The sequence below is a fragment of the Granulicoccus phenolivorans DSM 17626 = NBRC 107789 = JCM 15570 genome, from assembly GCF_000423085.1.
Taxonomy (GTDB): Bacteria; Actinomycetota; Actinomycetes; order Propionibacteriales; family Propionibacteriaceae; genus Granulicoccus; species Granulicoccus phenolivorans.
Genome location: NZ_AUHH01000041.1, coordinates 1 through 41,309, shown reverse-complemented (window position 1 = coordinate 41,309; position 41,309 = coordinate 1). Strand labels below are relative to the sequence as shown.

Here is a 41,309-nt window from a genome sequence, read left to right as displayed (position 1 = left end):
GGCGCTGGATGACCGTGAGCCCCGGGGCTCCTATACCCACGAGGCGAGGTCAGCCCGGACGTGGACACCTGAGGCGCCGACGGGTGCACCCCGCGGCCAGGTGGCACGCTTCCCGCACCGCCAAAGACGACCCAGCGACTGGGACGGAATCCCGCGCCTGTTGGAGCAACCGCGGGATCACCCGCGCCCATGCGAGATGGATCTTCCTGTCGCAGAACGGCCCATGCCCAACTTTCCTGTCGCAGAACGGCCCATGCCCAACTTTCCTGTCGCAGAACGGCCCATGCCCAACTTTCCTGTCGCACGAGCGCCCACGCCCAACTTTTCTGTCGCGGGACGGCCCACCCACAACTTTCCCGTCGCAGGACAGCACACCCACAACTCTCCTGTCGTAAGAGGTGCTGGCCGGCGGCCGAGCGTGGCCCGATCTGGGCCCGCTGGTCCAGCAGCCGACGATCCGCACCGACGTACCACCGCAAGCGACCCTGGCCCGCACCGAAACCTCGGGCCGGTTGCGATCCATCGGGTCGCCGACGACGCCGAGGCGATCGCCCGGGCGAACGACACCGACTATGGTCTGAACGCCAGGGTGTGGGTCGACCAACCGCGACCATGCCCGGCAGGTGGCGCAGCAGTTCTGCACGCTGGGCCGCTCGGACTCTGACCCAAGGAACGGAACAGCAGATGAACACCAAGTCCAGCCATCGTGGCCTCGACCTGCACGGCACCCGCGTACTGATCACCGGCGGCGGATCCGGCATCGGCCGCCGGATGGCCCTGGAAGCGGCCCGCCGCGGTGCCGGCGAAGTCATCCTGTGGGACCTGTCCGGCGAGGCCGCCGAAGCCGTCGCGGCCGAGATCCGGGCGATCGGCGGAACCGCGTCGGTCCAGGTGGTCAACGTCGCCGACCGCGCCGCGGTCGCCGAGGCGGCAAAGGCCATTGGCGGCATCGATGTGTTGATCAACAACGCCGGCGTGGTGACCGGCGCCGATCTGCTCGACGCCTCCGAGGAAGCGATCATCCGCACCTTCGAGGTCAACACCTTGGCGCTGTACTGGACCGCCCGGGCATTCCTGCCCGGGATGCAGGAGCGCGACCGGGGCACCATCGTGAACATCGCCTCGGCCGCCGGCATCGTCGGCGTGGCCAAGCAGACCGACTACTCCGCCAGCAAGTTCGCCGCCTTCGGGTTCACCGAGTCCCTGCGCGGTGAGCTGCGGGCCCGGGGCAGCCACGTCAACACCCTGCTGGTCGCCCCGTACTACATCAACACCGGGATGTTCGCCGGCGTACGGACCAAGTTCCCAAAGCTGCTGCCCATCCTGGACGAGCAGGACGTGGCCGAGCGCATCATCGACGCCATCGAGGCCGGCAAGCAGGAACTGATCATGCCGCCGCTGGTCGGGGTGATGCCGCTGGTGCGCGTACTGCCGGTACGCCTGTTCGACCGGGTCGTGGACTTCTTCGGCGTCAACCGGACCATGGACCACTTCACCGGGCGCGGCTGATCCACCCGAGTCAGCCCGGCATCTCGGCGAGCAGTTCCTTCGCCTCATCGGTGTCCCGGCACAGCGTGGCGCGCCCGAGCATCGAGGACTGCTCCCCGATCACCAGCAGCCGGTGCCCGGTCTCGGCCAGCCGCTGGGACAGTTGCGGCAGCAGATCGCGGGCCTGGGTGACCAGGTGATTGATCCGGGTGACGTCGACCACCACCGCCGGCCGGTCCCGGGCCGCGGTGAGCACCGCCTGCAGGGCCGCCTCGATCCCGAGGAAGTTCAGGTCGCCCTGCAGTTCGACCAGTCGGGCCTTGGCGGAGAAGTCGACCACCCGGCGTACCGTCGAGTGGTGCGGCATGGGGATCCGCGCGAAATGCAGGTCGAACTGGTCGGACAGCCGCTCGCAGATCAGTGCGCCGCGGACGCTGTTGCCGTGCCGATCCAGCCGCGGCGCGAAAGTGCCGATCCCGATCTGGCTGGGCGCGGCGGCCATGATGCCGCCGCCGACCCCGGACTTGGCCGGCATCCCGACCTTGATCATCCATTCCCCGGCATCGTCGTACATGCCGCAGGTCATCATCACCGACAGCACCCGCTCGGCCACCTCCGGGCTCAGCACCTGTTCCCCGGTGATCGGCTGCACGCCCCGGTTGGCCAGCGTCGCCCCCATCACGGCCAGATCGTGGGCGCTGACCAGGACCGAGCACTGCCGCAGGTACGCCTCGACCGCGGCATCCGGGTCATCCAGCACCCCGACCGAGGCCAACAGCCAGGCCAGCGCCCGGTTCCGCGCCCCGGCGGCCAGTTCGGCGGCGTACACCTCCTCATCGACGCTCAGGTCGTGGCCGGCCAGGCGCTGGTAGAAGGCCTGGATCCGGTCGAAGTCGTAGTCCGGGATGCAGCCGGAGGCGGCGATCGCGCCGATGTTGACCAGTGGATTGGCCGGGCGCGGCGGATCGCCGACCAGGGAGATCTCGTTGAACGCCTCCCCCGACGGTTCGACATTGATCCGCGAATCGACGTAGTCCCAGCCCCGCTCCTCCAGCGCCAGCGCGTAGGTGAGGGCCTTGGAGATCGACTGGATCGCGAACTCGGCCTCGGAATCACCACCGCAGTACAGGTTCCCGTCGACGGTGCACAGGGCCACCCCGCACGCGTCCGGATCGGTGCCGCCGATCTCGTACGGCGTCCCTTCCTCGTTGTTGCGCACCATCTCCACCAACGACTCCACGCGGCGGACGATCGGGCGGCGGGCAGCGGTGTCCTCGGGCGTAGGCATGCCGCCACCCTTCCACACCGGTAGGCGGCGACCGCAGGTCACCCACGCGCGTCGGCCGGGGCGGCGGTGCTGAGGTAGCGGCCCAGCAGCAGGTACCAGGCCGGCCAGCCCAGCCAGGCGATCCCGCCGCCGACCACGCCCGGGATCAACAAGGCGTACGCCACCGGCGACCCCCACGGGAACGCGAACGAGGCGCCCACCAGCACCATGCCCGCCAACAGCGTGACCGCGACGATCCGGCCGAATCGGTGGACCGAGCGCGGTACCGCGGGATCGGTGGCATAGCGCCGGTTGAGCCACCACAGCCACCCCGCCTGGACCACGATGGCGGCCACCGTGAACGCCGTGGAGGGCTCGAATGCCAGCGCCCCGACAACCAGCAGCGCCCCGGAGACCGCCGCCACCAGCGACACCACGGTGGTCCCGTAGACCAGGAGCCGCTCCCAGCGCCGGCGCGCGGCCCGCCGACTGAGCATCGGGATCGCGGCGGCGAGCAGCACGTTGCCGACCGCACCGAGCGCATCGTTGATCGGCCCCCACGGGTCGGCGCTGCCGCCGGCGGCCAGCGAGGCGTACATGGCGACCAGGAATCCCCCGGAGGCGAAGGTCAGCACCCCGAGCCCGGTCAGCCAGCGGCCCCACCCCGGGGAGCGCGGCGGGCCGGTACCCGCCGCCGGTGACAGGGAGGCAGCGCCAGTGTGCAGATCGGGCACGTTTCGGGGGCTTTTGTGAAACGGATGTCGGTTCCCTGTCAGTTTCGTCATGGCCACTCCTCATTGAGCGCGGGAGACCACCGCCACCCGGTCCCGATAGGCCCGGGCAGTATCGGCCAGGTCGATCGGCCGGGCGGTGAGGAAAACCGTCACCGTATTGGCGTACTGCAGCACCACGACCGAGCGATAGAAGTTGCCGCGCGAGGTGATTCCGCTCAGCCCGAACGCCTGCCCGAGCACGCCATCGGCGGCCAGCGAATCGGTGGCCTGCCAGCGGCTCTGCCCGCCCCGGGTGCGCATCGTGCAGCCGTCCATCCCCCCGACCATGTCCCGGTACGCCGCTTCGGCCCGCCCCGCGTCCGGATAGGCCGCACTGACCGCGATCCCCTCGGTGTCGCCCCGACCGATCACCCGCTGGGCGCCGAGCACATCCGCGGACCCGCCGGTGCCGACCTCGGCGAGCGCGCCGCCGCAGAATCGGGTGAGGAACCGGTCCGGGGTCAGGTTCTCGGGATCGGCCCACCGGGTGTCCTGCACACTCAGCGGTGTCCGGAACAGTTGCGCATGGGCCTCGGCATCCAGATGGACCGGGCGCAGCCACGGCCACAGGGCGACCAATCCGGCGGCGAGCACCCCCACCAAGGCGGTCAATAGCAGGCCCGACCAGAGCGCCCGCCCGGGCGGGGCCAGCGCGACCCGCACCTCGGCCAGGTCCTCGGTGTTTCGGTGCCCGGCTCGCGGCTCGGGGCCCGAGTAGGGCTCCAGGAGCTCCTCGGGCTCGGTCCAGCGATGCCGACCCGCCACCTCACCAAGACTACGCCGCCGGCGCGTGGACCGGTTGCGGCGGGTCGGGCCCATAAACTCGCTGCATGACCTACCTCGATGCCCAGTACGACCTTCACGACGGCCGGCCCGCGGTCACCTTCGAACGGGCCTATCGGGTACCGGTGTCCGAGGTCTGGCAGGTGATGGCCAGCCCGCAGGGACTGGCGGCGTGGTTTCCCTCGCCGGAGGTGAGCTACCAACCCCGGGTCGGTGGGCAGATCACGCTGGGTGGCGATCCCCACCAGGAGTCGCTGACCGGCACCGTGATCGCCTACACCGAGGAACAGGAGTTCGGCTTCGACTGGGGCAGCGACCAGCTGTATCTGAGCGTGGAACCGGACCCCGACGGGGCCCGGTTCCGATTGGTGAACATCCTGCGCAACGCCGAGGGCGCCGCGCGGAACGCGGCCGGCTGGGACGTCTGCCTGGACCAGTTCGAACTGGCCCTGACCGGGACGTCCGCCGACGCCCAGAACGATGGCACGCTGGAGGAGTTCACCCCGGTGCTGGCCGCCTACGTCGCCAAGGGCTTCCCCGACGACGGCTGGTTGCCCGAGGACGACTGAGCCTCGCCCGCATCCGCGACATAGCCGTGGATCCAGTCCAGATGCCGGTCCCAGAAACCCGGTGCGGCCAATCGGGCGTCGCGCCGCTCGGCCAGCGGACCGGGCGCCTGGTGGAGTACGTCGGCGACGGTGTGTGAGGCGATCTGGACGCGTCGGGTCCGGGCCAGGCGCCGCTGTTGATACTTCTGGCGCCCCCGCTCCCATCCGGACCCGTCGGCCAGAGATTCGATCAGGCAGTCGGCGAGCACCATGACGTCCTCGATCGATTGGTTCGCGCCCTGCCCGTGATGCGGCACCATCGCGTGGGCCGCGTCCCCGAGCAGGGTGACCCGACCGCGCGACCACTGGTGCAGCGGCGGTCGTTCGAACAGCGCCCAGCGCTGGTCGGCCGGTGCGCCGCCGATCATCGCCCGGACCGCGGGATGCCAGTCGGCGAACAGGCTCAGATGTTCCCCGGGCTCGGCCGGGGTGACCCAGCCGGGAGCAGTCCACGGCCCCTGGTGCCGGCGAACCAGCAGGAAGTTCTGCCGTCCCTCGCCGATCGGGTAGTGCAGCAGGTGCCCGGTGGGCCCGATCCAGAACTGCAGGGCCGCCGGGTCGGGCAGTCCGGCGATCGCGTCCCCGTCGACGATCCCGCGGAAGCCGAAGCAGCCGGAGAACTGGGCGTCGTCGTAGCCGACCACATGGGTACGCAGCATCGAGCGGGCCCCATCGGCCCCGATCACGATGTCCGCCTCGGCAACCGCGCCGTTGGCGAAGTGCAGCACCGCGGCGGCCCCGTCGTCATCCAGCCGCTCCAGCCGGTGCCCCAGGTGCAGCCCGGCCCCCTGCAGCGCACCGGCGAGCACCTGCTGGAAATCGGCGCGATGGATCCCGTACCAGGGCGTGCCGTAGCGCCGCTGGTAGTCCGCCCCGGAGTCGACGCGCCCCAGCACTGCGCCGGTGTGCCCGTCGCGGAACACGAGCGCGTCGACCGCGGTCGAGCGGGCGGCCAGCCCCTCGGCCAGGCCGAGTCGCTCGTGCAGAAAGCGCACCGCGTTCGCCGACAGGCCGACCGCGGCACCGACCTCGCGCAGTTCTTCGGCCTGATCGTAGACCTGCGGTTCGAGGCCCCGGCGGCGCAGTTCGAGCGCCAGGGTGAGGCCGCCGATGCCGGCGCCGACGATCGCGATCCGCGGCGCGGAAGCACCAGGGGTGGGTGAAGCGGGCATGGAACGTCCTTGTTCGAGGAGGATGAGAAGGTTTGCGGGCTGCTTCGCCCGCTGACCTCGAGCCTACGGAGGCCCGCGCCGGAAGACATCCGCACCTGTGGCAAAGTTCCGACCCCAGTTTCCGACACAGTGTCGGAAGCCGCGGTCCGAACGCCTAGACTGCCCGGCCATGGAACGTCTGCCCGAACTCGATGACGAGCTCCAGCAACTCGCCGAGTCCCTCGGGTTCCGGATGGTGATCATCGACCGGCCCGGCAGCGTGGTGGCGTACTCCATCCACGAGACCCCCGAGGACCGCCGGCGCCTGTCGTACGCCATGACGCACAGCGATCTGTGGCCCCGGCCGGAGACCGCGCACCGGGACTGGGTCGAGATCGAGCTCGCGGAGATGGGACGCACCGTGTTTCATCGGCTGCTGGACCGCGACCGACGGATCGTCGGTCACCTGGTGATCGGCGGGGTGACCGGCTCCCCCGACTGGTCGAGGATCACCGCACCGGCCGAGCACCTGGGGCGGCTGCTGGGGACCTGGCAGACCGCCAGCGACGAGCGGATGGACCTGGCCCGCCGGCTGGTGATCGACCTGGTCGGTCCCGATCCCGAACTCCGGGCGACCGCGGCCGAGGCCCTGCTGACCGACCGGATCCTCAGCGACGCGCCGCACTACTCGGCGGTGGTGTTCGGGCTGCCCGCCGGACGGACCGCCGATCGCAGCCTGCCCGGGCTGGCCGCGCGGCAGATCCTGCGCTTCGTCAACGAGACCTCCACCGCCCATGTGGTCGGCGGCGAGATCGCCGAGGACCTGGCCGTGCTGATCTTCCCGCGGCCGGTGGTGGTGACCCGAATGACCCGCCTGTTGGGCGAACCCTCGGTGGCCGGCGTACGCGCGGGCATCGGGCCGCTCACCCCGCTGGCCGAGGTGCACCACTCCTACGAGTTGGCCCGGTTGGCCTGGCGGGCCACCTGCCTGGCCCCGCAGGAGCATCCGATCGTGCTGCCCTGGGCCGACACCGGCCTCGACGGGCTGCTGGCCCGACTGCCGCTGGAATCCTTCGGCGTCAGCGACCTGCCCCCGGCCGTGGTCGGGCTGCTCGGCGCGGACGTCCCGGCCGACCTGCTCGCGACGCTGCGCCGGTTCCTGGAGGCCGGCGGGGACGCCGCGGCCACCGCCCGCGCCCTGGATATCCATCGCTCGACCCTCTACTACCGCCTCGACAAGCTCCGCAACCTGATCCCCGGCGACCTCCGCGACGGCCGACTGCGCACCGAATTGCTGGTCGGCCTGCGTACCGCCCAGCTGGCCGGCCTGCTGCCGACCGACGCCGCGGGCTGAGCCGGCTCAGGCGTGCCCGGCGAACCCTTCCGGGGCATCGGCGAAGTACGCGTCCCGGTCGGGAAAATCCCCCACCATCCCGCGCCGCCGATTCGGCCCGATCCGCACGATCCGGGGCTCGGCGGCCAGCACCTCCGCCACGGTCGCGAAGTTCGCCAGCCAGCGCAACTGCGCCCAGGTCGGCGGCAGCAGCAGCGACTCGTTGGCCCGGAACTGGGTGAGCACGTCGGCCGGCCGCTGCCACGCGGTCGCGTCCACCTCGCTGGTCGCATCGTCGGGCTCCTGCCCCGCCGGGAGCGCCGCAGCGAAGAAGAACGTGTCGTAGCGCCGCGGTGACCCCGGCGGGGTGACCCAGTTGGAGACCGGGGTCAGCAGTTGCGTCTGCATGCTCAGCCCGTGGGCATGCAGGAAGGCACCGAAGGACAGTTCGTGGCGCACCAGCCGGGCCCGGTCCTCGGCGTAGCGGTGCACGTCCCTAACCGGCTCCCCGGCGCCGGCCAGCAGTACGCCGCACTCCTCGAACGTCTCCCGGGCCGCGGCGCACACCAGGCGCCGGGCCCGGTCGCCGGCGACGCCCAAGCGGTCGGCCCAGACCGCCGGTTCGGGCCCCACCCAGTCCTGCACCGGATCGTCATCGGAAGGATCCACCCCGCCGCCGGGGAAAACCGTCATGCCGGGGGCGAAGACCATCCGGGAGTGCCGGCGGGCCACGAACACCTCGACACCGGCCACCCCGTCGCGCAGCAGCATCACGGTGGCGGCATCCTTGATCACGGGCTCAGTCACCCCGCCATTACAGCACCGACAACGAACCGAGAGGACGGATTGCATGCTGCACCATGTCGAACAGGGCTATGGCGAGTCGGTACTGCTGCTGCCCGGTTTCGCCTGCACCCACAGCATGTACACCGCACAGTTGGTGGCCCTGTCCGACCAGTACCGGGTGATCGCGGTCGACCTGCGCGGTACCGGCGACTCGCCCCCGCTGCAGTGCGCCCCCGAGCGGGTGTTCCCGACCCAGGCGCACGACCTCACCGAACTGCTCGACGGGTTGCACATCCCGCGGGCCCACCTGGTCGGCAGTTCCACCGGCGGCAATGTCGCGCTGCGGTTCGCCCTGGCGCACCCGGACCGGGTCCGCTCCCTGACTCTGGTGGATACCACCGCCCAGGACGACGCCGAGACCCCCTTCGAGAAGGTGAGCCGGTTCGCCGATCGGGCCGCGCTGGGCTTCCTGCGCGCGCCCCGACAGTTGCTCGGCGGGATTGCCCTGCAGCGCTACAGCCGCTGGCCGGAGGTGGGCCTGCTGATGGCCCAGTACTACCGGGAGGCCGACCCCGAAACCCTGATCCTGCTGCGCCGCGCCGCCCTCGACGAGCGGGTGGCCCCGGAGCTGGCCGGGCTGGAGATCCCCGCGCTGGTGCTCGCCGGTGACTTCTCCCCGCCGCTGGTGTCGGCCGGCCACCAGCTGGCGAATCTGCTGCCCCGGGCCCGGTTCGCCTCGATCGGGGACGCGCTGGATCCCTCGGTGCTGTGCCGACCGGAGGTCTTCAACCGGGTGCTGCGGGACTTTCTGGAGCACGTGGGTCGACCCGGATGACGCAGCCGGGGTACCGGCCGGGCGAGCGCGGCTACCGGCGGGTCGTGGTCGCGCTGTTCCTGGCGGGACTGGTCACCTTCGCCCTGCTGTACGCCACGCAGCCGATGCTGCCCGAGTTGAGCCTGCGCTTCGGGGTGTCGGCCACCGCGGCGGCCACGTCGGTCTCCGCGGGCACGCTGGCCCTGGGGGTGGCGCTGTTGATCGCCGGCCCGGTGACCGAGCTGGTCGGGCGTACCCCACTGATGATCGGTTCGCTGTTCGCCGCCAGCGTGGTCGGGATGGCCTGCGCCTTCGCCCCGACCTGGGAGGTGATGCTCGGGTTGCGGGCGCTGCAGGGCTTCCTGCTGGCCGGGCTGCCCGCGGTCGCCACGGCGTACCTGCGCGAAGAGATCGCCCGCGACGCCGCCGGCCGGGCCACCGGGCTCTACATCGGAGGCACCGCGCTGGGCGGCATGTCCGGCCGGTTGATCGGCGGCACGCTGACCGACTTCTTCGGCTGGCAGGTCGCCCTGTTCGGGCTGGGACTGCTCGGGCTGGTCTGTGCCATCGCCACCACCGTCCTGCTGCCCCGATCCCGGAACTTCCGGCCGAGCCCGAAGACTCTGCACGCGGTCCTCGGCACCCTGCGCAAGGCGCTGGCCGACCCGGCCCTGCTGGGGTTGTACGGGATCGGCGGCACCTCGATGGGCATGCTGGTGGCCACCTTCAACGCCCTCGGCTTCCGGCTCGCCGCGCCCCCGTATCTGCTGCCGCTGAGCCTGGCCTCCCTGGTGTTCCTCACCTACGCGGTCGGGTCCTGGTCCAGCACGTACGCCGGGCGACTCGCCGACCTGTACGGGCGCCGCCGGGTCGAGCCGATCTGCGTGGTGATCGCCCTGGTCGGTCTGCTGATCACCCTGGCCGAGCCGCTGTGGCTGGTGGTCCTCGGCCTGGCCGTCCTGGTCGCCGGGTTCTTCGCCACCCACGGGGTCGCCAGCGGGTGGGTCGCTGCCCGGGCCGCCGCGACCGGGGGTGGGGCCGGGCAGGCGGCCTCGCTCTACCTGGTCTGCTACTACCTCGGCTCGTCGATCTTCGGCACCCTCGCCGGGACGGCCTGGACCCACGCGGGTTGGCCGGGAGTGGTCGCGATGAACACCGGCCTGCTGCTGATCTGCCTGGTGCTGGCCCTGCTGGTGGGGCGCACCCGCCCGGTCCTGCCCGCCCCCTGAGCGCACTCCCCCGGGCGGACACAGCACGGACGCAGCGGCAGCGCGTTGCGTACGCCGCGGGCGGGCCGGTGTGCCCTAGGGTTGGAATCCGATCGATGGCCGGGCACACCCACGACGACGTCAGGAGTACCCATGCTCAAAGCCGTACGCCGGGGCGGCACCGATGTCGCGTTGCTGCTCACCCGAATCGTGGTCGGCGTCCTCCTGATCCTCCACGGCTGGCGCCGCTGGCAGGTGGAGGGCATCGACGCGCAGATCGCCTTCCTCACCGCGACCGGGACCCCGGCCCCGATGGTGCTGGCCTGGGGCGCGACCATCCTGGAGATGGTCGCCGGGATGTTCCTGGTCTTCGGCCTGGCCACCCCGCCGATCGGCCTGCTGATCCTGGTCGAGCAGATCCTGATCATCGTGTGGACCAAGTGGTTCCGGGGCCCGTTCGGCGGCATCGATCAGGCCGGTACCTTCTTCCAGGGGTGGAGCGAGAACGCGCTGCTCGGCTGTCTCGCGCTGCTGCTGATGTTTCTGGGCGGCGGCCGGCTGTCGATGGATCAGCTGTTCAAGCGGCAACGACGCGCTCCGGCCGACAACGACGACCTGACCTATGCCGCCCCGGACCGGGACTTCGACGACGCCGATCCGGTCTGAGCTGATCACCCGCCCGCAGACACAGGCGACACACAGAAAAGGCACAGCCGACACCCGGTTCGGGGTGTCACAGTGGTGTCGTGCCCCTTCCAGAACAGAACCTCACCCGGCCCGACGGCAGTCCGATCCGGGTCCTGGCCGTCGATGACGAGACGTCGCTGACCGAGTTGCTCTCCATGGCGATGCGCTATGAGGGCTGGGACGTGTCGGTGGCCCACTCCGGCACCGAGGCGGTGGCCACCGCCCGGGAGGTACGCCCCGACGCGATCGTGCTCGACATGATGCTGCCCGATTTCGACGGCCTGGAGGTGCTGCGCCGCATCCGCACCGAGCAGCCCGACATCCCGGTCATCTTCCTCACCGCCAAGGATGCGGTCAGCGATCGGATCACCGGGCTGACCGCCGGCGGCGATGACTATGTCACCAAGCCGTTCAGTCTGGAGGAGGTGATCGCCCGGCTGCGCGGGCTGCTGCGCCGCAGCGGCGCCACCACCGTCGATCACTCCGCGAAGCTGGTGGTCGGGGACCTGGTGCTGGATGAGGATTCCCACGAGGTGACCCGGGGCGGCGACGAGATCCACCTGACCGCGACCGAGTTCGAACTGCTGCGCTACCTGATGCGCAACCCGCGCCGGGTGCTGTCGAAGGCGCAGATCCTGGATCGGGTGTGGAGCTACGATTTCGGTGGTGAAGCCAATGTCGTGGAGCTCTACATCTCCTATCTGCGCAAGAAGATCGACCACGGGCGCAAGCCGATGATCCACACCATGCGGCTGGCCGGTTACGTCCTCAAGCCGGCCGGATGAGCAAACCGGCGCTGCGCCGGCGCCCCGGAGGGCACACCCTGCGTCGGCAGTTGATGCTGCGGGTCAGTGCGATCGTCGCGCTGGTCGCGCTCACGCTGAGCACGATCACCACGCTGTTCGCCCAGCAGGCCCTGATCGGGGCACTGGACAACCAACTCGATGCCGCCTTCTCCCGGCAGCAGGAGGCGCCCGGTGGTCGGGTGGACCGCCCCGCGGGCATCGACCTGCCCGGCCAACCGCTGGGAACCGTGGTGGTGGACACCCATCAGGGGGTACGCGGCGGCATCCTGACCCAATACGGCCCGGACCGGATCACCGTCACCGTGGCCCACGAGATGCTCGAGGTCACCCCGGGCACCTACGCCTCCAAGGATCTGCCCGGCCTGGGCCGCTACCGCCTCACCGCCCGGCAGACCGGGGAGGACATCACGGTGGTCGGGGTGCCGCTGGGAGCGACCGAACACACCCTGCGGGACATCGTGGTGCTGGAGGTGATCCTGTCGATCGGGGCGATCATCGTCGCGCTGATCGTGGTGAACCGGGTCGTGGTCAGCAGCCTGCGGTCGCTGAACCGGGTCGCCCAGACCGCCCAACAGGTGTCGGAGTTGGATCTGGCCACCGGCGAGGTCGAGGTGCCGATGCGGGTCGCGCCGCAGGACGCCGATCCCCGCAACGAGGTCGGCCAGGTCGGGAACGCGCTGAATCTGCTGCTGAACGATGTCGAGTCCGCGCTCGCGGCCCGGCAGGCCAGCGAGACCCGGGTACGCCAGTTCGTCGCCGACGCCTCGCACGAGCTGCGCAATCCGTTGGCCGCCATCCGGGGGTACGCCGAACTGACCCGGCGCGACCGGGACAAGTTGCCCGAGGGCACCGCGTACGCCCTCGGCCGGGTGGAATCCGAGACCGAGCGGATGTCCCGGCTGGTGGAGGACATGTTGCTGCTGGCCCGCCTGGACAGTCGCCCGGAGCTGGAACTCACCGAGGTCGACCTCACCCTGCTGGTGCTCGATGTGGTCAGTGATGCCCGGGCGGCGGGGCCGGCGTACCGCTGGAAGCTCGACCTGCCCGAGGAGCCGATCACCGTGGTCGCCGATCAGAACAAGCTGACCCAGGTGCTGGCCAATCTGTACGCCAATGCCCGCAAGCACACCCCGGAAGGGACGACGGTGACCACGGCGATCCGGGAGGTTCCCGGCTGGGTCGAGATCGATGTGCATGACGACGGCCCGGGTATCGATCCGACGATTGCGGACTCGGTGTTCGAGCGGTTCACCCGCGCCGATACCGCACGTACCCGCAGCGGCGCCGCGAAGGACTCGACCGGGCTTGGACTCGCCATCGTGGCGGCAGTGGTGCAGGCCCATGGTGGAGACGTCGCAGTGGAATCACAGCCCGGTGACACCACCTTCCGGCTTCGGCTGCCGGCCGATCGGGCGCAGCTCGCCCCCGCCGACGAGGGTCAGCATGCGGTCACCGGCGAGGCGGGGTCGTAGGCCCGGCACGAGGTATGAACGTCGACATCGAAGGTCGTCGGCCCGTCGTTGGGAGCCTTGGTGACCTTCTTCGACACGATGAACCCGTTGACGAACCCGGCCTGACCGGCGGAGTTGTTGCTCGTCTCGAGGAACCACTTGATCCGGTTCTGCGACATCGAGTCGTCCCCGACCAGGTAGGTCAGCAGTTCCACCGGGGCGGCGTTGTCGAGTCCGTCGCGCGGGAAGGTGCCGACCAGTTGGATCCGGGCCAGGCCCTGATCGTTGGTCGACTGCTGCAGGTTGAGCGTCCACGGCTGCTGGGCATTGTTACTCGTGCAGCTGACCGTGCCCGGCCCGGCATCGGAGCAGCTGAAGTTGCGCCGTTCGGCCCGCGCGCGGACATCGGCGACATTGCCGTGCACCATCGACCCCTCGGTCTGCGCCGGGGTGTTCGCGCCGCTCTGCAGGGTGATCGTGCCGGCGTCGTCGGCGTGGGCGATGCCCCAGGAACCGGATGCGGTGGCACCGGCGGCCGGGTAGTACTGGTCGGCGGTGAGTTCGGGCAGCGCCTTGCCGACCGCCAGGGTCCAGGCGTCGCGGTCGGCGCCGCGCTGGGTCGGGTTGAAGACCATTCGCTCCACGGTGCCCGCGGAGTCCCCGGAGAACTCGATGCTCACCTTAGAGGTATCGGTGTAGCGGGCGCAGACCCGATGCCGATGATCCGGCACCGCGACCCCCTCGTCGGAACAGGTGAAGCCGGCCCCACGCAGCGCGGAGGTGAGCTCCCCGGCGCGGCCGCCCAGCGGCGCCCAGGCGGAGTCGGTATCGGCACTCAGCGGACGGATCCGGTTGCCGGTCCAGCCGACGACGCCGACCAGGATCAGCATCACCACCAGCGCGATGACGCCGGCGGCGACGATCCCGCCGGTGTGGTTCCCGGAGCGGGTTCCGCCGGTGGCCGGGGCAACCGGGGCGACCGGGGCGACCGGCGCGCCCGGCGGTTGGTTCGGGGGTGCCCCCGGCGGCAGTTGCTGGGGCGGGAGCTGTGCTGGGTGCGGCAGTTGTGGCGGGGCCCCGGCCATACTGGTGGGTGCACTGCCCATGCCCCCACCGAAGTCGAACTGGCCTCCCGGCTGCGCGTTGCTCACAGGGGCCATGCTAACCGCCCGGCGGGGGCGAGCACCCCGCGCAGCCGGCGCGGGAGCACGCGGGTCCGCTCGGGTCCGGCGGGCGGGGGGCGTGCCGCAGCAGCGCTGCGCGGTCGGGTAGGTAAAGATAGAAGGTATGGCAGTGGTGATTCCTCGTCCGCTCGGGTTGGAGCGCGCGCGGTACTACGACGCCGATCAGTTGCGTCAGGTCCCGCACCCGGAGCGGGTGACGGTGATCCTGAACCCGATCGCGCGGGGCCTGGACCGGGCCTGGCGCGAGGTGAAGCGGATCGCCGAGCGGTCCCGGTGGCCCGAACCGGACTATGTCACCACCACCATCGAGGAGCCCGGCAGCACCCAGGCCACCCGTGCGGTCGAGGCCGGTGCGGATCTGGTGATCGTCGCCGGTGGGGACGGCACCGTCCGGGCGGTGGCCGACGGGATGGCCGGGACCGGCGTACCGCTGGGAATCCTGCCGGTGGGCACCGGCAACATCTTCGCCCGGAATCTGCAGTTGCCGGCCGAGGCCCCCCGGGCCGCCCGGATCGCGCTGACCGGGCCGGTCGCCGAACTCGATCTGGGCGAGGCCCGGTTCCGGATCGGCGATGTCTGGTCGGTCGAGCACTCGTTCCTGGTGCTGGCCGGACTGGGGCACGATGCGGCCACGGTGAGCAGCACCCGCGAGGACCTCAAGCGGCACCTCGGGTGGATCGCGTACGCCGAGGCCGGACTGCGCCATGCCGGCCGGCGCCCGACCGCGATGACTCTGGCGCTGGACGACAACCCGCCGGAGGAGGTCGAGGCATGGAGCATCCTCGCCGGGAACTGCCCGACGGTGCGGATGGGCGTACACGTCTTCCACGATGCCCGCCTCGATGACGGCATTCTGAATCCGTTGGTGGTCAGCGTCCGCAATCCGCTGGGCTGGTTGCCGGTCGCGGCCAAGGGGATTCTGGCCTTCCCCCAGCAGGTCGCCGGCCTGCGCTACGAACAGGCCGAACGGTTGCGGATCCGGCCCGGCAAGCCGATGCCGTTCCAGTTGGACGGTGAGGTCTTCGGGCCGGTGGACGAGGTCGCGATCACCATCCGGCACCGGGTGCTGAGCGTGCGCGTCCCCGGCCGGGAGGTCCCGTGACCCCCGGGCAGCGGCTGCGCGGGGTCCTGTCCGGGCCGGCGGAGACCCGGGAGCGGGCGGTCCTGGACCTGATCGAGAGTTTCTCCGCCGACGAACTCAACCAGGCCCTGGCCGAAGTGCTCCCGCGGGAACTGCTGTCCGCGCTGGAGGAGCGCTGGTTCGGCCCCGATCAGCGCGGCAGCGTGATTCACGCCCTGGTGCACCGGCGCCGCGAACTCAGCATGCCGAACCAGGTGGCGCTGATCCACGCGATGCAGTTGTCGGGGCCGAGCCGGGTGGTGCACGGCGCGATCACCGAACTGCTGCTCGGCTTCACCGGGCTGGAACTGACCGAGGTGAAGAACCGCCTGAACAACATGGCCGACCATGTCGATCTGGAGGATCTGGTCTTCGGCCGGCTCGATTCGGCCCACCGGCGCCGGGTGCTGGACCACTTCGCGGTGGCCGCCCGGGAGTTCGGCCTGATCGATGTGAAGGTGCTCTCCGACATCGACGACACGGTGATCTCCTCGGTGCTGGCGCGTACCTTTCCCCGTGGCACCGTCTATCCCGGGGCGCTGGCGTTCCTGGAGGCACTGGACCGCGGCCCGATCGACCAGCCCTTCACCCTCGGCGACCTGACCTTCGTGACCGCGCGCCCCGCCGATGCGCTCGGCCTGGTCGAGGGCTTCAGCCGGCAGGCGCTGCGGGCGGCGGGGGTGAGCCGGATGTCGTTCATGGGCGGGTCGGTGCTCGGCTGGCTGTCCACCGACGCGATCGGGCGCAAGAAGCTGCAGAACATCCAGCACTACCGGCAGCTGTTCCCCGAGTACCGCCTGGTCTGGGTGGGCGACACCCGGCAGGCCGACCTCGAGGTCGGCCAACGCCTGCTCGTCGAGGCGCCGGACCAGACCGCCGGTGTGTTCATCCATGACGTGAGCGGGATCGGTCCCTCGGAGCGGATGGCGTACGCCCGCACGGGCCTGTACGTGTTCGACACCTACATCGGCGCGGCCGACGCCGCCCATCGGCGGGGGCTGATCTCGCTGGCCGGGCGCGATCAGGTGATCCGGGAGGCACTGGGCGCGCTGGTCGAGATCGACTGGCCCAGCCAGGCCGCCGAACATGCCGCCCAGCAGATGCTCGACCGCGACCTGGCGGCGCTGCCGGCGCCCCCGAGCGAGTCAAGCCCGACCGAGTCAACCCCGAGCGAGTGACCCCGGGTTTCCCACAGGGTTGTCCACAACCCGGGGATAAATCACAGCAGTGTAGTTCACCGTCTTGCAGGGGTGATTTTCTGTCACCGGGCCCGACTAGCATGGCCGCCATGAGCCTGTCCCGCCGCGAACTCGCGCTCGTCATCGATCACACCCTGCTCAAGCCCGAGGCGACCCGGGCGCAGGTCGAGGCGTTGGCCGCCGAGGCGCGCGAGCTGGGCACGTATGCGATCTGTGTGTCCCCGTCGATGCTGGCCGCCGACCGTCCGCTCGAGCTGGGACCGGTCCGGCTGGCCACCGTGGCCGGCTTTCCCTCCGGCCAGCACCACGCCGCGATCAAGGCCGCCGAGGCCGCCCGGGCGGTGGCCGACGGCGCCGATGAGGTCGACGTGGTGCTCAACTTCGGCCTGCTGAAGGCCGGCGACCTCGCCGGGGTGGCCGCCGAGCTCTCCGCGGTACGCCGGGCCACCGGCACGGCGGTGCTCAAGGTGATCATCGAGGCGGCGGCGCTGACCGGGGCGGAGATCCGCGAGGCCTGCGCCATCGCCGTCACGACCGGCGCGGACTTCGTGAAGACCTCGACCGGGTTCCATCCGGCCGGCGGCGCCACTCCCGAGGCGGTCGCCCTGATGCGCTCCTGTGTCGGGGACGGGCTGGGGGTGAAGGCGTCCGGAGGCATTCGGGACTACGCCACCGCGGTCCGGATGATCGAGGCCGGCGCCACCCGGCTGGGCCTGTCCGGGTCCCGCGCGGTGCTCGCCGGTGCCCCGGCATGAGCGAATCGGCCACCCAGTTCCCCGCCTGGCCCGAGCTGCGCCGCCAGATCGTGGTGTGGGAGGACGAATCGGCCGTGGTGGTGAACAAGCCGCCGGGGCTGTCGGTGATGGGCGAGCGCCACGACACCGATCTGATCACTCTGGCCCGCGCGGCCGGGGAGCAGTTGCAGTGGGTGAACCGGATCGACAAGGTCACCTCCGGCGCGGTTCTGCTGGCCCGGACGAAGACCGCCCATGCCGCGCTGACCAGGCAGTTCGCGCAGCGTACGGTGGACAAGACCTACCTGGCGATCTGCCGCCCGGGTGGGTTGCCGGAGGCCGGGGAGATCGACCTGCCGCTGCTCACCGCCGGCTCCGGCCGGATCCGGATCGCCGCTGAACGCGGCGCGATCCGCCGGGTCGGAGATTGCTGGCGCGTCGACCCGCAGGATCTGCTGCCGAAGCAGAACTACCCGTCGCAGACCCGGTTCCGCACGCTGTGGGACAGCCCGGAGCTGTCCCTGGTCCGGGCACATCCGGTGACCGGGCGCCGGCATCAGTTGCGGGTGCACCTGGCCTGGATCGGGCACGCGATCCTGGGCGATCCGTTGTTCACCCACAAGACCGATCCGGTCCGGCCGCGGACGTATCTGCATTCCTGGCGGGTCGCCTTCGATGCGGTCGGTCCGGCCGGTCGGGTGGAGGTGGTCGCCGAGCCCGCGGAGTCGTTCTGGGCGCCGCTGGCCGACCGGCTCAGCCCGGTGGAGCGGGCTCGGTTGCTCGGCTGAGCCGGTACAGCACGTGCCGGGACAACCGATCGCCGGCCGGCAGCAGCGGATGGTCGAAATCCTCACGCGGATCGTGCGTCATCCCCAGTCGCTGCATCACCGCCCGCGAGGGGTGGTTCAGTTCGCTGGTGAAGGAGACGAGCCCGGGCAGGCCGAGTTCGTCGAAGGCGTACGCCACACACGCCCGGGCCGCCTCGGTGGCGTACCCGTGCCCCCAGGCGGGCCGCACCAGGCGCCAGCCGATCTCGACGATCTCTGCCCCCGCCCCGCCGCTGAACGGCGCGGCGAAGGCCACCGGCGCCAGCCCGACGAAGCCGAGGAAGTCGGCGGCCCCGGCCGGGGCGAGCACCCACCACCCCCAACCGCGCTGCTGCAGGTCTGTCCGCAGCGTCTCGAACCGGGCCGCGGACTCGGCGGCGCTCAGCGGTGCGGGGAAGTAGCGCATCACCGCGGGGTCGGCATTCATCGCGGTGAAGCCCACCAGGTCGGCGGGGACCCAGCCCCGCAATTGCAGTCGGGCCGTCCGCAGCCTGATCGGCTCAGTCATCCGCCATCGCCGTGGTCCGGCCGGGGCTCCACTGCTTGGTGAGTTCGACCAGGGGCAGTTCGGTCACCGGCCGTCCGATGGATTGCTCGATCGCCGAGCGCAGCCGTTTCCAGGCCTGCGGATGCTCCTGCTGATAGCGCGCCAGTACGCCCCGGGCCTCGTCGGGGTCCATCATCCGGGCCAGGGCCGGGCTGTCCCGCCGCCACCCGATGCTGACCCGGCACTTCGGTTCGTGCTGCAGGTTCTGGTACCACTGGGCGGTCGGGCCGAATCCGCTGGCCACGACGAGCACGTTCGCCGACGGGTGCCCGACCACCTCCAACACGACCTGGCGGGGTTCGCCGGAAACCCGTCCGCGGTGTTCCAGCATCAGCAGGCGCTCGCCGAACACGAAGCCGAGACCGCGGCGGTACAGCGCGATCGGGGCCCGGGCGAGCCTGGGAGTGGTGAGAAAGGTGTGAGCCACTGTGGCGAGGAGGTCCATTTTCTGACGCTACCTCTGGCGCATTCCGCGTCCGGAGGCGGGTCAATTCCGGCGACGCGGGTAGTCTCGGATCACGGTGGCTCCACCTCGACGCTGATCGCGTCGGTCCTCGCTGAAAGGCTCGAATGAGCACCCGTGCCTCCCGACTCCGCATCCGCCTGGTCGTACTGATCGTCCTCGTCGTCGCCGTGGTGGTTGCGATCGTGGCCGTGCGCGCGTGGACCTCCGGCCGCGATGCCGAGTTGCGTCGAGGCGACACCGGGCCGCGGGTGACCGCGCTGCAGTACCTGCTCACCGCGCAGAAATTCGACGTGCCGATCACCGGCACCTTCGGCTCCCAGACGCAGTCGGCGCTGCAGGCGTACGAGCAGGCCAACGGGCTGAGCGGGGACGGCGCCGGCACCAAGGAGGTGCTTGCCCGGATCGGGGTGGACGCCGGCCCGGGTGACACCGGTCGGCAGGTCAAGGCGCTGCAGACCCTGCTGACCGCCCAGGGCCATCAGGTGGCCGTGGAACAGGTCTTCAATGCCGCCACTGTCGAGGCGCTGCACGCCTTCCAGCAGCAGGCCGGACTGCCGACCAGCGATCGGGTCGACCGGCAGACCTGGAGCAAGCTGTTCGAGGGCATCTCCGACAAGCTGCCGGCGGAGTCGGAGTCGGATCAGTTCATCGCGACCCTGGTCCCCTATGCCCAGCAGAGCCAGCGGGACTACGGGGTTCCCGCGGCCATTGCGCTGGCCCAGGCTACCCAGGAGACCGGTTACGGACGCTCGGCCCCGGGGAACAACTACTTCGGGGTGAAGTGCCACAACCAGTCCAGCCCGGTCGTGGTCGCCTGTGAGAACCGCAAGACCACCGAGTGGGTGAACGGGCAACAGGTGGAGGCGACCGAGCCGTTCCGCAGCTACGCCTCGATGAAGGATTCGGTGACCGACTACGCCGGCTTCCTGAAGCAGAACTCGCGCTATGCCCCCGCCTTCGCGGCCAACGGGGACGCCGATGCCTTCGCCCGAGGTCTGCAGAACGCCGGCTACGCCACCGATCCGAATTACGCCGAGTCGTTGATCACGTTGATGAAGGCCAACGACTACTATCGCTACAACGTGTCCTGACCGCCGTTCCCCTGCAACGGCTGTGACTCGTGCGACTTGAGAGAGAGTTGAGTCTCAAGTTCCGCTTGAGGTTCAGGTGTTTGGGAACCGACTGGGATTCCCTCAGCTTCTCGGTGTTTCCCCTAGCCGCGACGATATTGGCCGGAAATTTTCGAGATCTTCTGTCCCTATAAGGGCGGACAGGATCGTTGCCGACTCCCCGGTAGCCGAACTTAGTGTCGAGGCGGCTGGAAGGGGAAACCATGAAGCATCTTGCCGCCAAAGCACGCACAGCTGCCCAGGAATGGATGGGCAGAGCCGGTCCGACCCGGACGGGCCGGGTTGGGTCCGCAACATTGTCCACCATCGTCCTGGGGGCGATCTTCACGATCGGCGCGGGAGTCGTCGGGCTGCCCGCTCTTGCAGCCACCAAGGTCGATACCTCCAGTCAGTCGGCCTTCATCAACTCGATCAAGCCGCTGGCCCAGGCGAGTGAGAAGAAGTTCGGCGTACCCGCCTCGGTCGCAATGGCGCAGGCCATCGTGGAATCCGGGTGGGGCAAGTCGGGCCTGACCCAGAAGGGCAACGCCTTCTTCGGCATCAAGTGCGGCAGCGGTCGCTCCTTGGGGCCGTACGCCACCGGCTGCCTCAACATGCAGACCCAGGAGGTCTTCAACGGGTCCAAGGTCACCATCACCGACGGCTTCCGCACCTATGGCGATGCCGCGGACTCCTTCCTGGACCATGGCAACTTCCTGACGGTCAACTCGCGGTACAAGAAGGCGTTCGACTACAAGTCGAATCCGGACCAGTTCATCGCCGAGGTGCACAAGGCCGGGTACGCGACCGATCCGGGGTACACCGCGCAGATCACCTCGATGATGAAGCAGTACAACCTGTATCAGTACAACGGGGGTGCCTCCGCGAGCCCGAGTGCCTCGCCGTCGGCCAAGCCCAGCGCTACCCCGACCGTGACCAAGAGCCCGAGTGCCACGGCCAAACCCAGCGCGACGGTCACGCCCAGCGCGACTGCGACGCCGAGTGCCACGGTCACGCCCAGCGCGACGGCCACCCCGAGCGCGACCGCGACGCCGAGTGCCACGGTCAAGCCCACGGCGACGCCGAGTGCTACGGGAACGCCCAGCGCCACGGCCACCCCGAGCGCCACGGTCAAGCCCACGGCGACGCCGAGTGCCACGGTAACGCCCAGCGCCACGGCCACCCCGAGCGCGACGGTCACCCCGAGCGCCACGGCCAAGCCCAGCGCCACGGCCACCCCGAGCGCGACCGCCAAGCCCAGCGCGACCGCCACGCCCAGCGCCACGGCCAAGCCCAGCAGCACCGTGACGCCGATCGCGACAGCTGAGCCGAGTGCCACGGCCACGCCGAGCCGGACGGCAACGCCCGGCACGACCGCGACCCCCGGCGCCAAGCCGACCGCAACCCCGGCCGGGGATGCCGCCGGCAAGGGCACGCCCACCCCGAGCCCGGCGACGTCCGGCAAGCAGGCGGAGGATCCGACCAAGGTCCGCGCCGAAATGCCGCAGGATCCGGCCAAGGACGGCATGCCCGGCACCTCCGCGGATCTGAAGTCGAAGGGCAAGCAGGTCCCGGCGCCGCAGGCGCAGGCTCCGCAGCAGAACGCTCCGGCGCCGAAGGTCGCCCCGGCTGGACCGAAGGCCACGCAGGCCGGCGGAAAGTTGGCCAGGACCGGCTGGTGAGTTGACAGCTGACCCCTCCGATCGACCCGGGCCCGGCAGGATTCGTCCTGCCGGGCCCGGGTCGTGTGGTGTCCGCCCTCGCCCGGACCGCTGCTGACCGGTTGGGGTCAGCCTCAGGCCAGACCCTTCGACTTCAGATACTGGGCCGCGGCGTCCTTGGCGCTGGCGTGGTCGATGTCGACCCGCTTGTTCAACGCGGTCAGTTCCTCGGTGGTCAGGGCCTTCTGGACCGCATCGATCGCCTCCGCGGCACCGGCCCGGGCGGTGACCTCCTGGCGTACCAGCGGGATCACCTGCTGCGGCAGGATCATCTGGTGCGGATCGGCCAACTGAACCAGTCCGTTGTCGCCGATGGCGGCGTCGGTGGTGAAGAAGGTGGCCACCTGAATCTTGTTGTCGGTCAGGTCCTTCAGCTTCACCGCGGGCGAGTCGTAGGACGCGAACTCCTTGAAGGTGACCTGGTAGATCGACGCGAGTCCGGGCGGGCCGTAGGGGCGATCCTTCAGTTCGGCCGGTCCCCCGAGAACGGCCGTCGAGGCGATCGGCGCGAGGTCCCCGAGCTGGCTCAGCTTGTGCTCGGTCGCGTACGCCTGGGTGACGCAGTAGACGTCCTGGTCGGTCGCCTGGGACGGATCCAGCACGGTCAGGCCCTGGGGCAGCACCCCCTTGAGCGCCTGCACGATGTCGGTCGGACTGCTGGCCGGATTCTTCGCATCGAGATACTGCAGCAGGTTGCCGGTGTACTCGGGGGCGATCTGGATCGACCCGTCCTGCAGGGCGCGCAGATAGACCTCGCGGGAGCCGATGCCGTGCTTCACGGTCACCTGGACCCCCTTGGCCGCCAGCGCCCCGGCGTACAGCTCGGCGATCACCTGGGACTCGGTGAAGTTGGCCGAGCCGACGGTCAGCGTCCCCGGTGCGGCGCTCGATTGGCCGCCCTGCAGCGGATTCTGGTTGACCCCGCAGGCGGCCAGGGGCACGACGGCTCCGAGGGCGAGAAAGGTTCGGCGATGCATGATGGGCCCCTGTCGGTTCGAGGAATGGTCGTCGGAATCGGTCGGTTGTGGGTCACGCAGTCTGATGGGTACGCCGGCGACTGGCCCAGCCGATCAGGCCCCACAGCAGGTCGAGCACGATCGCCAGGACCGCCACCAGGAGGGCTCCGGCCAACATCTCCGGGTAGCCATCCCGGCGTTTCTGACCGTCGATGACGAAGCGGCCCAGGCCACCGGCGGCCGCCATGGCCGCGATGGTGGCCGTGGCCACGACTTGCAGGGTAGCGCTGCGCAGTCCGGAGATGATCAGGGGCATGGCCAGTGGCAGTTCGACCTTCCCGATCACCTGGCCGCCGGTCATCCCGACCGCCCGGGCGGCGTACACCGCGTCGGGGTCGGCGGTGTTGAACCCGGTCACCGTACCGTTCAGGATCGGCGGGATCGCCAGGATGGCCAGCGCCAGCACGACCGGCATCAGGCCGGTGCCCAGCAGCAGCACGACCAGCACCAGCAGACCCAGCGTCGGGATCGCGCGGGCGGCGTTCACCACCAACGAGATGACCGCCTGGCCGCGTCGGGTGTGCCCGATCCAGATGCCGACCGGAATCGCGACCACCATGGCGAGCAACAGGCTCAGCCCCGAATAGACCAGATGTTCCAGCAGGCGCTGCAGGATGCCATCGGGGCCCTGCCAGTTCGCCGGATCGGCGAGGAAGCCGAATGGGCTCACACGATCACCTCCGTCGGTCGCGGGCCGCGACTGCGCGCCTGCCGGGTGCGCAGTCCGTACCAGGGCAGGGTGACGCGTTGGGTCAGCAGGATCAGCCCGTCGGCGAGCAGGGCGAGCGCCATGATCAGGATGATCCCGACGATCACCGGGGTGAGGAAGTTCTGCCGGAAGCCGAGGTCGAAATACTGGCCCAGGGCGCCGTTGCCGATCACCGCGCCGACCGAGACCATCGAGATGGTGGAGACGGTGACCACGCGCAGCCCGGAGAAGACCACCGGCATCGCCAGCGGCAGCTCCACGGTGAGCACCCGCCGCACCGAGCCGTAGCCCATCGCGTCCGCGGACAGCCGCACCGACTCCTCCACCCGGCGGAACCCGTCGACCACACTGCGGACCAGCAGCGCGACCCCGTACGCCGACAGCGCGATCACGATGTTGATCGGATCCAGGATCTGGGTGCCCAGCAACAGCGGCATCGCCACAAACAGCGCCACCGACGGGACGGCGTACAACAGGCCGATCAGCGCGACCCACACATTGGCCGTACGCCCGGTGCGATGCAGCAGATAACCGACCGGCAGCGAGATCACCAGGGCGATCAGCACCGGCGCGACCGACAGGATCACGTGCAGGCCGAGGTTGGCCCCGATGTCGGCGAGGTTGTTGCCGATCCAGGTGAAATCCATCATTTCGTCCCGTCGCCGGGCTCGACCGCTTCGGGCGCGACCACGTCGGCTTCGACCGCCGCCGGCTCGACTGCTTCGGGCTCGACTGCTTCGTCCTCGACTGCTTCAGGCTTGGGCGTTGTCGTGGTGCCGGGTTCGGACTGGGCCGCGGCGGCGGCGTTGTCCTCGGCGACGGTGGCCCGGTGTCGCTGCACCAGGGTCATCACCTCGGTCGCCGGCACGACGCCGGCGTACCGACCGGATTCCTGGACCCCCACCGCGAGCCCGACCGGGGAGGTCAGCGCGGCCTCGAGGACATCGCGCAGCATCGAACTGCCCACGGTGAACGTGCTGCCCAGTTGCAGCGTGGCCCCCGGCCGCGCCGGGTCGGCCCACCCCGCCGGTCGGGCCTGCTCATCCAGCACGAGCACCGGTTCGGTGCGGTCGGCTCCCTCCCGGGACCAGGCCGCGGCGGCGTGGCGGACGGTGGCGACCGCGCTCAGCGTCAGATCCGAGGAGCGGGTGAAGGTGAGCGAGCGGTAGCCGCGGTCGCGGCCGGCGAACTCGGCCACGAAGTCGTCGGCGGGATGATCCAGAATCTCCTGCGGAGTGCCGTACTGGGCCAGGACCCCGCCCGGCTTCAGCACCACGATCCGGTCGCCCATCCGGATCGCCTCGTCGATGTCATGGGTGATCAGCACCACGGTCTTGTTCAACTCGCGCTGCAGGTCACTGACCAGCGTCTGCAGGTCGGCCCGGACCACCGGATCGACCGCGGAGAAGGGCTCATCCATCAGCAGCAGGTCCGGATTGGCGGCCAGGGCGCGCGCCACCCCGACGCGTTGCTGCTGCCCCCCGGAGAGTTGGGCGGGGAACCGGTTCGCAAGTTTGCGATCCAGCCCGACCTGATCCATCAGTTGCAGTGCGGCGCGCTGCGTGGCGTGGTCGTCCCAGCCGAGCAACTGCGGCACCGTACCGATGTTCTCCACGATCGTGCGGTGCGGGAAGAGTCCGCCGTTCTGGATCACGTAGCCCATCTGGCGGCGCAGGGTGGTTTTTTTGATCTTGCGGATCGGGACGCCGTCCCAGACGATCTCGCCGCGGGTCGGCTCGATCATCCGGTTGATCATCCGCAACGTGGTCGTTTTCCCACACCCCGACGGCCCCACAAACACGGTGATCCCGTCACTGGGCACGGTCAGGCTCAGCTCGCGCACGGCCTGCGTCCCGTCGTGATAGGTCTTCGACACCGACTTGAACTCGATCACTGTCCCTGCTTTCGGAGGTGGTCGGTTCGACCCTAGTCGCCGATCCCGACACTTTTCGGGACCTGTGCCGGGGAGCCCTCAGCCGGGCCGAACAATCCGCGAGGTCCCGAGGGACGCAACATCCCGCACATCGAGGCCGCCGACGGTTATAGGGTGGGGATCAGGTGTGTACGTCGTTGGCCCACAACAGAATGACAAAGGAGTCGAGCGAGATGCTGGTTTCAGAGGACTTGGCCCTGATCCTGACCGATAACGAATCGGGCCGGATGGTCGCTTCTCATGCGATTCGCTACGGCCTCGCAGGGGCGATCCTGTGCGACCTTGCGCTGCAGAACTTCGCCCTGGTCAGCCACGACGAGGGGGATGTCCGCAAGAACCGGATCCAGGTGACGCACCGGGACACCGACTCCATCGTGCTCAGCTGGGCCCTGGAGCAGCTGCCCCGCGATGACTACAGCCAGTACCGTGCGATCGAGCGGCTGAAGGTCGGTGCCCAGGTGCACATCCTGGACGCCCTGGTCGAGCAGGGCCTGCTGCGCAAGAAGGTCGGTAGCGTCCTCGGTCTGGTCAAGTCCGATCGCTACCCGACGGTGGACCCGGTGCCGGAGCGAGAGGTACGCAAGGAACTGCTGGCCACGCTGGAGGCGAACGAGTCGGCCTCCCCGGAGATGTCGGCCCTGATCGGCTGCATCGGGATGATCGGACGCGCCCAGCACGTGGTGGCCGAGGATCTGGCCCTGGGTGAGGCGAAGTCGATCAAGCGTCGGGCGCAGGAGTACATGAACCGCAACTGGGGTGCCTGGGCGGCGCGCAAGGCGTACGAGGCCGACCGCCAGGTGATCGCGGTCTCCTGACCCTGCCCCCGCAGGTTTGTAGGTTGAGGACATGTTGCTTGCCGAGGACCTACTGCTCCTGCTCACCGATGACGCGACCGGCCGGGTGCGCGGGGAGGCCGACACCGGCATCGGGGCCGCCCTCCTGATCGACCTGGCCCTGCTGGGCCGGGTCCGGATCACCGAGAAGGGCGAACGCGACCACAAGCCCGACCGCGTCATCGTGGCGAACCCGGCACCGACCGACCACCGCGTCCTCGATGCGGCCCTGGCCAAGATCGGCGATCGCGCGCGCTCGGCCGGCGACACCGTCAGCCGGCTCAGTTCCGGGTTCACCAAGCCGCTGCTGGCAGGGCTCACCGCACAGGGACTGCTGACCGAGGAGAAGAAGACCTTTCTCGGGGTTTCTGCCGGGTCCCGCTGGACACCCGCCGAGGACAGCAACCACGAACTGCAGGTACGCCGGGCGCTGATCGACGTCCTGATCGACGGGCAGGAACCCGACGTCCATCTGGCCTGCCTGATCGCCCTGCTGTCCGGAATCGACGAGATCGAACAGGTGGTCCTGAAGGACAACCGGCACCTGCTGGCCGCCATGGACATCGACGCCCGGGCGATCGACAAGAAGGCCCTGAAGCGACGGGCCAAGGACCTGGAATCGCAGAACTTCGCCGCCGCCGGGGCCCGCAAGGCCATCGAAGCGGCGATGGCGGCGATGACGGCCTCCACCGTGGCCGCCACCGCAATCTCGAGCTGACCCGGACCGCGGCCGATCCCTACCCGCTGTCGGCGCGGCGCCGGACCGGAGGAGAATAGGGGTACCGAGCCGAAAGAAGGATCATGCTGATCGTCGAGAGCCTGGCGCTCCTGGTCACCGACGAGAAGTCCGGGCGGTCCCGGTCCCTGGCAACCACCAGCTACTTGCTGGCCGGCGGCATCCTCACCGATCTGTCCTTCCTGGGCCGGATCCGGCTCAGTGAACAGGGCGAGACCGACGTCCGCAAGAACCGGGTGCTGATCGAGGACACCTCCCCCACCGACTCCGATGTCCTGGACTGGGCCCTGGAACGGCTGGCTCCCGGCCCCCTGGCGCAGGACCGGGCGATCCGGATGCTGCGGGGACAGGCCCGCATCCGGACCCTGGACGGGCTCGCCGCCCAGGGCGTACTCACCAAGCAGGAGCACCACTTCCTGGGCGTCAGCCGACCGCGCTACCCGGTCCGCGACCCCGCACCGGAGGAGGAGATCCGGCAACAACTCCTCGACGTGTTCCTGACCGATACGCCCCCCGACCCGAAGACCGCCGCGATCCTGGCCGGTCTCGGCGCGTTCAACCGGGCCCAGGCGGTGATCCGCCAGGACCTCACCTCGATCGACACCAAGCTGATCAAGGAGCGGGCCAAGGAGTACGCCCGGCAGTACTGGGCGGCCCGGGCGGCGTGGAAGACCTACCAGGCCGACGCGTCCACCTCCAGCTGACGGGCCGGCGCCGGGGCACCCACGACGAACGTGACCGGACCTTCGCCCCCACCTTGACTTTTACGCAAACGTCAAGGTTTAGCGTTTTGGTATGACCACGAACCAGAACTTCAACCTGCTGGGCGAGGGCGCCCGGCCCCTGACCGAGCATCCCGGGTTGCGCCGGGCGTACCGCAGCGACGGGATGACGCTGGGCATCATCGCCCCGCTCGAGGGCTTCGCGGGTCCGGTGCCGACCATGGCCGACCAGTCCGCGCTGGTGGCGCTGATGGAGGACGCCGGATTCGCCCAGTACTGGGTCCGTGACGTGCCGCTGCTCGACCCGAACTTCGGGGACACCGGGCAGGTCTTCGACACCTTCACCTACCTCGGCTACCTGGCCGCGACCACGGACCGGATCGCCCTGGGCACGGCCAGTTCGGTGTTGCCGTTGCGACAGCCGCTGGACATCGCCAAGGCTGCCGCCAGCGTCGACCAGCTCTCGGGCGGACGGTTCACCCTGGGGGTGGCCAGTGGCGACCGGGCCGTCGAGTTCCCGGCGTACGGTCGGCGGCACGACCAGCGTGGCGAGCTGTTCCGCGAGTCGCTCGCCTACCTCCGGGCCGCTCTGGAGAACCGCTTCCCCACCGTCCGCTCCCCCTTCGGCCAGTTGCAGGGCGCCGACCTGCTGCCCAAGCCGACCCACGAGCGGCTGCCCCTGTTCATCACCGGCACGTCCCGACAGACGGTGGAGTGGATCGCGGACAACGGTGACGGCTGGCTGTTCTACACGCTTCCGCCGGAGCAGCAGGAGCACAACATCAAGCGTTGGCGGCGGCTGACCGCCGCCAAGGGCGAGCCCGGCTGGAAGCCGTTCAATCAGGCCACCTACTTCGACCTGGCGGAGGATCCGCGGCAGGCGCCGACCCCGATCCACCAGGGCTTCCGGGTCGGGCGGGAGCCGCTGATCGACCTGCTGCACCGGTGGGAGAGCATCGGCATCGACCAGTTGATGATCAACCTCAAGCAGTCCACCCGACCGGCGCGCGAGGTGCTGGCCGAGTTCGGCGAGTACATCGTGCCGCTGTTCCCCGCCGGCCTGAGCCCGGTCGCCGCCCACTGACCCACCCGACCCCACTGCGCCCGGCCCTCGGGCGCCCCGAAAGGAGACCCCCGTGCACCAGCGCATCGTGTTCATCACCAAGATCGCCGACGTCAGCTACGAGAAATTCCACCTGGACTGGAACATGGTCCACTCCCACCTGCTGGTCCCCACGGTCAACCTGCGGGGCTACCGCCAGGACCGTCCCGTACCCGCCCAGTGGGGCCGCGGACGCTACGACGGCATCGCCGAACTGTTCTACGACTCCGCCGAGCTGGAGCAGGAAGCCTTCGACTCGCACCAGTCCAAGGTGATCCGCGAGCACGAGCACTCGTTCATGGTGGAGGAGCTGACCTTCTCGGCCCTGGTGGACGAGCAGGTCGAGCTCGACGGTCCGCGTACCGCTTCGCGGGTGATGTCCCTGACCGGCCGGCTGGCCGACGTGCCCCGCGAGCTCGCCTCGCGGATCAGCGTGCTGAACCTCGACCAGGCCGAGCCGCTCACCGGCTCCCGCCAGGTCCTCAGCGTGTGGACCACCAGCGAGATGGACGCGATCGCGGTCAAGGACGCGTTGGGTGGTGAGGCCGAGGGCCACGACACCTACCTGGTGACCCCGGTCAACATCGTCACCCCGCCCGCCGAGCGCCTCAACCGCTGACCCGCTACCCAACCCACCCGCCCCAGGAGAGAACCCATGTCCCTGCGCCATCGCATTGCTTTCCTCAAGCCCCGCCCGGGCGCCTTCGAGTCCATCGAGGCGTTCCAGGACTACTGGGCCAATCAGCACGGAGAACTGGTGATGCCGATCCGGGGGATCGTCGGCTACCGCCAGAACCGGCCGGTCGATCCGGAGTTCGTCTGGGACGACGTTCGCGGCTTCGCCGAACTTTTCTTCTCCGACGCCGCGGGCGAGGACCGGGCCTGGGCCGACCCGGCCGCCCGGCCCCTGTCGGTCGATGAGAAGTTCATGTTCGATGTCGAGAACGGCTTCTCGGTGCTGGTCACCGCTGTGGACCACGTCCGGACCGGCTTCACCGGGCGTACCCGGCTGCTGGCCCTGGGCGGTGACCCGGCGGACATCGCCGCGGACTGGCAGGTCGGCGCCGTCGATGTACTCCACCTGGATGAGGCTCCCAGGGTCACCGGCGGCGGCGACACGCTGCTCAGCGTGTACACCCGGGGTCGGGATGTCGCCGATCGCGTCGGGACCGCCCTGGGGGTTCGGTACGCCGTGGTCGAGACCGTGCCGATGATCGTCCCCGACGATGCCTCGCTGGACGACTGATCGCGTGCGTGCGCGTTAGCCTGGCTGGAGTGCCGGAAGGAGATCGGGATGAAGATCGGCGAGTTGGCCCGGCGGGCCGGGACGACCACCCGCCAGTTGCGCTACTACGAGGAGCAGGGGCTGCTGGCCCCCGACCGCACCTTCAGCAACTATCGCGACTACGACGAGTCCGCGGTCGAGACCGTACGCCAGATCCGGCTGCTGGTGGAGAGCGGGATGCCCACCCGAGTGGTGCGGGTACTGCTGCCCTGCGTCCACGGGCCGGGCGCGGAGATGCCGCACCACGACGATCCGGACATGGCCGCCCTGCTGGTCACCGAACGCGACCGCCTGGACGAGACCATCGAGCGCCTGGTCCGCAGCCGGTCGCAGGTGGAGTGCTACCTCGACCGGGTGGCCCCGGAGTACACCTCCGAACGATTCCGGGCGCTGCACCCGGTGCCCGGGAGTGCCGACCCACTCGGCGAGGACCGGGAGGTCTCCGCCTGAGGGCAGCTGTCGATCGCCGAATACCGCCGACTGGGCCAGACAGGTGCCGCCCTGGTGGACCGTCTCAGCATGGACGACGAACTCGACGTGGAGTTCGCACCGCTCGAACTGGACCTGAAGGTTCCCGACCTGTGACCCACCTGCTTGACACCACCGTCATGCCATCAATATCTCCGGTCCGAGTCGCTGCGTACGATTGCCATGCTCGGGACGGGATGACCCAGTTTTGTTAGTGGGATCAACCGTGTTCCCCGCTCGCGCGGGGATTTCCCGTCCCGAGCCCATCATCTAAAAAGGTTTTATTAGTCGTGCTCATCCTGTATGCTCTGTGTCATCGATGGAACATCGGGGGCGATCTTCATGGTGCTGGACGGGACTGACACTTTTGGCCTCAGTGAGGCCGCACGTGGAATCTGGGCGAAGAGCGCCGGCCATCTGGGCTGGCTCTCGCTACCGCAACACCTGCTGGACACCGCGCGCGTCGGCGGTCTGCTGTTCGATCACTGGCTGGCGCCGGCAGTCAAAGGGCGCTGGGCAGACTGCTTGCCGGGAGGCCACGCGGACGCCCGGGCCCTGCTCGTCTTTCTGTGTTCTGCCCACGACCTCGGGAAAGCCTCCCCGAGCTTCATCTGTCAGGTGGAGACGCTGGCGGCCCGGGTGCGTCAGCTGGGGCTCGAGTGCCCACCACTGGCCGATTTGAAGGATGAGCGCCGCGCGCAGCCGCACTCGGCGGTCAGCAACTGGGCCCTGACGGCATGGTGCAGCGACCACGGCCTCCCCGTGCATCTGGGAAGACAGCTCGCCGCGATCCTGGGCGCCCATCATGGACGCGCCGTGCCCGCGAAGGACGTCCAGGCGATCCCCGACCGCCCGGCCGGTGTGGGGGGTGCGGAATGGGACGCCGTCCGTACGGAATTGCTCGACTGGGCCGGGCGGACCTCGGGCGTGGCCGAGCGGCTGTCGGCGTGGTCGGAGGTGGTCCTGCCGATGGCGGTGCAGATCGAGATGACCGGCCTGCTCATCATGGCGGACTGGCTCGCCAGCAATCAGGACTACTTCGGCCTGCGGCCGCTGGATTCGGTGCTGTCACCGGCGGTGATCACCGATCCGGACCGGTTCCGACGTGGTTGGGACCACGCCGCTCTTCCCAGCCCGTGGGCACCCCTGCCGAGCACGCTGTCCGGGTTGGAGCTGTATCGCGAGCAGTTCGGGTGGCCGGCGGAGTACCGCCTGAAACCGATCCAGGAGGCGGTCGAAGAACTGACCGACGCCGACTGCCAGTTGATGATCATCGAGGCTCAGCCGGGTGAGGGCAAGACCGAGACCGGTCTGGTCGCCGGCTACCGGCTGGCCGCCCGTTACGGAGCCCAGGGGCTACTGATGGCCCTCCCGACCCAGGCGACCACCAACGCGATGCTCGAACGGGTTCTCGACTGGCTGGACCATCAGTCGGTCGAGATGCAGCACAGTGTTCCGTGGTCGTTGGGGCTGGGGCACGGGAAGGCCCGGCTCAACCCGACCTACGCGGAGATGGTCGAGGCCGTGCGTCGGGCAGATGCCGAGTATGCGGTGGACGCCCTGTACCCGGAGGAAACCCAGCCCCGCACCAACGACGAGGAATCCGCGGACGGCATGGCCCGGGCGGTCGCGCACCAGTGGTTCAACGGCAGGAAGCGGCGCCTGCTGCACAACTTCGTGGTCTGCACGATCGATCAGATCCTGGTGGCCGGCGCCACGATCAAGCATCAGATGCTCAATCACCTGGCCCTGGCCGGCAAGGTTGTCATCGTTGACGAGGCGCACGCCAGCGACTCCTACATGAACGTTTTCCTCGACGCGCTGCTGCCGTGGCTGGGCGAGTACGGAACCCCGGTGATCGTGCTCTCGGCGACTCTGACGCCAGCCCGGCGTCGCGAGTTGGTGGCCGCCTACGGCGGTGCCGAAGCGGCGCGCGTCCCCGAGCTGGACGGCACGGACTACCCGATCATCACCACCCTGAACCGGGACGACACCCGTGCACGGGTCACTCGGATCCCGACCATCGCGGCGTCGCGTGAGGTGCACTGGGAATGGGAGAACAACGACCTCGACGCTCTCATCGCCCGGCTGCGGCGCACGGTTCCGGACGCGGGGTGTGTCCTGGTGGTCCGCAACACCGTGACCGCGGCGCAGCAGACCTTTGACGCGATCCGGGACGCGGGGCTGGGGCCGGTCTCGCTGGCCCATTCCCGCTACATCGCCGCGGACCGGACCAGCAATGACGGCCGGCTGGTGGAGACCTTCGGCAAACACGGACGCCGGCCCCGGCGACACATCGTGGTCGCCACCCAGGTGGTCGAACAGTCTCTGGATGTCGACTTCGATCTGCTGGTCACCGATCTGGCCCCGATGGATCTGCTGTTCCAGCGGATCGGCCGCCTCCATCGCCATCAACGACAGCGTCCGGTCGGGCTGGAACTCCCCCGTGTCCTGGTGCTGGCCGAGCCCAGCGAGGCACCCGACGAGCCGCCGCGCGCGGATTCGGGGTCCCACGCCGTGTACGGAGATCATCTTCTCCTCCGTACCGCCGCGGCCCTGATCGAGCACGGTCCGACGCTCACCCTGCCCGAGGACATCGCCCCGCTGGTGGCCGGCGCTCTTGGACCCGCGCCGATCGGTCCCCCGCATTGGCAGCCGACGCTGGAGACTGCACGGGTCGAGTACGAGGCCCATCGCGCCGCCCAGCGCGAAGCCGCGGGAGCGTACGCCCTCCCGAAGACTCCGGATCAGTTGCGGCGCCGTCGCACGATGGCCGACTGGATGGCGCACAGTCCGGATGCCACCGAACAGCAGGCTGCGGTCATGGTGCGCGACACCGATCCGACCCTGGAAGTGATTCTGGTGCCGTTGGATCCCGACGGGCAGGTCATTCGGCCACCGTGGCACGGGGGCCTGCCGCTGGATGTGCGCTCGATCCCGAACCGGGAGACCGCACTGGAGATCTCGTCCTGGTCGATTCGGCTGCCACCCCAGTTGACCCGATGGCCCCAACGGCTGGAGCAGACCCTGCGCCTGCTGGAAAGCCAGGAAGCCGTCCGCCACTGGGCGTGGCGGCAGCACCCTCTCCTCAAGGGCGAGCTCTTTCTCCCGATGACCCAGATTCAGGAAGGAAGCACCGTGTTGATGACTGACCTGTTCGACGAGCCGGGCGGCGTGGGCAAACTGCGCTACAGCCCGGACCGGGGACTGGAGGTGATCCGGGCATGAGGAGTTTCAATCTCGTCGAAGAACCCTGGATCCTCGTCCAGCGACATACCGGCCCTGACGAGGTCTCGCTGGGGACCCTCTTTCGCGACGCATCCGACATCCGCCGGATCGGGGGCGAGGTGCCCACCCAGGCGTTCGCGATCCTGCGGATTCTCCTCGCGATCATCCATGACTCCCACAAGATTCACAGCGAGGATCGCCTCGATGATCTCCGCGAGGACGGGCTCGACCTCGTCCTGGTCGACTCCTACCTGGACGAGTGGTCCGACCGCTTCGACCTGTTCCATCCCGACCGTCCGTTCATGCAGGTGGCGGGCCTGCATACCGCGAAGGGCGAGGCCTCCGGACTGGAGAAGATCATCGCCGACGTGCCGAACGGTCTCCCGTTCTTCACCACCCGGACCGGTCCGAGTCTGGAGCACATCTCGCTCGCCGAAGCAGCGCGCTGGGTTGTCCACACCCAGAGCTTCGATCCCTCCGGAATCCGGTCCGGGGCCGTCGGGGATCCACTGGTCAAGGGCGGCAAGGGCTACCCCATCGGACCGGCCTGGGCCGGGCAGCTCGGCGGCATCATCCTGCACGGCGACTCGCTCGCCGAAACCCTGCTGTACAACCTGGTCGCCACCTCGGGCCAGCCCGAGGATCGTCCGATCTGGACAAAAGACGAACCGGATACCGCGCTACGGCGCGAGGCGCCGGTCCCCGCCGGCATCGTGGAGGTCCTCACCTGGCAATCGCGCCGGATGCGCCTGGTGACCACCGGAGAATGCGTGACCGGGGTCGTTCTCGCCCAGGGCGACAAGCTCACCCCGCAGAATCGCTACCCGGTCGAAGCGATGTCGGGATGGCGCTTCTCCGAACCCCAGACCAAGAAGAACGGCGGCCGGGACACCTACATGCCCCGCAAGCACGAGCCCGACCGCTCCTTCTGGCGTTCCCTCCCGGCAGTGCTCGCGCTGGACCAGGCCGGCGCCGAGCGTCAGCCGTTCCGGATGCCGGGCACGTTGGAATCGCTGAGCCAGCACGAAGACCTGAACCGAAAGTTTCACCTGGAGGCCGTCGGCATCAGCTACGGCCCGCAGGAAGCCACGATCGAGGAGATCGTGACCGACCAGCTCGACGTCCATACCGTCCTGCTCAACCGCAGCTCCGGGCCCCTGCGCGCGATGCTCCAGGACGCCGTCGCCAACACCGAGGAAGCGGTGCGGGCCCTGGGAAATCTGGCGGCCAACCTGAGCAAGGCCGCCGGGGACCGCGGGGACAGCCCCGGGGCCGGCGCCCGCGCGCAGGCGATGCAGCAGGCCTGGAGTTCCCTCGATGCGCCCGCCCGCGACTGGATCGGCCGGCTCAACACCGCCACTGATCCCAAGCCCGAGCACCGAGCCTGGCAGGAGCACGTCCGCGAATTGCTGACCTCCCTGGCCCGATCGCTCCCGGTCTCCCCCGCCGCAATCCGTGGCCGCACCGTCCGCACCGGTCAGAAGCAGGACTACCTGACCGCCGATCTGGCCCATGTCTGGTTCTCCTCAGCCCTGCGCAAAGCCCTTCCCCTGGCCTACCCAACCGACCCGAAGGAATCCTGATGGCCGACTACAACCGCCGCTTTCTGGTCGTGGGGCGGATCAAGCGCCTCATCGGCGCCAACCCGGCCCAACTCTCCCCCTCCGCCACGGCAATGCTCGCCCAACTTCGCCACGGGATCGCCCGCGAACCCGGCTCCCTCCCCGAAATCTGGAGCATCACCCTCGACGGAATTCCCGAGGAGTTCAGCCAAACCCGACGGGAACGCGAGGAACAGGCGATCCATCGCGCCCTGACCCAATTCGCCACCCACCAACAGTCCCGCTCGACCAGCATGCACTCCGATGACCTCAGGTTCGGCGCAGCGATCCGACGCCTGGCCGAACTCCAGGCCGGCGCAACCATGGACCACCACGAAACTCCCACCTATCGCCGCTTCATCGCGATGGCGGCCACCACCCAGGTCACCGCCGCGCTCACCCACGCCCGCGGACTGATCAGCCAACTGCGCACCCACGAGATCCCGTTCGACTACGGGCGCTACACCGACGACCTCTACGACCTGCAAACCGGCCGCGCGGACGACGTCCGCCGCCGCTGGGGCCGCGACTACCACCGTATCCACGACGACCGCCAGACCGCCACCGCTGAAGGAGAAGCCCAGTGAGCACCTACCTCGAGATTCACGCCCTGCAGAGCCTCCCGCCGAGCAACGTCAACCGCGACGACACCGGCGCCCCGAAGAGCGCCACCTACGGCGGCGTCCTCCGGGCCCGCGTCTCCAGCCAGTCCTGGAAACGAGCCATCCGCAAGGACTTCGAGGCCCGCCTCTCCCCCGAGGACATCGGCATCCGCAGCAAACAGATCGTCGAACTCCTGATGGACGAGATCACCACCCAGAACCCCGAACTCGCCGATCGCGCCCAGCAGCTGGCCGTGGCCGCCTTCACCGCCGCCGGCTTCCCGAAGCTCGCGGCTCCCACGAAGAAAAAGGACGAGCCCGCCGGCGTCGAGGAACTCGGTTACCTGATGTTCCTGTCCCGCGGGCAGATCCGCACCCTGGCGCAGGCCGCGATCACCGCGGCCGACGAAGCCGACCCGACCAAGGCTCTCAAAGCCGCCAAGGTCCGCGACCTGGTGGACCGCGACCACTCGCTGGACATCGCCCTGTTCGGCCGCATGGTGGCCGATGCCCCCGACCTCAACGTGGACGCCGCCTGCCAGGTCGCCCACGCCCTCGGCATCCACGAGCTCACGCCCGAGTTCGATTACTACACCGCGGTCGACGACCGGCGTGAGGACGCCGAGGAGACCGGTGCCGGGATGATCGGCACCATCGAGTTCAACGCCAGCACGCTGTATCGGTATGCCGCAGTCAACGTGGATCAACTCCAGGAAAACCTGGGCAACCAGGCAGCGACCCAGCGGGCTCTGGCCGAGTTCACCAACAGCTTCATCGCCAGCATGCCGTCCGGCAAGCAGAACACCTTCGCCAACGGGACCCGCCCCGAAGTCATCCTGGTCACCATCGGGTCCGGCCAGCCGGTCAACCTCGCCGGTGCCTTCGAGGAGGCCGTACGCCCCGGGCCCGGCTACCTCAAGCCCGGCGTCAAACGTCTCGCGGACTACGCCACCGACGTCTTCACGACCTGGCGACGCCCCGACCGCATTCTGGTCTGCGGCCTGTCCGGTGTTCGGGACGCGCTGGCCACCATCCCGAACGCCGACGTGGTCAGCCTCGACGAGCTGATCGCCGCCGCCGCCGAAGCGGGCGCCCAGGAGCCGGCATGAGTGTGCTCCTCCTTCGCCTCGCCGGTCCTCTACAGAGCTGGGGGGCCGCCAGCCGCTTCACCCGTCGCGCGACCGAAGCGATGCCCACCAAATCGGGCATCCTCGGCCTGCTCGCGGCCGCCCAGGGACGCCGACGCACCGATCCGATCGAGGACCTGGTCGGCCTGCGCCTGGCCGTCCGCTGCGACCAGAAAGGCCCCCTGCTCCGGGACTTCCACACCGCGCATCACGGCGTGTCCGGCGTGTCGATGCCCCTGTCGGAACGTTTCTACTGGACCGACTCGGTGTTCGTGGCCGCAATCGAGGGACCATCCGGCCTGATCGACGGCCTGGCCGAAGCCCTGGCCGACCCGGCGTTCCCGCTCTATCTCGGCCGGCGCTCCTGCGTCCCCGAGGGACGGGTGGTGCTCACGGTCGACCATGAAGACACCGCCGAGGCGGCGCTGCGGACGACCCCGTGGCAGGCCGGGAAGGTCGCCCGACGCCGAGCCCGGCGCCAGGAAGTGCTGCGGGTACCGGTCCAGGCCGACGTCGGCGTCTTCTCCGGACTGTCCCCGCGCCGCCAACTCCAGGACATCCCCGTCAGCTTCTCCCCAGAACGCCGCGAATACGCGACCCGCGACGTGGTGGAAACCACCCTCGAACTGCCCAACCCGTTCTACGAACCACCGCAGGACGCCGGTGGCCACGATCCCTTCGCCACAGTCAGGGGGCTGCTGTGATCCTGACCAGGACCTATCTGAACAGCCGCCGATCCGGGGCACGCAAACTGCTCGGCTCGCCCCAGGCGATGCACGCCGCACTCCTGGCCGGCTTCCCTCCGGATTCCGATCCGGGTCGGATCCTGTGGCGGGTCGACCACGCGAAATCGGTCAAACCCGTGGTCTACATCGTGAGTCGGGACCGACCCGATCTGGTCCACCTGGACGAGCAAGCCGGATGGCCCAGCCTGCCCAGCGCATCCTCGCTGGCCTACGACGGGTTTCTCGACCAGTTGGCCACCGGCCAGACCTGGGGGTTCCGACTGACCGCGAATCCCGCCCACCACGCGACCGAGAACGGACGCAAACGCGTCTACGCCCATGTCACCGCGGCCCAACAGGCCACATGGCTGCTGGACCGAAGTGACCGGCTGGGGATCCGGCTCACCGACCCCGGTGACCACGCCACCCCGACCTTCCAGGTGATCGAGCGCAGCACCCGCACCTTTCGTCGCGACTCGGCCACCGTCACCCTGGGGGTGGCAACCTACACCGGCGTACTTCAGGTGACCGACCCCCAGCTCCTGCAGCAGGCCCTGACCGCCGGCGTCGGCAGAGCCAAGGCGTACGGCTGCGGCCTGATGACCCTGGCCGGGCCGGCGTGATCCCAGGAGCCCGTCCGGCCCGACCGCGCGAGCTGTTCCGGGCTGAGGACAGACTGAGTTTCATCTACGTGGAACGATGCCTCCTCAGCCGGGACAGCAACGCGATCACCGTCACCAACGAGCAAGGCGTCCTGCACATCCCGGCCGCGTCGATCGCCGCACTGCTGCTCGGGCCGGGATCCAAGGTCACCCACCACGCGATGATGCTGATCGCACAAAGCGGCGCCGTGGTGGTCTGGGTGGGTGAACAAGGCGTGCGCTACTACGGCCACGGAACCGGTCTGGCCACCTCCACCCGGCTGCTGCAGGCCCAGGCCGAACTGGTCAGTCACCGGGACAAGCGGCTGGCCGTGGCCCGGCGCATGTACGAAATGCGGTTCCCCGATGAGGTCGTCACCTCCGCCACGATGCAACAACTCCGCGGACGAGAAGGCGCCCGCGTGCGTCAGCTGTACCGGCGAAACTCCGAACGAACAGAGGTCCCGTGGCGACGTCGGGACTACGACCCCGACGCATTCGCCGAAGGCGACGCGATCAACCAGGCCCTCTCGGCCGCCCACTCCTCGCTGTACGGGGTGGTGCACTCCCTGATCGTCGCTCTGGGCTGCTCCCCCGGCCTCGGCTTCGTGCACACCGGCCATCACCGTGCCTTCGTCTACGACATCGCCGACCTCTACAAAGCGGAAGTCACGATCCCGATCGCCTTCGACGTCGTGGCCACCGACACCCCCGATATTCCCGGTGACACCCGCCGCGCAGTCCGGGACGCCATGAAATCGGGCAAAGTCATCGAACGGTGCATCGCCGACATCCGAGCACTGCTCCTCGGGGCAGCAGCCGAAACAGAACCCGACTGGGACTTCGTTCAACTCTGGGACGAACAACTCGGCGAAGTCCAGGGCGGCGTGTCCTACGGAGAGGACCCACCCTTTTGACCGTCATCATCCTGACCGCCGTCCCCTCCGGCCTCCGCGGCCACCTGACCAGATGGCTCATGGAAGTCGCACCCGGCGTATACGTCGGCCGCATCTCCGCCCGAGTCCGAGACGCACTCTGGGACATCATCCTCGAGATGGTCCGCGACGGGCGAGCCCTGATGGTCTTCAGCGCCCGCAACGAGCAAGGCCTCGAAATCCGCAACCACGGCCACTCCTGGGAACCCGTCGACATCGAAGGCATCACCCTCATGCGCCGCCCCGGCCCCCAACAAGTAGTCACGGAAGGACCCAAAGTAGGAATCAGCAAAGCCGAGCGATACCGACGCATCCGAACCCGCCGCAAGTGATGCTGAACTAGGTGAACCCGCGGTATCCTCCCTTGTCAGCAAGTGTGCTCCCCGCGCGAGCGGGGATGATCCCCATGATCGTCGCCTCACGCAGCGACCGGACCCGTGCTCCCCGCGCGAGCGGGGATGATCCCGATCTCCGACGATTCGGTCACGTCCCCGAAGGGTGCTCCCCGCGCGAGCGGGGATGATCCGCTCCCACGACACCCGGCAGTACCGGACGTCAAGTGCTCCCCGCGCGAGCGGGGATGATCCCGGTGCCCTGGACAGCTATAGCCCTCACGATTTGTGCTCCCCGCGCGAGCGGGGATGATCCCGATGGGCCCCAGGGTCAGGGGGATGTCGTCGAGTGCTCCCCGCGCGAGCGGGGATGATCCGTATTGAGGGCGGACGGGTCCCTTCGCTATGCGGTGCTCCCCGCGCGAGCGGGGATGATCCGCGTTCCGCCGGCGCCGAACCCGCGCCACCGAGGTGCTCCCCGCGCGAGCGGGGATGATCCCTTGAGGTTGAGCTGCATGCCGGGCTTCCACCCGAACGGGCCGAAGTGCTCCCCGCGCGAGCGGGGATGATCCGAACGACGTCATTCGGATCCCGATGACCCTCGAGTGCTCCCCGCGCGAGCGGGGATGATCCGACGTTCACCCAGGCCGAGGTTGACCGCATCATGTGCTCCCCGCGCGAGCGGGGATGATCCGGACGGCGCGGGGGCCGCGATTGACACCTCCGGGTGCTCCCCGCGCGAGCGGGGATGATCCGGCCATCCTTGATCTCGAACAGCTGGTCGACCAGTGTGCTCCCCGCGCGAGCGGGGATGATCCGACGAACGTCACGAACCTGATCGACACCACGCGGTGCTCCCCGCGCGAGCGGGGATGATCCAGGGGCGGCGTCACTGCGGGAGCACATCTCCCAGTGCTCCCCGCGCGAGCGGGGATGATCCGTTCACGTTCACCCCGGAGATCACCCCGGGCGCGTGCTCCCCGCGCGAGCGGGGATGATCCCACGTGCCGCAAGTGCTCGCGCCACGAAAAACGGTGCTCCCCGCGCGAGCGGGGATGATCCTCGACCTGAATCCAGCGGCCACCCTCCGGGTAGGTGCTCCCCGCGCGAGCGGGGATGATCCTGTGAGTGAGCCGCTCCTGATCGCGATCATCTCCGTGCTCCCCGCGCGAGCGGGGATGATCCTGCCCCGGTGACCCCGGGGAGCCGGTTCCCTGCGTGCTCCCCGCGCGAGCGGGGATGATCCGCGCTG

41 protein-coding genes and 1 CRISPR repeat array are annotated in these 41,309 nt (G+C 69.4%); of the genes, 29 read left to right on the top strand and 12 right to left on the bottom strand.

All coding sequences use genetic code 11. From position 1 onward, the window contains the following. The first annotated feature begins 684 nt into the window (after window positions 1–684). A complete protein-coding gene (locus G531_RS0115065; RefSeq protein WP_026927873.1) occupies window positions 685–1,509 on the top strand; it encodes an SDR family oxidoreductase in 825 nt (274 codons plus the stop codon). 10 nt (window positions 1,510–1,519) lie between these two features. Here the strand turns inward: G531_RS0115065 and glsA are convergent, their stop codons facing one another. Genes glsA through G531_RS0115050 form a run of 3 tightly spaced genes read right to left on the bottom strand, consistent with a single transcriptional unit; the run spans window position 1,520 to window position 4,293 of the window. Beyond that, window positions 1,520–2,776: a glutaminase A gene (gene glsA / locus G531_RS26185; protein ID WP_051215567.1), complete on the bottom strand. Its 1,257-nt coding sequence runs from the start codon at window positions 2,774–2,776 to the stop codon at window positions 1,520–1,522. 38 nt (window positions 2,777–2,814) lie between these two features. Continuing rightward, a complete protein-coding gene (locus tag G531_RS26180) occupies window positions 2,815–3,489 on the bottom strand; it encodes a hypothetical protein (protein WP_026927872.1) in 675 nt (224 codons plus the stop codon). Between the two features lie 60 nt (window positions 3,490–3,549). Then, complete coding sequence (locus tag G531_RS0115050; protein WP_026927871.1) at window positions 3,550–4,293, bottom strand: hypothetical protein; 744 nt, start codon at window positions 4,291–4,293, stop codon at window positions 3,550–3,552. Window positions 4,294–4,358: 65 nt separating this feature from the next. Between G531_RS0115050 and G531_RS23055 the strand changes: the two genes are divergently transcribed. Continuing rightward, entirely contained in the window at window positions 4,359–4,880 is a 522-nt protein-coding gene (locus tag G531_RS23055; protein WP_051215566.1) for an SRPBCC domain-containing protein, read from the top strand. Here the strand turns inward: G531_RS23055 and G531_RS23050 are convergent. Next, window positions 4,829–6,091 (bottom strand): FAD-dependent monooxygenase, encoded by a 1,263-nt coding sequence (locus tag G531_RS23050; RefSeq protein WP_051215565.1) that lies wholly within the window; start codon window positions 6,089–6,091, stop codon window positions 4,829–4,831. The two genes, G531_RS23055 and G531_RS23050, sit on opposite strands and share 52 nt — an antisense overlap. Before the next feature lie 169 nt (window positions 6,092–6,260). Here G531_RS23050 and G531_RS0115035 point away from each other — a divergent pair, with 169 nt between their 5' ends. Next, window positions 6,261–7,424 carry a PucR family transcriptional regulator gene (locus G531_RS0115035; protein ID WP_026927870.1) on the top strand — a complete coding sequence of 388 codons (1,164 nt, stop codon included), beginning with the start codon at window positions 6,261–6,263 and terminating at the stop codon, window positions 7,422–7,424. 6 nt (window positions 7,425–7,430) lie between these two features. Here G531_RS0115035 and G531_RS0115030 read toward each other — a convergent pair whose 3' ends face one another. Beyond that, complete coding sequence (locus G531_RS0115030; protein ID WP_026927869.1) at window positions 7,431–8,210, bottom strand: NUDIX hydrolase; 780 nt, start codon at window positions 8,208–8,210, stop codon at window positions 7,431–7,433. A gap of 43 nt (window positions 8,211–8,253) precedes the next feature. On the opposite strand from G531_RS0115030, the gene G531_RS0115025 reads away from it, so the two are divergent. From G531_RS0115025 to G531_RS23040, 5 genes are all read left to right on the top strand, one after another. Continuing rightward, the gene (locus G531_RS0115025) at window positions 8,254–9,024 is read left to right on the top strand and encodes an alpha/beta fold hydrolase (RefSeq protein WP_026927868.1); all 771 of its coding nucleotides are present in this window, start codon (window positions 8,254–8,256) and stop codon (window positions 9,022–9,024) included. Next, on the top strand, window positions 9,021–10,232 hold the full coding sequence (locus G531_RS0115020) for an MFS transporter (protein WP_026927867.1): 1,212 nt from the start codon (window positions 9,021–9,023) through the stop codon (window positions 10,230–10,232). Before G531_RS0115025 ends, G531_RS0115020 begins: the two co-directional genes overlap by 4 nt. Before the next feature lie 132 nt (window positions 10,233–10,364). Further along, entirely contained in the window at window positions 10,365–10,877 is a 513-nt protein-coding gene (locus tag G531_RS24805) for a DoxX family protein (protein WP_051215563.1), read from the top strand. Window positions 10,878–10,957: 80 nt separating this feature from the next. Beyond that, window positions 10,958–11,683 carry a response regulator transcription factor gene (locus tag G531_RS0115010; RefSeq protein WP_026927866.1) on the top strand — a complete coding sequence of 242 codons (726 nt, stop codon included), beginning with the start codon at window positions 10,958–10,960 and terminating at the stop codon, window positions 11,681–11,683. After that, window positions 11,680–13,176, top strand: a complete 1,497-nt coding sequence (locus G531_RS23040) for a sensor histidine kinase (RefSeq protein WP_211221870.1) — start codon at window positions 11,680–11,682, stop codon at window positions 13,174–13,176. The genes G531_RS0115010 and G531_RS23040 overlap by 4 nt, the downstream gene beginning before the upstream one ends. On the opposite strand, the gene G531_RS0115000 is transcribed toward G531_RS23040, so the two are convergent. Continuing rightward, window positions 13,143–14,306 (bottom strand): hypothetical protein, encoded by a 1,164-nt coding sequence (locus G531_RS0115000; protein WP_145978746.1) that lies wholly within the window; start codon window positions 14,304–14,306, stop codon window positions 13,143–13,145. The genes G531_RS23040 and G531_RS0115000 overlap by 34 nt on opposite strands. 136 nt (window positions 14,307–14,442) lie before the next feature. Here G531_RS0115000 and G531_RS23035 point away from each other — a divergent pair, with 136 nt between their 5' ends. From G531_RS23035 to G531_RS0114980, 4 genes are all read left to right on the top strand, one after another. After that, window positions 14,443–15,441 (top strand): diacylglycerol/lipid kinase family protein, encoded by a 999-nt coding sequence (locus G531_RS23035; protein WP_060930020.1) that lies wholly within the window; start codon window positions 14,443–14,445, stop codon window positions 15,439–15,441. Further along, window positions 15,438–16,637 (top strand): phosphatase domain-containing protein, encoded by a 1,200-nt coding sequence (locus tag G531_RS0114990; RefSeq protein ID WP_026927864.1) that lies wholly within the window; start codon window positions 15,438–15,440, stop codon window positions 16,635–16,637. Before G531_RS23035 ends, G531_RS0114990 begins: the two co-directional genes overlap by 4 nt. A gap of 101 nt (window positions 16,638–16,738) precedes the next feature. Further along, on the top strand, window positions 16,739–17,413 hold the full coding sequence (gene deoC, locus G531_RS0114985; RefSeq protein ID WP_211221869.1) for a deoxyribose-phosphate aldolase: 675 nt from the start codon (window positions 16,739–16,741) through the stop codon (window positions 17,411–17,413). After that, the gene (locus G531_RS0114980) at window positions 17,410–18,180 is read left to right on the top strand and encodes an RluA family pseudouridine synthase (protein ID WP_035759199.1); all 771 of its coding nucleotides are present in this window, start codon (window positions 17,410–17,412) and stop codon (window positions 18,178–18,180) included. Before deoC ends, G531_RS0114980 begins: the two co-directional genes overlap by 4 nt. Here the strand turns inward: G531_RS0114980 and G531_RS0114975 are convergent. Then, the gene (locus G531_RS0114975; RefSeq protein WP_026927861.1) at window positions 18,146–18,727 is read right to left on the bottom strand and encodes a GNAT family N-acetyltransferase; all 582 of its coding nucleotides are present in this window, start codon (window positions 18,725–18,727) and stop codon (window positions 18,146–18,148) included. The two genes, G531_RS0114980 and G531_RS0114975, sit on opposite strands and share 35 nt — an antisense overlap. Further along, complete coding sequence (locus tag G531_RS23030; protein ID WP_035759197.1) at window positions 18,720–19,211, bottom strand: nitroreductase family deazaflavin-dependent oxidoreductase; 492 nt, start codon at window positions 19,209–19,211, stop codon at window positions 18,720–18,722. The genes G531_RS0114975 and G531_RS23030 overlap by 8 nt, the downstream gene beginning before the upstream one ends. Window positions 19,212–19,336: 125 nt before the next feature. Between G531_RS23030 and G531_RS24800 the strand changes: the two genes are divergently transcribed. Further along, entirely contained in the window at window positions 19,337–20,323 is a 987-nt protein-coding gene (locus G531_RS24800; protein WP_051215561.1) for a glucosaminidase domain-containing protein, read from the top strand. A 335-nt stretch (window positions 20,324–20,658) separates the two neighbouring features. Beyond that, window positions 20,659–22,023, top strand: coding sequence for a glucosaminidase domain-containing protein (locus G531_RS24795; RefSeq protein ID WP_051215560.1), 1,365 nt, complete (start codon window positions 20,659–20,661; stop codon window positions 22,021–22,023). 113 nt (window positions 22,024–22,136) lie between these two features. On the opposite strand, the gene G531_RS0114950 is transcribed toward G531_RS24795, so the two are convergent. From G531_RS0114950 to G531_RS23005, 4 genes are read right to left on the bottom strand one after another with little or no spacing between them, the layout of a single operon-like run. Continuing rightward, on the bottom strand, window positions 22,137–23,039 hold the full coding sequence (locus G531_RS0114950) for an ABC transporter substrate-binding protein (protein WP_035759194.1): 903 nt from the start codon (window positions 23,037–23,039) through the stop codon (window positions 22,137–22,139). 52 nt (window positions 23,040–23,091) lie between these two features. Further along, a complete protein-coding gene (locus G531_RS0114945) occupies window positions 23,092–23,748 on the bottom strand; it encodes an ABC transporter permease (protein ID WP_026927859.1) in 657 nt (218 codons plus the stop codon). Then, on the bottom strand, window positions 23,745–24,434 hold the full coding sequence (locus tag G531_RS23010; protein WP_051215558.1) for an ABC transporter permease: 690 nt from the start codon (window positions 24,432–24,434) through the stop codon (window positions 23,745–23,747). Before G531_RS23010 ends, G531_RS0114945 begins: the two co-directional genes overlap by 4 nt. Next, entirely contained in the window at window positions 24,434–25,681 is a 1,248-nt protein-coding gene (locus tag G531_RS23005) for an ABC transporter ATP-binding protein (protein WP_081684164.1), read from the bottom strand. The genes G531_RS23010 and G531_RS23005 overlap by 1 nt, the downstream gene beginning before the upstream one ends. Before the next feature lie 212 nt (window positions 25,682–25,893). Between G531_RS23005 and G531_RS0114930 the strand changes: the two genes are divergently transcribed. The 15 genes from G531_RS0114930 to cas2e all read left to right on the top strand — a co-directional run bounded on the left by G531_RS0114930 (window position 25,894) and on the right by cas2e (window position 40,057). After that, entirely contained in the window at window positions 25,894–26,535 is a 642-nt protein-coding gene (locus G531_RS0114930) for a GOLPH3/VPS74 family protein (protein ID WP_026927858.1), read from the top strand. Window positions 26,536–26,566: 31 nt separating this feature from the next. Then, entirely contained in the window at window positions 26,567–27,271 is a 705-nt protein-coding gene (locus G531_RS0114925; RefSeq protein ID WP_026927857.1) for a GOLPH3/VPS74 family protein, read from the top strand. Between the two features lie 83 nt (window positions 27,272–27,354). After that, complete coding sequence (locus tag G531_RS0114920) at window positions 27,355–27,993, top strand: GOLPH3/VPS74 family protein (RefSeq protein ID WP_026927856.1); 639 nt, start codon at window positions 27,355–27,357, stop codon at window positions 27,991–27,993. A gap of 91 nt (window positions 27,994–28,084) precedes the next feature. After that, the gene (locus tag G531_RS0114915; RefSeq protein ID WP_051215557.1) at window positions 28,085–29,095 is read left to right on the top strand and encodes an LLM class oxidoreductase; all 1,011 of its coding nucleotides are present in this window, start codon (window positions 28,085–28,087) and stop codon (window positions 29,093–29,095) included. 52 nt (window positions 29,096–29,147) lie between these two features. Continuing rightward, the gene (locus G531_RS0114910; protein ID WP_026927854.1) at window positions 29,148–29,732 is read left to right on the top strand and encodes an EthD domain-containing protein; all 585 of its coding nucleotides are present in this window, start codon (window positions 29,148–29,150) and stop codon (window positions 29,730–29,732) included. Window positions 29,733–29,768: 36 nt separating this feature from the next. Then, a complete protein-coding gene (locus G531_RS0114905; RefSeq protein ID WP_026927853.1) occupies window positions 29,769–30,359 on the top strand; it encodes an EthD domain-containing protein in 591 nt (196 codons plus the stop codon). Between the two features lie 48 nt (window positions 30,360–30,407). Beyond that, complete coding sequence (locus tag G531_RS23000) at window positions 30,408–30,848, top strand: MerR family transcriptional regulator (protein ID WP_081684162.1); 441 nt, start codon at window positions 30,408–30,410, stop codon at window positions 30,846–30,848. Window positions 30,849–31,169: 321 nt separating this feature from the next. Beyond that, a complete protein-coding gene (locus G531_RS22990; RefSeq protein ID WP_051215556.1) occupies window positions 31,170–34,094 on the top strand; it encodes a CRISPR-associated helicase/endonuclease Cas3 in 2,925 nt (974 codons plus the stop codon). Then, entirely contained in the window at window positions 34,091–35,677 is a 1,587-nt protein-coding gene (casA, locus tag G531_RS22985) for a type I-E CRISPR-associated protein Cse1/CasA (protein WP_035759191.1), read from the top strand. Before G531_RS22990 ends, casA begins: the two co-directional genes overlap by 4 nt. Continuing rightward, window positions 35,677–36,282, top strand: a complete 606-nt coding sequence (gene casB, locus G531_RS22980) for a type I-E CRISPR-associated protein Cse2/CasB (RefSeq protein ID WP_051215555.1) — start codon at window positions 35,677–35,679, stop codon at window positions 36,280–36,282. The genes casA and casB overlap by 1 nt, the downstream gene beginning before the upstream one ends. Then, window positions 36,279–37,406 carry a type I-E CRISPR-associated protein Cas7/Cse4/CasC gene (gene cas7e, locus G531_RS0114875; protein WP_026927852.1) on the top strand — a complete coding sequence of 376 codons (1,128 nt, stop codon included), beginning with the start codon at window positions 36,279–36,281 and terminating at the stop codon, window positions 37,404–37,406. Before casB ends, cas7e begins: the two co-directional genes overlap by 4 nt. Then, entirely contained in the window at window positions 37,403–38,128 is a 726-nt protein-coding gene (cas5e, locus tag G531_RS22975) for a type I-E CRISPR-associated protein Cas5/CasD (RefSeq protein ID WP_035759189.1), read from the top strand. Before cas7e ends, cas5e begins: the two co-directional genes overlap by 4 nt. Further along, the gene (gene cas6e / locus G531_RS0114865) at window positions 38,125–38,772 is read left to right on the top strand and encodes a type I-E CRISPR-associated protein Cas6/Cse3/CasE (protein ID WP_026927851.1); all 648 of its coding nucleotides are present in this window, start codon (window positions 38,125–38,127) and stop codon (window positions 38,770–38,772) included. The genes cas5e and cas6e overlap by 4 nt, the downstream gene beginning before the upstream one ends. Beyond that, window positions 38,769–39,707, top strand: coding sequence for a type I-E CRISPR-associated endonuclease Cas1e (cas1e, locus tag G531_RS0114860; RefSeq protein WP_051215554.1), 939 nt, complete (start codon window positions 38,769–38,771; stop codon window positions 39,705–39,707). The genes cas6e and cas1e overlap by 4 nt, the downstream gene beginning before the upstream one ends. Beyond that, window positions 39,704–40,057 (top strand): type I-E CRISPR-associated endoribonuclease Cas2e, encoded by a 354-nt coding sequence (cas2e, locus tag G531_RS0114855; protein ID WP_026927849.1) that lies wholly within the window; start codon window positions 39,704–39,706, stop codon window positions 40,055–40,057. The genes cas1e and cas2e overlap by 4 nt, the downstream gene beginning before the upstream one ends. 44 nt (window positions 40,058–40,101) lie before the next feature. Next, window positions 40,102–41,303: a CRISPR direct-repeat array (repeat unit 28 nt; unit sequence GTGCTCCCCGCGCGAGCGGGGATGATCC). Between the last annotated feature and the right edge of the window lie 6 nt (window positions 41,304–41,309).

Coding starts and splice junctions, on each gene's coding strand:
- G531_RS0114950 (WP_035759194.1), bottom strand. CDS start 23,039: ATGCATCGCCGAACCTTTCTCGCCCTCGGAGCCGTCGTGCCCCTGGCC.
- G531_RS0114975 (WP_026927861.1), bottom strand. CDS start 18,727: ATGACTGAGCCGATCAGGCTGCGGACGGCCCGACTGCAATTGCGGGGC.
- G531_RS23055 (WP_051215566.1), top strand. CDS start 4,359: ATGACCTACCTCGATGCCCAGTACGACCTTCACGACGGCCGGCCCGCG.
- cas5e (WP_035759189.1), top strand. CDS start 37,403: ATGAGTGTGCTCCTCCTTCGCCTCGCCGGTCCTCTACAGAGCTGGGGG.
- G531_RS0114980 (WP_035759199.1), top strand. CDS start 17,410: ATGAGCGAATCGGCCACCCAGTTCCCCGCCTGGCCCGAGCTGCGCCGC.
- G531_RS0115025 (WP_026927868.1), top strand. CDS start 8,254: ATGCTGCACCATGTCGAACAGGGCTATGGCGAGTCGGTACTGCTGCTG.
- G531_RS0114920 (WP_026927856.1), top strand. CDS start 27,355: ATGCTGATCGTCGAGAGCCTGGCGCTCCTGGTCACCGACGAGAAGTCC.
- G531_RS22990 (WP_051215556.1), top strand. CDS start 31,170: ATGCTCTGTGTCATCGATGGAACATCGGGGGCGATCTTCATGGTGCTG.
- G531_RS23010 (WP_051215558.1), bottom strand. CDS start 24,434: ATGGATTTCACCTGGATCGGCAACAACCTCGCCGACATCGGGGCCAAC.
- G531_RS0114915 (WP_051215557.1), top strand. CDS start 28,085: ATGACCACGAACCAGAACTTCAACCTGCTGGGCGAGGGCGCCCGGCCC.
- G531_RS23000 (WP_081684162.1), top strand. CDS start 30,408: ATGAAGATCGGCGAGTTGGCCCGGCGGGCCGGGACGACCACCCGCCAG.
- G531_RS23050 (WP_051215565.1), bottom strand. CDS start 6,091: ATGCCCGCTTCACCCACCCCTGGTGCTTCCGCGCCGCGGATCGCGATC.
- casA (WP_035759191.1), top strand. CDS start 34,091: ATGAGGAGTTTCAATCTCGTCGAAGAACCCTGGATCCTCGTCCAGCGA.
- G531_RS0114925 (WP_026927857.1), top strand. CDS start 26,567: ATGTTGCTTGCCGAGGACCTACTGCTCCTGCTCACCGATGACGCGACC.
- G531_RS0115065 (WP_026927873.1), top strand. CDS start 685: ATGAACACCAAGTCCAGCCATCGTGGCCTCGACCTGCACGGCACCCGC.
- G531_RS23040 (WP_211221870.1), top strand. CDS start 11,680: ATGAGCAAACCGGCGCTGCGCCGGCGCCCCGGAGGGCACACCCTGCGT.
- glsA (WP_051215567.1), bottom strand. CDS start 2,776: ATGCCTACGCCCGAGGACACCGCTGCCCGCCGCCCGATCGTCCGCCGC.
- G531_RS0115020 (WP_026927867.1), top strand. CDS start 9,021: ATGACGCAGCCGGGGTACCGGCCGGGCGAGCGCGGCTACCGGCGGGTC.
- G531_RS24805 (WP_051215563.1), top strand. CDS start 10,365: ATGCTCAAAGCCGTACGCCGGGGCGGCACCGATGTCGCGTTGCTGCTC.
- G531_RS24800 (WP_051215561.1), top strand. CDS start 19,337: ATGAGCACCCGTGCCTCCCGACTCCGCATCCGCCTGGTCGTACTGATC.
- casB (WP_051215555.1), top strand. CDS start 35,677: ATGGCCGACTACAACCGCCGCTTTCTGGTCGTGGGGCGGATCAAGCGC.
- G531_RS23030 (WP_035759197.1), bottom strand. CDS start 19,211: ATGGACCTCCTCGCCACAGTGGCTCACACCTTTCTCACCACTCCCAGG.
- G531_RS23035 (WP_060930020.1), top strand. CDS start 14,443: ATGGCAGTGGTGATTCCTCGTCCGCTCGGGTTGGAGCGCGCGCGGTAC.
- G531_RS0115035 (WP_026927870.1), top strand. CDS start 6,261: ATGGAACGTCTGCCCGAACTCGATGACGAGCTCCAGCAACTCGCCGAG.
- G531_RS0114930 (WP_026927858.1), top strand. CDS start 25,894: ATGCTGGTTTCAGAGGACTTGGCCCTGATCCTGACCGATAACGAATCG.
- deoC (WP_211221869.1), top strand. CDS start 16,739: ATGGCCGCCATGAGCCTGTCCCGCCGCGAACTCGCGCTCGTCATCGAT.
- G531_RS0114905 (WP_026927853.1), top strand. CDS start 29,769: ATGTCCCTGCGCCATCGCATTGCTTTCCTCAAGCCCCGCCCGGGCGCC.